Raw genomic sequence first — 56,533 nt, 5'->3', positions numbered from 1 at the left:
TGGGGCGCCCACGCGAAGGAGCGTCCGGAGCTGGTACGCAGCCTGCAAGATGCCGTCGTACGCCGGAACCGGGTGCGACTGGTCTACTCGGGCCGCGGGCATCAGCCCTCGGAGCGGATGGTCGATCCGCTCGGACTCGTGGACAAGGACGACATCTGGTATCTGATCGCCTGGACCGACCGGGGCCAACGTACGTTCCGGATCGATCGTGTGGTGGCGGCCCAGGCGACGGAGGAGACGTTCGAGCGGCCGGAAGGGTTCGACCTGTCCACAGCCTGGGGCGAGATCGTCGAGCGGATGGAGGAACGGCGATCGGGGCTGACGGCAACGGTCCTGATGGACCAACGGCACGTCTGGGTGATGCAGGACCGACTCGGCCGCAACTGCGAGGTCGACGGGGCGGACGGCGACCGGGTCCGGCTGAAGATCTCGGCGCCCACTCCCCTGATGATCGCCCAGGAACTGGCCGGCTGGGGCGGGTCGATCGAGGTGCTCGACCCGCCTGAGGTCCAGGCCGAACTGGCTCGTCTCGGCCGCGAGCTCACGGACCGCTACAGCGGGATCGTGTAGAGGATGAAGCCGCGGTTCTCGGCGACCTGATCGTAGAGCCGGCGTGCGGTCGTGTTGCTCTCATGCGTCGCCCAGTAGACCCGGCCGCAGCCTTGCTCGCGTGCCCAGTCGGTGACCGCCGCGATCAGCGCTCGCGCCGCACCCTGGCCGCGTGCCTCCGGAGCGGTGAACAGGTCCTGCAGGTAGCAGGAGTCCGGCGCGGTTGTGCTCGCATGCGTCAGGAAGTGCGTGATGCCGACCAGCTGACCTTCCAGCCGTGCACCTAGGGCGTGTACTTCGACGTCCTGCTGGAATCTCGTCCACGCCTGGTCGAAGAACTCGTCCGGCATCGTGCGGCCGTAGAACTCGTTGTAGCCGACGAAGAGTCGTTGCCAGGCGTCACGGTCGGTAGATGTCAGAGGGCCGATGGTCAGCATGCGGCGAACTGTCGCATATCCACGGCCGAATGGACCATTGAGGTGAGTAAGGTGCCATGGTTCAGCGTGTCCCGACCAAGCCTCAGGAACCATTCGTGACCACATCCCCTCCCCAGCCGCCACAGAACCCGTACTCCGGTCAGCCGGCCGGCTACGGTCCGCCGCCGCAGCAGTTCCCGCAGTACACCCAGCCTGAGCAGCAGCAGCCGGGCCAGTACCCCGGTCAGCAGCCGGGCCAGCAGCAGTTCCACGGCCAGCCGTATCAGCAGGCCCCCCAGCAGCAGGCTCAGTTCCCGCAGGGTCAGTACCCGGCCCAGCCGCAGTTCGGCCAGTCGTTCCCGCAGCAGGGCGCCCAGCAGTCGTTCGCGCCGCAGGGCCAGATGACCTGCCGGTTCTGTGGTGGCTACCCGGCGGTCGAGGCGACCGTGCGCGGTCACCAGGGGATGATCATCCTGATGCGGTTCCTCAAGTTGCAGGGCCCGTTCTGCCGGACCTGCGGGATCGCGTCGGTCCGCGACATGACGTCGAAGAGCCTGTGGCAGGGCTGGTGGGGCATCGGCTCGTCGATCATCAACCCGATCACGATGCTGCTGAACATCGGCCCGATGCAGAAGTTCAAGCGCCTGCCGGAGCCGCAGCCGGGCCCGGGCCGGCCGATGGACCCGGGCAAGCCGCTGTTCCAGCGTCCGGCGATGCTGATGCTGCTGCTGCCGATCGCGGTGATCGCCCTGATCGTCGTCGGCAACCTGAACTCGACCGAGGCGAAGGCCACCGTCGGAGCCTGCGTGGTGAACAACGGCACCTCGTCGAACCCGGACGTGAAGGTCGTCGACTGCACGTCGTCCGACGCCGAGTACAAGATCGTCGGCAAGATCGACGACTCGACCGACGACAGCCAGTGCGACCAGTTCGAAGGCGCCGAGGCGTCGTACGTCTACCAGCACCGCTCGACCAAGTACACGCTCTGCCTCACCCCGGTGAAGTAACAGCTCAGACGTAGTACCCGTCCACCGGCACGCGCGCCTCGTCGTACAGCGCAGGTCCTTCCTGCGGTACGGCGGGAAAGCTGCCGGTGGACTTCAATCCGTCGAGCTGCTCGCCTGACAACGCGTAGACCACGCGGCCGAGCCCGGAACGGGCGAGCGCACCGGTGCACATTCCGCACGGCTGGCAGCTGGTGTACATGGTCGTGCCGGCCGCGTCCTCGGGTGACAAATGCTGTGCGGCCCAGACGGCGAGCTTGAGCTCCGGGTGGAAGCTGATGTTGCCTTCGCTGATCGTGGTGTTGTGGTCCTCGGCCAGCACGGTCCCGTTCGGCCCGACCAGCAGCGAGCCGAACGGCGGGTCGCCTGCTTCACGCGCGGCCGCGGCCAGTGCGATTGCGCGGCGCAGGAATTCTTCGGCTTCAGGTGTCACGTCGTCTCCAAGAGTCTCTAGTTGTCGCGAGCATCTGCCAGGCCGTCTCGGGCCGTTCCGTCTCGGCGGGGTCGCCCTGATAGGGATCGAGTACGACGCTCTGCGCGCCAAGCTCCCGCAGTACGTCGAGGTCCTCGATCACCTGCTCTACCGTGCCTTCGCCGGCGACGCGCTCGTCGTCAGGCAGTGGCTTGTCCGTCAGCCGCAGCAGGATGCGCGGCGCGAACCCGGGAACCGGCCGATCGAGCGATCCGGCGATGGTCCGCAACTGGTCCAGACCCGAGCGCATCTGGTCGAGGCGCTGACGCAGCGGATGCCACGCCGTACCAAACCGTATGGTACGGCGGAGGGCTGCCGGACTGCTGCCGCCGACCCAGAGCGGGATGTTGCCGACGCCGTAGTCGGCTGTGTCGGCCCATGCGCGCCGGAGTTCGGCCAGCAGTTCGTCGGTGTCGCGTCCGCGCCGGCCATGCTCGGCCCCCAGCGCTTCAAACTCCTGCCGCGCCCAACCGGCGCCGACGCCGAGCACGAGCCGGCCGCCGCTGAGCTGGTCGAGGTTCGCCGCCATCCTTGCCACGAGCAACGGATGCCGGTACGGCGCGATCAGCACCGTCGTCCCCAGCCGGACCCGCTCGGTGATGCCGGCCAGCCAGCTCAGCGTGGTGAACGGTTCGTAGAAGGGCGCCGGGTACTGCTCGGCCACATCCGGCGTGATGACGACGTGGTCGGACACCATCAGCAGGTCGTACCCAAGTCCTTCGACCACGCGCGCCCAGTCGCGCAGCCGTGCCGGATTCGTACCAGGGCCGAAGTTCGGCACGTTCACGCCAAGTTCCACGCCCTCAGGCTATCCAGGCAGCCATCGCGTTCTGAAGAGATTCTTCCTGGCGTACGACGCCTCGCGCCGGGGAATCGCCGGTAGATTGGCCAGGTGACCGAGACTCTCGATTCGACCGACTGGGCGATCCTCAGCGAGCTGCAGGAGGACGCCCGGATCTCGCTGACCGAGCTCGGCCGGCGGGTCAGCCTCAGCGCGTCGGCGACCACCGAGCGCGTACGCCGCCTCGAGTCGATCGGTGTCATCACCGGTTATCGCGCCGAGGTCGATCTGACCAAGGTCGGCTACCCGGTGCTGGCCGTCGTACGGCTGAAGTACCCGGGCAACAAGCACGAGCCGCTGCACCGGCTGCTGGCCGAACGGCGCGAGATCCTCGAGTGCCTGCGGACCACCGGCGACGACTGCTACACGCTGAAGGTCGCGGCGGCGTCGATGCCGCATCTCGAGGAGCTCGTCAACGAGCTGACCGACTTCGGGAGTACGACGACCAACCTGGTCTACTCGCAGACCCAGCGGTATCGCGGACCGGAAAAGCCGGTGACCGACTCCGTCCGGGAGTGAGAGCGTTGCCGGGTGCTGACCGTCCTGGGGATCGACGTCTCGCCCGACCTGCTGGAGCGATGGGTGAACTGGCTCGCGCCGGACGAGCAGCCGTTCTTCGTCACGAAGAAGCAGGCGACCGACTGGAAACTCGAGCCTGACGACCGCGAGCCGACGCCAGAGGATCGTGACACCTACCGGATCTACAACATCGACCGGCGCGCTGCGCGGACCGTCTGGCTGAGCGAGGCGGCGTACTGCGAGCTGCCGATGGCGACCCGGGCCGCGCTGGTGCGTGCGCAGGTGAACTACGGGCGTGGGGCGGTACCGACGGTTCGGAAGTGGGCGGGTGTTCTCGGGGCAGGCATCCGGCAGCAGGCGGACGGACACCGATTCGTCTGGTGGAAGTCACTGTTGACCGAGCCCGGCAGAGTCCTGCCGGAGATCGTCAGTGAGGACCTTGGGCCGAGCAGGCATGCAGAGGTTCGCAGTTGGCCGAAACAATTGCCGCGAGCTCGGGAGTTGGCGGGGACGTTTGCGGACGGGAGTGGGCCGAACTGCTTCGGGACTGTCATGGCGGCCTGCGGAGTCGAGGGCGCGGAGAGCGTGTGGATGCTGCGGGAGCCGTTCGAGGAGTGGCTCGCGGACCACACGGAGCGCGGCGGGCGGGACGACGTACCGGGCACTGTGTTCGTCTGGCGCGACGCCGCATCGCAGGTCCAGCACGCGGCGCTGACCATCGGCGACGGGTGGATGTTGCACAAGCCGTCGCAGTCGTGGATGACGCCGCGGAAGGTCCGAACGGTCGGCGAGGTCAAACGCGCCACGCGGACTGCGGGGTGGCGGCTGGAACGTCATAGAGTTGTGGGGTGAGGTTGCTCGTCACTGGGGCCACAGGTCTCCTGGGGCGTGAACTCCTGCTCTGCGCCGGAAAACAAGCGATTGACGTCGTACCGGCGTACCACTCGCAGGCTCTGCCGGGCGGAGTGCAGCTCGACGTACGCCGGCGCGACCAGGTGCGGGACGTGATCCGCAGCGTGCGCCCGGACGGCATCATCCACACCGCCTACCGGCAGGACGACTGGGCGACGACTGCGCTCGGCGCGGTCAACGTCGCGTTGGCCGCGGGTAGCGCCAGGCTCGTGTTCGTCTCGACCGATGTGGTGTTCGGCCCGCGCAAGACGGCGTACCACGAGCACGAGGCGCCGTGCCCGATCACGCCGTACGGCGCCGCGAAGGCTGCTGCGGAGACGGCGATCCACGCGATCGCCTCGGATGCGGTGATCGCGCGTACGTCGCTCATCGTCGGGTCGGACGGCCGCTCGGTAGAGGAGCAGCGTGTACGTCGGCTGGCCGCCGGCGAACCCGGAGCGTTCTACACCGGCAACATCCGCTGCCCCATCCACGTCACGGACCTGGCGTCGGCGTTGCTGGAACTGCTGAGGTCCGACGTCAACGGCATCACGCATGTCGCCGGCCCCGAGGCTTTGAGCCGTCTCGAGCTCGGCCGGCTCATCGCGATCCGCGACGGGCTCAACCCGGAGGCGCTCCCCTCGATCCCGGGTGAACCGTCGGAGATCCAGCTCGACAGCCGGCGGACGCAGGCGGTGCTGCGGACCCGCCTGCGTGCGGCCAGCGAGTTCCTAGCCGCCTGACCGGTTCGGTAGCAGGTCGCGAGCGAGCTGCTCGAGGACGTGCGAGACCTTAGCGACGCGGGCCGGGTCGTCGGTGCCGAGAGCCTTGGCGAGTGCGGGTTCGATCGTGGTGGCGCGGACCTGGGCCAACCGGTCCGAGGCGTCGGGCGATTGGCTGACCAGGGCGCGCCGTCGGTCGGCGGGGTCGATGGTCGTGATGACCGAGCCGGCCTCCTTCAGCCGCGCGATCGCGGTCGACACCTGGCTCTGCGGCAGACCGGTCCGCGCAGCGATCTCCCCCACCGCGCTCTCGGGGTGCCCGGCGATATCGCTCGCGACGATCAGCACCATCCGTGCGCTGCCGGCGTACTTCCCCGCTCCATCCGGCGGCTCCGGCAACGCGTCCTCGCCGATCTTCATCAGCGCCCGTCCGAGCAGGAAGAGCTCCACACCGTTCACAGCCCCGGAATCTACATCAGCTCAGATACATCGCGACAGATGCATCTGAGCCAGCCAAGGCGCCGCGCGGCCGCCAGGTCCTCAGTCGTTGACGGTGGTCGTGATCGGAGTGCCGAGCTCGACCGTCCGGCTGACCGTGCAGAGCCGGTCGTGCGACATCTTCACCGCACGCGGCAGCGCCTCGCGGGCCTTGTCGCCGTCCTCGCCCTCGGGGAAGTGCACGACGAACTCGACCGCGAGGTTGTCCATCCGGTTGCCCTCGTCGGCGTCCCGCACCTTGTCCCCGCGCACGACCGCCCGGAACTCGGTCGGCTCCGCGCGCCGGCTCACGACGATGTCGACGTCGATCGCCGAGCAGGTCCCGATCGCGGCCAGCAGCAGCTCGACCGGGGTGAAGTCGGTGTCCGCGCCGCCGGAGCCGACCCGGATCGTGCCGCCGCGGACGTTGCGCACCTCGTAGCTGCTGTTCGCCACGCGCTCGAAGGTCACCTGGCGCAGTGTTTCTGCCATCTTCCCTGATCCGTCACATTCTGTTGCTTGTGGCAACGTTAGAGGGACTCGAGGGCCTCGTTGACCGGCGTGTCACCGGCGATGAGCTCGAGTGTCCGGCCGATCGAGGCCGGGGTGTCACAGAGTCCGGCCAGCACCAGCGCAACGTCGTCGCGGCTGACGCGGCCGTTGCCGGTCTTGTCGGCGAGATAGACCTTCCCGGTGCCGGGATCATTGGTCAGACTGCCCGGCCGCAGGATGGTCCAGTCGAGGTCGCGGGACCGCAGGTCCTGCTCGGCGGCCCACTTGGCCTTCAGATAGATCGTGAAGGTCTCGTTGTCGGTCAGCGAGTCGGCACGGTCCGCGCCCATCGAGCTGACCTGGAGGTGACGCCGTACGCCGGCTTGCTCGGCCGCGTCCGCGAACAGGACGGCCGCACCGCGGTCGACCGTGTCCTTGCGCGCGTTCCCACTGCCCGGACCGGCGCCGGCCGAGAAGACCGCGACGTCCGCGCCGGCCAGGACCTTGGCGACCGCGCTCGCGTCCGCCTGCTCCAGGTCGAGTACGGCGGCCTGACCGCCGGCGGCCGCGATGTCGGCCTCGTGATCCGGGTTGCGTACCAGCCCGACCACCTCGTGACCGTCACCGCTCAGCAGCTTCGTCAGCCGCAGCGCGATCTGTCCGTGTCCACCTGCAATGACGACTCGCATACCTGCACACTATCTCTGTGCCGCACGCAGCAACCATCGACGGGACGCGGATCGCTTATCAGGTTCGGGGTGAGGGGCAACCACTTGTGTTGCTGGCCGGCCAGTCGAACAACCACACCTGCTGGGATCCGATCCGCTCCGACTTCGAGGGGCACCGGACAGTCACCCTGGACTGGCGCGGGACAGGAGCCAGCGACAAGCCGGACGAGGTGTACAGCACCCGCGGCTTCGCGCAGGACGTGGTGGCTGTGCTGGACGACCTCGGACTGAACAGCGCGAACATTTACGGCACCTCGATGGGCGGACGGGTCGCTCAGTGGCTCGCGATCGACCATCCGGAGCGGATCGACGCGCTCGTCCTCGGGTGCACGTCACCCGGAGCGGCCCACGGGTACGAGCGGAGCCAGGAGATCCGGAAGGCGCTGGCCGATCCGGCGCGGACCGATCGGGTGCTGCTCGAGCTGATGTACACGCCCGGTTGGCTCGCGCAGAACCCCGGCCCGTATTACGTGCTCGGTGACACGTCCATGCCGTCGTACGCCAAGGGCCGGCACCTGGTTGCCAGCAACAGGCACGAGGCGTGGGACGGCCTCCCGAGCATCACAGCGCCGACCCTCATCCTGCACGGCTCCGACGACATCTTCAGTCCGGCTGCCAACGCGCAACTCCTCGCCGACCGCATCCCGGGAGCGCGCGTCGAGCTGATCGAAGGCGCTCGGCACGCCTACTTCCACGAGTTCCGGTCGGTCGCGAGTCCGGCCGTCCTAGCCTTCCTGGCTGCCCAAGACCGGACGCAGCACGGGGCGTAGGGCGTCGAGTACTCCGGGATCCTCGATCGTCGACGGCACCGGCTCGTCCCGCCCGTCGGCGATCCCGCGCATGGTCCGGCGCAGGATCTTGCCCGAGCGGGTCTTCGGCAACGCGTCCACGATCGACACGTCCCGGAACGCCGCCACCGGCCCGATCTCCCGGCGTACGGCGGCCACCAGCTCGTCGCGCAGCGTCTCCTCGCTCACCGAGGCGCCGGCCTTCAGTACGACGAGCGCTCGCGGCAACTGCCCCTTCAACGGATCGTGTACGCCGATCACCGCGCACTCCGCCACGGCAGCGTTCGCCGCGACGACCGCCTCGATCGAACCGGTCGACAACCGGTGACCGGCAACGTTGATCACGTCGTCGGTGCGGCCCATCACGAAGATGTACCCATCCTCGTCGATGAACCCGCCGTCGCCGGTCAGGTAGTAGCCGTCGTACTCCTTGAGGTAGCTGTCGATGTAGCGCTGGTCGTCGCCCCACAGCGTCGGCAACGCGCCCGGCGGCAGCGGCAGCTTGATCGCGATCGCGCCCTCCTGCTGCGGCAGCAGTTCCTTGCCGTACGCATCGAGGATCTGCACGTTCCAGCCCGGCATCGGCACGGTCGCCGAGCCCGGCTTGGTCGGCAGTGGCTCCAGCCCGCGCGGGTTGGCCGCGATCGGCCAGCCGGTCTCGGTCTGCCACCAGTGGTCCACGACCGGTACGCCGAGGTGCTCGTGCGCCCAGTGGTACGTCTCCGGGTCGAGCCGCTCCCCCGCCAGGAACAACGTCCGGAAGCTCTCCATCGGGTACTTCGCCAGCTCGGCCGCCTCCGGGTCGACCTTCTTGATCGCGCGGATCGCGGTCGGGGCGGTGAACAGGGCCTTCACGCCGTGCTCGGAGATCACCCGCCAGAACGCGCCGGCATCCGGCGTACCGACCGGCTTGCCCTCGTAGAGGACGGTGGTCGCGCCGACGAGGAGCGGAGCGTAGACGATGTACGAGTGGCCGACGACCCAACCGACGTCGGAGGCGGTCCACCAGACATCGCCCGGGCCGATGTCGTACACGTTGCGCATCGTCCAGGCGAGTGCGACGGCGTGGCCTCCGTTGTCGCGGACGACGCCTTTCGGCTTCCCCGTCGTACCGGAGGTGTAGAGGATGTAGAGCGGGTCGGTCGCGTCGACCGGGACCGGATCGGCGGGCTCGGCCTTCGCGGTGAGGTCGGTCCAGTCGAGGTCGTGCTCGCCCAGCGTGGCCTCGGCCTGTGGGCGCTGGAGGACGACGGTGTGCTCGGGCTGGTGCTGGGAGATCCGGAGGGCCTCGTCGATGATCGGTTTGTACTCGACGACCCGTGTCGGCTCGATGCCGCAGGAGGCCGCGACGATGACCTTCGGCGTTGCGTCGTCGATGCGGGCGGCCAGCTCGCGCGGGGCGAAGCCGCCGAACACCACCGAATGGATTGCGCCGAGCCGGGCGCACGCGAGCATGGCCACGACTGCTTCCGGGACCATCGGCATGTAAACGATGACCCGGTCACCTTTGCCGACTCCGAGGGATGCCAGCGCGCCCGCGAATCGAGCGACCTCGTCGCGCAGCTCGGCGTACGTGAAGGTCGCGCCGGTGCCGGTGACCGGCGAGTCGTAGATGAGGGCCGTCCGGTCGCCGTGACCTGCTTCTACGTGGCGGTCCAGGGCGTTGTACGACGTGTTGAGCACGCCGTCGGGATACCAGCGGTAGATCGGGCCATCGGTGGCGTCGATCGCGCGGGTCGGTGGACGCGTCCAGGAGATCGCCTCCGCCGCATCCAGCCAGAACCCGTGCGGGTCGTCCAGGCTCCGCCGGTAGCTCTCGTCGTACGCGCCCATTCGATAGCCTCCGTCAGTCGACTTCCTCCCATCGTGGCAGGGTTGGGGCATGACGGTAAGTGTCGATGACGTGCGGCAGGCCGCGGAGCGGATCGCAGGGCGGGTCCGCCGTACGCCGGTGATCGAGGTCGCGCCGGGCCTCACGTTCAAGCTCGAACTGCTCCAGCACACCGGCTCGTTCAAGCCGCGCGGCGCGTTCAACCGGCTCCTGAGCGCCAAGGACAGCGGCGAGCTGACCGGTCAGGGCATCGTCGCCGCGTCGGGCGGCAACCACGGGCTTGCGGCGGCGTACGCGGCCCGGGAGCTCGGCGTACCGGCGCGGATCTTCGTCCCCGAGACCACCCCGGCCGCGAAGCTCGGCAAGCTGCGGACGCTCGACGCGGACGTCGTACAGGTCGGCAGCGAGTACGCCGAGGCGTACCAGGCAGCCCTTGCGGCACAGGAAGAGTCGGGCGCACTGCTTGTTCATGCCTACGACCAGCCGGAGGTCGTCGCCGGCCAGGGCACCGTCGGCCTCGAGCTCCTCGAACAGGCCGGCATGTTCGACACCGTGCTGGTCGCCGTAGGTGGTGGCGGCCTGATCGCCGGCATCGCGACCGCGATCGGCGACAACGCGCAGGTCGTGGGCGTAGAGCCGGTCCTGGCCCCCACCATGCATCGTGCTCTCGAGGCAGGCCGGCCGGCCGACGGCCCGGTCGCCGGCGTCGCAGCCGACTCGCTCGGCGCCCGCCGCCTGGGCGACCTCGCCCACGCCGCGGTCCAGGCCCATCACGTGCAGTCCGTCCTCGTGGAGGACGACGCGATCGTTGCCGCCCGCAAACAGCTCTGGCACGAATACCATCTCGCCACCGAGCACGGCGGAGCAGTTGCCTGGTCCGCCTTGGCGTCCGGCGCCTACAAACCGGCAGCCGGCGAGCGGGTCGTGGTAGTCGTCTGCGGTTCGAACACGGATCCCGGCACGCTTATTTGACGCGGCGCTTGTCGTCGGCCAGCACCCACGCCGCGAGCAGACCGGCGATGGCGCCGCACAGGTGACCCTGCCAGGAGATCCCGTCCTGTGGCAGCAGGCTGGTCAGCAGAGCGCTGCCCCACACCATGATCACGAGGATCCCGATCACGACCTGGCCGAGCCGCCGGTTGAACAGCCCCCGCACGATCAGGTACGACGCGTACCCGAAGACCAGCCCGCTCGCGCCGATCGTGATCGTGTTCGGCGGTGAGATCAGCCAGGTGCCGAACCCGCCGAGCACCGTCACGATCGCGGTCACCTGGAAGAGCCGGGTCGCGCCGCTGATCGCGATGATCGCACCGAGCGTGACCAGCGGCAGCGTGTTCGAGATCAGATGGCCGAACCCGAGGTGCAGGAACGGCGCGGTCAGGATGCCGACCAGACCGCGCGGCTCGCGGGAAATGATCCCGTACTGATCGAGTGAGCCGTTGGTCGCGCTGTCGATGACCTCGCTCAGCCACATCAGGCCGAGCAGCGCCGCGAGCAGCTTGAACCCGCCGCCGATCTTGGCGGTGTCCACACTCCGCCCGGAGCGTTTCGCCGGAGTATGCGAGCTCATATCTCAACCATGCCGTACTCCCTCAAGTCTCAGCTTATGACAGGCGCGGCGACAGCGGACAGTGATCTCTGAGATACTCCCAGTGGCACTCGTCGGGTGAGGGGGAACGATGCCAATTGCTGTGTATGTCCTTGGTCTGAGCATCTTCGCGCAGGGGACGTCCGAACTGATGCTCGCCGGCCTGTTGCCGGAGCTGTCGGCCGATCTGCAGGTGACGATCCCCCAGGCCGGACTGCTGATCTCCGCGTTCGCGCTCGGCATGCTGGTCGGCGCACCGGTTCTCGCCGTCGTCACGCTGACCTGGTCCCGTCGTACGGCGTTGCTCGTGTTCCTGGCCGTGTTCGTCTTGTCCCACGTGGCCGGTGCCCTGACGCCGAGCTACACCGTCCTGCTCGTCACTCGTATCGTCGGCGCCTTCGTGTACGCGGGATTCTGGTCGGTTGCCGCTGTCACCGTGATGGCGCTGGTCGACACCGCACGCCGAGCCCGCGCGATGAGCATCGTCACCGGCGGCCTCACCGTCGCGATCATTCTCGGCCTCCCGCTCGGCACCGTCCTCGGCCAGCACCTCGGCTGGCGCTCCGCCTTCTGGACCGTCGCCATCCTCTGCACCTTGGCCATGTCGGGCGTCCTGGCAACGGTCCCCGGCGATCGGCCCGATCCGGCAACCGCGCCACGACTCGGCGACGAGCTGCGAGTCCTCGTCAACGCCCGCTTGTGGCTCGCCTTCGCCACGACGGCCCTCGTCACAGCGACGATCCTCGTCGTCTTCAGCTACCTGGCCCCGCTGCTGATAGCGACGACCGGCCTGGCCTCGGGCGCCGTCCCGGGCGTACTCGCTCTCTACGGGCTCGGATCATTCGTCGGGATCAGCTCGGGCGGACGATTCGCCGACGCCCTCCCGTTCCGCACCTTGTTCATCAGCATCACCGGACTCGTGGTCCTGTCAGGCGTCCTCGCGATGACCGCCTCCGACCCGGCCCCAGCGATCACCGCCGTCGCACTGCTGGGCGGCTTCGGCTTCGCCGCCAACCCAGCGCTGAACGCCCGCGTGTTCAGCCTCGCCGGCGACGCGCCGACGTTGGCGACCGCAACCAACTTCTCCGCGTTCAACGTCGGCATCACAGTCGGGCCGTGGCTCGGCGGTCTGGCGATCGATGCCGGCGCGGGCTACCCGGCACTCGGCTGGATCGCCGTCGCCACCGGGCTCACGGCCCTTGCGACGGTGCTGCTCGCGGCGTTCGGGCCGGTCAGTTCACCGGGCCTTGCGGGTCAAGATGCGACGGATCGAAATCGGCGTGCCGCTTGAACACGTACTTGTTCAGCAGCCAGGTGATGGCCCACAGCCCGACCCCGACGAGCATCAGCCAGCCGGCGATCTTGTAGTCCGCCGAGTCCCGCCCGGACAGCGGGCTGGCCAGATAGACACACAGCACGACACCGAGCACGGGCAACGCGGTCGGTGCGTTGAAGTGCTTGTGCTCGACCTTGTCCCGCCGCAGCACCAGCACCGCGACGTTCACGATCGCGAACACGCACAGCAGCAGGAACGCCGTCGTGCCACCGAGCGCCGCGAGGTCGGCGTACCCGATCAATGCGAACGCGAGCAGCGTGGTGAACAGGATCGCGATGTACGGCGTACGCCGTTTGCGCAGGACCCGGCCGAGCGGGCCGGGCAGCACCCGCTCATGCGACATCCCGTACAGCAGGCGGCTCGCCATCAGCATGTTGATCAGGGCGGAGTTCGCGACCGCGAACATCGTGATCCACGCGAACACCTCGAGTGGGAACCCGGGCGCACCGGCCTGGACGACCTTCAGCAGCGGCGTCGCGCCCTTGTTGAGTTCGTCGGGCGAGACCAGAGCGACCGCGGAGATCGCGACCAGCACGTAGATGACGCCGGTGATGCTCAGGCCGATCAGCATCATCTTCGGGAAGATCTTGACCGGGTCCTTGGTCTCCTCGGCCATGTTCACCGAGTCCTCGAAGCCGACCATCGCGAAGAACGCCAGAGCCGTCGCCGCCGTCACGGCACCGAACGATGACTCGCCGTCCGGCACATGGAAGTCGGTCAGCCGCGACGTGTCGCCGTCGCCGCCGATCAGCGCCCACGCCCCGATCCCGATCACGATCAGCAGACCGCTCAGCTCGACGCAGGTGAGTACGACGTTCGCCTTCACGCTCTCGCCGACGCCGCGCAGGTTCACGAGCGCGATCAGCGTCATGAAGGCGAGCGCGGTGATCATCAGCACCGCACCGCGGTCGGGGTCGATGTGCGCGGCCGAGAAGAAGTTCGCCGCGAACGCCTTCGACGCGCTCGACGCCGAGGTCAGGCCCGAGCACATCACCGCGAACGTCAGCAGGAACGTGAGGAAGTGGATCCCGAATGCCTTGTGCGTGTAGACCGCGGCGCCGCCGGCTTTGGGGTACTTCGTGACGAGCTCGAGGTAACTGGTCGCGGTCAGCATCGCGACGACGAACGCGCACAGGAACGGCAGCCAGACCGCTCCGCCGACCTCGCCCGCCACCTTGCCGGTCAGCGCATAGACGCCGGTGCCGAGAATGTCGCCGACGACGAACAACAGCAGAAGTCCGGGTCCCATCACCCGCTTCAGCTCCGGGCGCTCCCCTGTGTCCGGCGCGGCGGCGGCAGCACTTTCACTCATCGTGCCTCCCTCACATCAGTGCGTCACGAGGTTCCATGGTCGCATCTGAGAGCCAGCTGAGAGGTCAGGCGCGTGGCCGCAACCCATGCCGGCCGTCGGGACTGGCACCATGTCGCTGGTGATGCACCTTCGTCTCATCGTCCCGACGCGCTGTACCGAGCGGGTTCTGGACACGCTCGTCGGCGACCCGCGCGTGACGAGCATCGTCCAGCTGCCCGGCGCCGCCCGCCGACCTGAGGGCGACGTGATCGAGTGCGACGTGACCCGTGAGGCCACCTCGGACATCCTCGCGTTCCTGAAGGCCGAGGGCCTGTACGACGACGGCGCGGTCGCGCTGACCTCGGTCGACTCGGCCCCGTCCCGCAACGCCCGCGCCGCGGAGAAAGCAGCCCCGGGGGCACCGGACGACGCGGTCATCTGGGACGCCGTGCTCGACCAGGCATACAACGAAGCCGGCGGCTCGTGGGTGTACTACGCCTTCCTCACGCTGGCGACGATGATCGCCTCGGTCGCAGTGATCACCGATTCGGCGATCCTGGTGGTCGGCGCCATGGTCGTCGGCCCGGAGTTCGGCGTGGTGGCCGCGCTCGCGGTCGGCCTGTTCCTTCGCAAACCCGGCCTGATCTGGCGATCGGCGTCCTTGCTGGTGAAGGGATTCGCGCTCGCGATCGCACTCACCGTGGTGGCCGTGCTGCTGGCCCGGGCCGTCGGCTGGGTGGACGTCGGCAACGTGACGGCGGCCCGGCCGCTGACCGGATTCATCTGGCGGCCGGACAAGTGGTCGGCGGTGGTGGCCGTCCTGGCCGGATGCGCCGGCGTGCTGTCGCAGACCGCCGGACGTGGGAACGCTCTGGTCGGCGTCTTCATCTCGGTGACGACAGTCCCCGCGGCCGGCGACCTCGCGCTGTCGATCGCGCTGTGGGCACCGCACCAGATCGGTGGATCGGCGGCCCAGTTGGGCATCAACCTGGCCGGGATGACGATCGCCGGGGTCGTGACACTGCAGTTGCAGCGGACGATCTGGCGCGGCTACCTGAGGATGAAGAGAAGGGCGGGCGCGCGCGTTGAGGCTTGACCGGACGTCCCCTGTCCGATCCGCGCGCGCCCAGCACGTCAGACTTACCCCACTACGGGGGTGTCCGCACCTCGCCGGGGGCTGACTTATCCCGGACATGTCGCGAAGTCGCCAAACCGGTCGAGCCGGTCCAGCAGACGAGATAGCCTGATCGGATGCTGGAGACGGTAGGGGTCGAGCCGCCCGATGAGGAGGCCTACCGCGCGCTGCTGTCGGCGCCCGGGTGCGATGTCCGCGACCTGGCCGAGCAACTCGGCCGCGACGAGCGGGACCTCGCCGACACGGTCGGCCGGCTCGAGAAGCTCGGTCTGCTGACCACGACCTCCGACGACCCGGTCCGCCTGCTCCCGACCCGTCCCGATGTCGCGGTCGACGCGTTGGTCGCCGTACGACGGGCTGAGCTCGACCGGGTTCGCGCGGAGGCTCGAGTGATGATGACCGAGCTGCGTGCGCAGGAGCAGCATCGCCCGGAGAACCTTGTCGAGGTGATCGTCGGTCAGGAAGCGATCGCGGCCCGGTTCGCGCAACTGCTCAACGGGACAGGTCAGCAACTCCTCGTGCTCGACCGGCCGCCGTACGCGTCGCAGCCCGGCGACTCGGATCCCAAGGTGCGGGGACTGCTCGGCGACGGAGTGGTCGTGCACGGCATCTACTCTCCCGACTCGCTCGACATCCCGGGCGGCGTCGACGAGGCGTACAGCGCGGCCGATGCCGGCGAGACGTCGCGGGTGCATCCGCAGGTGCCGATGAAGCTGGCCGTGTTCGACGGGAAGATCGCGCTGCTGCCGCTGGCTGTCGATCAGCTGGTCGACAGCGCGCTCGTCGTCCATCCGTGTGCGTTGCTCGACGCGCTGATCGAGATGTTCTGGCTGTTGTGGGACCAGGCCGTGCCGGTTGTCCCGTCGGCGAAGGCCGACCCGACGGACGCGCGCCTGATGACCTTGCTGGCGGCCGGGTTCAAGGACGACGCGATCGCGCGGCAGCTCGCGCTGAGCAGCCGGACCGTCGGACGGCGCGTGGCCGAGCTGATGGAGACGCTGGGCGCGCGGACCCGGTTCCAGGCCGGCATTCACGCCCAGCGCCGCCATCTACTGGAGGACTAGCAGGTCGCGAGCATCTGCTGCAGAGCGGTCTTCTCAGCCGACTGCAGCGACAGGCCGTAGGTGTACTTCACCCAGATCCACTCACGCGCGTAGATGCAGTGCACGGACGCGTTCGGCGGCTGCCACTCGGACGGGTCCTGGTCACCCTTCGACCGGTTACTCGATGCCGACACGGCAATCAGCTGGGCGATGGTGAGGTTGTTGGCGAACTCCTGGCGGCGTGCGGTCGTCCAGGCGTTCGCGCCGGACTTCCACGCCTCGGCGAGCGGCACGATGTGGTCGATGTCGACACCGGACGACGTTTCGACGTAGGTGGCGTCGTACACGCTGTACCAGCGGCCGGCGGTCGGCTGGCAGCTGCTGTTGACGGTGACGCCGATCCCGTCGCGCTTCAGCACCTGTTCACGGGTGTCGCAGGTACCGGACTGGGTGATCCAGTGCGGGAAGAGATCCCGGCTGTACCCGCTCGTCGAGCCCTCCGTCTTCACGGTGAGGCTCGCCAGCTGGGTGGCTGCCGTACTGGCCGACGGCGGCGTCGGTGGATAGGCCAGCGCCGGTCCGGCGCTGAGAGTGAAGGCTGCCGTCGCAGCGAGCGCGGTGACAGCAGCAGTGATCGAACGTCGCATCGGTCAGGCCTCCGAGGGTTAGGGCGGATCCCCCCTGACGTTGCTGCCCCTCAGCCTTCCCCGATCACGCGCTGCAGGAAACCACTCACCAGTTACAGTCCAGTGAACGTCAGTCGTGTTCGACGACGGTCAGTGTCCAGCCCGACGACGCGCGGTCCAGCTCTGCGTTCCAGCGTTTGCTGATCAGCTTGTGCAGCGACTTCGGCGTACCCGGGTCCTTGCCGGACTCGAGCAGGTGCCGCGCGACCAGGCCGCGGGTGTGCTTCGCCATGTGTGAGACGACCGTGCGCACGCCGTCGCGTTCGCGGACCACGTTCACGGAGACCCACTTGTCGGCCTGCTCGCCGGTCGGGCGCCACGCTGCGACGTACGTCGACGAGCGGCAGTCCACGATCACGCCGTCGACCTCTTTGAGGGCGGCGCTCAACGGATCACGCCAGACCGATGCCAGCGGCCCATGGCCCGGCAGCGTCGTACCCATCGAGAGCCGGTACGGCGGAACGCGGTCCGCCGGTCGTAATGCGCCCCACGCGGCCGAGACGACGAGCAGCCGGTTGGCGGCGCGGCGCTTGGTACCCGAGGACAGCGTCGAGTAGCCGAGGGCGTCGTACAGGACACCGGAGTACAGCTCGGAGACAGGTACGGACGGCTCCGTGCGCCAGCGGGTGTTGCGGTCGACCTCGTGCCGCAGCGAGGCACCGACCTCCAGTACGTCGAATGCGTCCGCGGAGGCGGAGACCTTCGCGAGCGTCTCGAGCACCTGCTCGCGGACCGGGTTCAGCTCCGGGAACGACAACGTGCCGAAGTCGACGGCACGGCCGCGCGACCGTCCGGTCTTGCCTTCGGACGGCGGCAGAAGAATAAGGGTCACGTGAGTTCGTCCAGGGCGGCGAGGTCGGCGGCGGTCGGGTCCCAGCTGCCGGCCGCGACGTTCTGCGCGACCTGCTCGGGCGAGGTGGCGCCCGCGATCACCGACGCGACCGCCGGCTGCGCGGCCAGGCCGCCGATGGCGACGTCGATCATCGTCAGGTCGCGCTCGGCCGCGAACGTCTCGAGCGCCTCGATCTTGTCGAAGTCCGCGTGCGCCAACCGCTCGGGCTGGGTCGCGAGGCGGCTCCCGTCGGGTGCCGTCGTACCGCGCTTGTACTTACCGGTGAGCAGACCGGAGGCAAGCGGGAAGAACGGCAGGATGCCGACGCCGACGTGCTCGCAGGCCGGCACCAGCTCGTCCTCGACGTCGCGCTCGAGTAGCGAGTACTGGTTCTGGGCGCTGATGAAGTGCTCGAGACCGTTCGACCGCGCGGTCCAGTCCGCGTCGACGACCTGCCAGCCGGCGAACTGCGAGCTGCCGATGTAGCGGACCTTGCCCTCAGCAACTAGTTCGGACAGCGCCGTCAGGGTCTCCTCGATCGGCGTGACCGGGTCCGGGAAGTGCAGCTGGTAGAGATCGATCCAGTCGGTGCCGAGCCGCTGCAGGCTCGACTCGACCGCCTTGCGGATGTACCGGCGGGAGCCGCGGACACCCCAGTCCGGACCGTTCACGCCGCCCAGGTCGCCGCCGAACTTGGTCGCGATCACGACGTCGTCGCGGCGCGAACCGAGCGCCTTCCCGAGCAGCTCCTCGCTGAATCCGTGCTCGCCGCGGTAGATGTCCGCGGTGTCGAACAACGTGATCCCCGCGTCGACCGCGGCGTTCACCACGGCGTCCGTCCGGCCCGCATCGAGCCGCCGCCCGAAGTTGTTACAGCCCAGTCCCACGACGCTGACGGTGAGACCCGAGTCGCCCAGCTGCCGGTACTCCATATCGCCCATGTGCCCAGCCTAATCTCGGCATACAGTGGCCCTCATGCCGAGTCTCACCGTCGACGGCGCCCGCACTCGGGCCGCCGCGCTTTCCGTCCAGTCGTACGACGTCGATCTCGACCTCACCCAGGGCGATCGGACGTTCGGGTCCACCACCACGATCAGGTTCGCGGCGACGAGTCCGTCGACCTGGCTGGACGTGAAACCGGACGAGCTGATCTCGGTCACACTCAACGGCACGGCCGTCGACGTGGCCGGCCTGAACGACGGACGACTCGAGCTGACCGGCCTGCAGCCCGAGAACGAGCTCGTCGTCGTCGCCTCGATGCTGTACTCGCACGACGGTGAGGGCCTGCACCGCGCGGTCGACGCTGCCGACGGTCTCGCCTACACGTACGCGATGTCGTTCCTCGACGCGGCGCCGCGGATCTTCGCGTGCTTCGACCAGCCCGATCTCAAGGCGCCGTACCGGCTCAAGGTCACGGCTCCGGAAGAGTGGCTCGTGCTCGGCAACGGCGCCGCGACCCAGGTGTCCCCCGGCCGCTGGGAGCTGGCCGAGACCAAGCCGCTGTCGACGTACTTCGTGACCGTGGTCGCCGGGCCGTACCACCAGATCACCGACTCCCACGACGGCATCGCGCTCAGCGTGGTCTCGCGGCAGTCGCTGAAGGAGGCGCTCGACCGCGAGGCCGCGGACATCTTCGAGGTCACCAAGCAGTCCTTCGACGAATACCACCGGATGTTCGGCTACCGATACCCGTTCGGCGAGTACCACCAGGCGTTCGTCCCTGAGTTCAACGCGGGTGCGATGGAGAACCCGGGCTGCGTAACGTTCCGCGACTCGATGGTGTTCCGCTCCGCGGTGACCGACGGCGAGCGCAGCCAGCGGGCGCGGACCATCGTGCACGAGATGGCGCACCAGTGGTTCGGCGACACCGTGACGATGAAGTGGTGGAACGACCTCTGGCTGAACGAGTCGTTCGCCGAGTACATGGCGCACCGGGTCTCGACCGCCGCCACCCGTTACACCGACAACTGGATCGACTTCGCCTACATCCGCAAGTGGTGGGGTCTGCAGGCCGACCAGCGGTCGTCGACGCACCCGGTCGCGGCCGACGCGGTCAAGGACGCGGCTTCCTCGCTCGACGACTTCGACGGCATCTCGTACGCGAAGGGCGCCGCGGCCCTCAAGCAGCTCGCGGCGTACCTCGGCGACGACGTGTTCCTGGCCGGCGTCAACGCGCACATCGCGGCGCACGAGTTCGGCAACGCCACCTTCGCCGACCTGCTCGCGAAGTGGACGGAGGCCGGCACGGTCGGCCTGGACGACTGGGCGCAGGCCTGGCTGCGGACTCCGGGCGTGGACACGATCACAGCGTCGCGGACAGCGACCGGCATCAAGCTGCAGCGCAAGGCGCCCGAGGCCTATCCGGCTTCACGGCCGCACAAGCTGACCGTCGGCGGGTACGACGCGGAGGGTCGCGCGACGACGGTCGACGTACTGATCGACGGCGACGAGGTGGAGGTCGACCTCGACTCGTCGTTGCCGGTGATCATTCCGGATGCGGGTGACGACAGCTGGGCGAAGATCCGCCTCGACTCCGACAGCCTGGCCAACCTCGCGACCGTGCTGCCGAAGATCGAGAGCGGCGTGACGCGCGCCGTCGTCCTGAACAGCATCCGGGACGCGGTCGCCGACGCGGAGCTCGACCCGAAGACCGGCTTCGACGTGGTTCTCGGTCTGCTGCCGACCGAGAACAGTGACATCGCCGTCGGCACGATGCTCAACTGGGCGAACTCGCAGGTGCTCGGCGTCTACCTGCCGTACGAGCCGTACCGCGGGCAGCTCGCCGAGGTACTGCGGGCGCGGCTGGAGACCGTCGAGGCCCGGAGCAGCGTCCAGTTGTCGGTGGCCCGCGGGTTCGCGCGCTTCACCGATGACGTCGACCGGCTCAAGGGCTGGCTCGCCGGTGACGGCGTACCGGACGGCGTGACGATGGACGCGGACCTGCGCTGGATCGTGATGCTCCAGCTCGCCCGGCTCGGTGCGATCGGCGAGGCGGAGATCGACGCCGAGCTCGAGCGCGACACATCGTCCGAAGGCGTCGTCCACGCGACGCGCTGCCGGGCCGCACTGCCGACAGCAGCCGCGAAGGAGCGGGCGTGGGCGCAGATCATGACCGATGCCGACCTGCCGAACTACGAGCTGTACGCCGCGTGCGAAGGGTTCTGGCACCCGACGCAGGCCGAGCTCACCGCGCCGTACGTCGACCGGTACTTCGCGGAGATCGCAGGCACCGAGAAGCTGCGCTCCGGCTGGGTCGTCGCGACCAGCGCGAAGCTCGCGTTCCCGCGGTACACCATCGAGCAGCGCGTGGTCGACCGCGCCGCGGACCTGATCGCCGACGAGTCGGTCGCGGCCGGCATCCGGCGGTCCGTGGCCGACAGCGCCGACGACCTGAAGCGTGCGCTTGCGGTGCGTTCGGCCTTTGCCGGCTGACCTTTGGTTAGCAGTCACACCGTGTTGTGACTAATGTGACTGGTGTGACCAGGAGGACCCTGGTGACCAGGCAAGATGTGATTTCGTGACGTAACCTCCACAATGACCGCGCGGCACGGCGCGCCGGTCTTGGTCAGGTCCGGCGTCCGGGAGAGACTGTCTAGAACCGCACAGGAGAACAAGGTCAATGCGCGAGGCGAGACTCGTCGGTCTGAGCCAGGATGGGAAGCAGCTCATCCTGGCGATGGCAGAGACGGGTGAGGAGTTCGCCGTACCGGTCGACGACCGGTTGCGTGCGGCCCTCCGCGGAGACCGTGCCCGACTCGGCCAGCTGGAGATTCAAATGGAGAGCGCGCTGCGCCCACGAGACATCCAGGCTCGTATCCGCGCCGGCGAAAGTCCCGAAGCTGTCGCCGCGATCGCCCAGATGCCGATGGAACGTGTGATGGCGTTCGCCGGCCCGGTTCTGGCCGAGCGCGACCACATCGCCAGCCTCGCCCAGCGTGCGTCGGTGCGTCGTCGTGGCGGCGGGGATGCGCCGACCCGCAATCTCGGCGCGTGGGTGACCGACCGGCTGCGGACCCGTCACGTCGACCCGGCCTCGGCCGAGTGGGACGCCTGGCGGCGCGAGGACGGTCGCTGGGCCGTTCGCGTCTCCTACTTCGTCGAGTCCGAGGACGAGGCGGAGAAGAAGGACGAGAAGATCGCCATGTTCGCGTACGACGCCCCCGGGCGTTACGCCGTACCGGACGACGACGAAGCGCGCTGGTTGGTCGGCGAGCAGGCGCAGGTGATGGCGACGCCGGTGCAACCGCAGCCTGGCGAGCGCCGGCTCGCCGCTGTCGCGGATATCGACCCGCTGATCGCACCGGACCACGGTGCCGACAGCTACGAGGCAGGCTTCGAAGACACCGTCGGCCTGCGTCGCCGGAACCACCCGGTTTCCCGCGAGCACGCGGAGCCGCCGCGCGAGACCCGCGACTTCGTGCGTGAGTCGCGTGAGCTCCATCGGGACTTGTCGCGGGAGCCGGAGCGTGGACCGCGCCGGGTGCACTCGGTGCCGAATCCGGACGAGGAGCCGACGCTGATCGACGTTCCTGTCGACCAGCCGCCAGCACCCCGCCCTGCGGTCCGCGCAGTCGAGCGTCCCGCCGACCCGCCGGCCTTCGCCTCCCCCGCGGCTCCGGAGGAGACGGAGTCTCGCCAGGCACGTCCGCAGCAGCCTCGCCCGGCGGAGCCCCGTCGCGCTGAGCCGGCTACCGATACACCTCGTCAGGCCGAGGCCCGTCGGCCGGAGCCTGCCCGCGAGCCGGTCGCCGAGCCCACAGCCAAGCCCACAGCCGAGCCGGCGCCGCACGTCGAGCCCGACCCAGTTGTCGAGTCGCCGCAGCCTGCCGCGGCCGATGCAGCCGGGCCCGCCGCCGCGGAAGAGTCTGCGGCCGAGCCGAAGAAGAAGGTAGCCCGCCGCGGCAAGCGCGCGAGCGTCCCGAGCTGGGACGAGATCATGTTCGGCAAGAAAGCCGACTGACACATCACGGACCGTCGTCCCAGATTGCGGACGGTGTTTGCCGGTGGACCGGCGGTACTGCCATGATCGTCCGCATGCAGATGCTGTGTTGTTGCTGTTGTCAGTGTTGTCACTGACGCGCGCCGAGTTCGGCGCACGAGGCCCTGCCCCTTTCCGTGGCCCGCCCGCCGACACAGCACTCACAGGAACTTCGCATGAATCTCCCGGCTCTTGCCGACCTGCTCGCGTCTCGTGGTCTCCGGCTCCTCCCCGGTTCGTACGCCGTACCGGTCGAGCTGCTCGTACAGTTGCCTGACGCAACGATCGCCCGGTTCACCGCCCGCGGCACGGCGCTCCGCCTGCGCAGCTACTCCCCCGACGCGCTGACCACGATCACGATCCCGGCCGAGTGCGGCTGCGGCGACCACCACCCGCAGACGGGCCCCGCCCGCGTGACGCTCAGCCGGTACGCCGTACCGCTCGCGGAGCACACGATCGACGGTGAGCTCGAGTTCGGCTGGCAGCACCACGAGGCCGGCCACCTGCGGCTGGCGGACGCGCTCCCGCACTTCTTCACCCTCCTCACCACCCACCAGGCCCCCGCCCGCGAACTAGTCGGCGTCGCCTAACCGCAATGCGAGCGGATATCCCCTCGCGTTGGGGGTTCTCCCCCTGCACACCACCGCAGAACCCCCATCACGAGCGGATATCCGCTCGTGATGGGGGCTCGGGCGGGCGAAGGGGCGGGGGGTGGGGTGGGGTCAGGGGCGGCGGTTGGGGGGTTGGGTGGTGTCGAAGTGGGTGCGGGCCTTCTCGACTTCCGTCAGGTTGGGGGACCAGGCGGCTAGGGCGTGGAAGAGCGGCGCGAGGCTGCGGCCGAGCGGGCTGATCTCGTACTCGACGCGCGGCGGGACCTCGGCGTGGTACTCGCGGATCACCAGGCCGTCGCGTTCCAGCTGCCGCAGCCGCTGGGTCAGAACCTTCGGGGTGATCACGCCGATCCGCCGTTCGAGCTCGACGAACCGCTGACGACCGTACTCGTTCAGCGCCCATAGGATCGGGGTCGTCCAGCGGCTGAAGACCAGGTCGACCACCGGCGCGATCGGACAGGCCTGCACCGGCTCAACTGCTGTGGTCTCGCTCACACATCCGCCTTCCGTCCAGTACTTTCCTCTAGGTACCTACTATCCCACGACAAGTAGCGTCCTCACCATGATCGTGATCACCGGAGCAACCGGCAACGTAGGCCGCCCACTCGTCCAGTCCCTGATCGCCGTCGGCGAAGACGTCGTACCCGTCTCGCGGCGTGGCGAAGGGCACCAGGTCGACCTGACCAAACCCGAAACCCTCAAGCCTGTACTCGACGGTGCGAAAGCCGTCTTCCTGCTCACCTCCGCCGACTTCATGGCCGGCGGCAACCTCCAGGACGTCATCGACGTCGTGCGCTCGGCCGGGGTGCCCCGCGTCGTTCTGCTGTCGTCCCAGGGCGTCGGCTCGAAGCGTCATCCGTCACTCCACGAGGATGCCGTGACCGGGTCCGGCCTCGACTGGACGATCCTGCGGCCCGGCAACTTCGCCAGCAATGCGTTCCAGTGGGCCGACTCCGTCCGCACGCAGCGTGCGATGGCCGCTCCGTTCGCGGACGTCGCGCTGCCCACGGTCGATCCAGCGGACATCGCCGAGGTCGCCGCGTCCGCGCTCCGCGGCTCGGACAAGGCGGGGGTCAGCCACACCGGAGCGATCCACACGCTGACCGGACCGGTCGCAATCTCACCGCGCGAGCAGGCCCGGGTGATCGAGACCGCCGTGGGCCAGCCGGTGCAGTTCACTGAACTCAGCCGCGAAGAGGCTCGTGCCGGCATGATCAGGTTCATGCCGGAGCCCGTCGTCGAGGCCACCCTCGACGTGCTCGGCGCCCCGACCGCCGCCGAGCAAGCAGTCAGCCCGGACGTCGAGAAGGTCCTGGGCCGCCAACCTCGAACCTTCGCCGACTGGGTCACCCGCAACGCCGCGGCCTTCCGGTAGGAAGCACAACCCGGTAGGCAGCACAACGCCACCTGACCGGACGAGTCGACCGCACCTCTCGACGCCGTACCCGCGAGCTGGCTGACGGACAAGCCGTTCATTTGGCCGGCGGAGGTTCGTGGGCGCAGCGGGTATGGCCTGGGTGGCTCAGGTGGTAGGCGCGGTGACGGGAGCTTCCTCCGGGTTGGCGGGTGGGGGTTCGGGCCGGGTTTGGAGTTGGTGGCGTAGCGCTTCGGTTACCTGTTCGGCAGCGCGGTGGGCCGCGGTCAGGGCGGTGAACCGGTCTTCGGCTGCCTTCTTCACGTCAGCCAGTCGGGACTGGTGATCGGCTCGTAGTTGGTCGCGGTCCACTCGGTGTTCGGTTCGCAGGGCCTCGAGCTCGGCGCGGTGGCGTTCGCGTTCCTGGTGCAGCTCGGTGCGTAGCTCGTCGATCGTCAGTTGCGCGGACTGGCGGTCGGTCTCGGCCGCAGCCTGAGCGGCTCGCGCAGCTTCGGCTTCGCTGCGCGCCCGGCGGAGTGCTTCGTCAGCGGTTGTCTGGACGTCGCGTATCCGTTGGTCAGCTTCGGCGCGGGTTCGCTCCAGCTCTCCAGCCGCGGCTTCGTGGACGTCGGCGAGCTCTTGCCGGAGCTGTGCAAGTTCGGCGGCGGTTCTCTCCCGGACGGCTTCGGCGTCTCTTCGAGCCTGTTCCGCTGCTTCCTTGGCCACGGCTACCTCGAGGCGAGCCTCGTCGAGCGCCGCGACGGCATCCCGGGCGGCCTCGTCGGCTTCCTCGCGAGCGTCCTCGGCTTCCACCGCTTGCTGTTCCGCCTTACGACGGCGGTGCTCTTCCTGACCTCGGAGCCGTTCCAGGTCCGCCAGCTCTGCTCGCGACGCCGCCTGCAGTTGCTCGACCTCAGCCGCGACCGCCTCCGCGTCGCCGTACGTGCGGACCGCCTCCGCGATCTGCGCGAGGTAGCCCTCCAGTTCCTCGACCAGGCGCGGCAGGTTGCCCTTCATCAACTGCTCGAGCGTCACTCGGGCTGCCGTCACCGGTCCGATCGCCGGCGCGCCGGCCGGGCCAGAGCCGGCTCCGGCGACATCACTGCGAACCGGTTGACGTGCCAGCCGGTTCTTAGCGGCCCAGGCGTTGGCCTTGTTGTGCACCACCGGCTTTCCGTCGACGCCCGCGCCCTCCCGGCCGCAGTACTTCGGCGGGCGTCCGGGCGTCCCGGGATCGACCTGCTTCGGGTTCGCACAGCTCACCCCAGGGAAGTCGCACAGCCCTTGTCGGGACCGCGCTCCGGGCTCCGTCTCCGTCGTCATAGTCATCACCCTACCCGATTTCGTTCATAACGTAGAGCTTTACGTTTGGTTTACGTCAATGTCTTTAGACGTAACTAAACCGAATTTAACTAGCGCATAATCCCCGTTATGCGCTAGTGTGTTTTCCGTGGAAGATGCCCCGATCCCCCTCGAATTTCGCGCTGCAGAGGCGATCGCGGAGCTGCCACAGCCAGATCCCGCGACCGAAGGCGCCGTACGCCGGTCCCTGGGACGACGCCGCCCGCTGCACGACTCAGGCGCGGATCCGGTTGACCGCCTCGACCTGCTGATGGAAGCGCTCACGCCGCAGGTGACTGCCCTGGTCGTGCTCTGGCTCGGCGGGACCAGGCGGCCGAGCCGGGACACCCGGGTCGCCTATGCCGACGACCTCCTGCTGTGGGCGGACTGGGCTCGCGCGGAGCTTGGTCGAGAGCGGTTCGGCCTCGACCTGAATCGTGGCGAGGTGACGATGTGGCTCACCTACCAGCAGGAGGCGGGCGCCGCATCGTCGTCCATCTCGCGTCGGCTGTCGACGTTGTCGAGCCTGTACCGGTACGCGGCCGGGTGGGGCCTGCCGGTCACGTCGCCGATCTCCGACGACGACCACCGGCCGAAATTCCACCGCGGCCGCCGTGCGACGTCGGCGCGCGTCCTGGACGCTGATCAGGTCGCAGCATTACTCAGTGCCGCGTCGGACGTGCGCGACGCCCTGATCGTGGGCCTGCTGTACACAGCCGCTCTCCGAGTCTCGGAACTCTGCGGCGCCGACGATGCCGACTGCCACGACGAGGGACGACGTACCTGGCTCGTCGTCACCCGCAAGGGCGGAAAGGCCGTCCGCGTACCACTCGAGCCCACGGTGGCCGAGCTTCTCGATGCGTACCGCGCGGCGCGACCCGCTTGGACCGGTGCGGGGCCGGCCCCACTCCTCACCGATGCCACGGGCGATCGGCTCGACAGACATGATGTCACCCGCCTGCTCCGCAGGCTTGCCAGAGCCGCCGGGATCCCTCGCCCGGAGAGCGTCAGCCCGCACTCGCTGCGCGCCACCGCGATCACCGACCAGAAGCGTCGCGGCCATAGTGCCGAGGATCTGCAGGAGCTGTCCGGCCACGCGGACGTCCGCACGGTCATGGTCTACATCGACGACGACGGCCGCGCGGAGCGGGTCGCCGCTCTCACCGACGACCTCGGTCGGGTCATGACGGCCGTGCCCCACCACGTCAAGTCCCCTGGCCGAACCTGACGAGTTCCATCGTGGACTCCGTCGGCTGTCAGAGGCCAGAGTCTTGAATTAGTAACACGCTTGGTTTAACTTATCCGCGCAGCTGCTCTCGCCTGTCCTTCCGGTCCGCCACCTGGAGGTTCCAGCATGCTCAGACATGTCCTCGCGCGGGTTCTCCCCACCGTGCTTCTCACCGGTGTGATCGCCGTCCCCACGGCGCACGCCGCCACCATGTATCCCAGCGGGGTCGGCGCCGATCTCGGCCCCACCCCGACCACCCTCGGCGTGCAGCCCGCCGCCGGCGACGACCCGGCCGGGCTGCGGACCGGCACCGAGCAGGGCCGCACGTACTGGCAGACGAACCAGGCGGCCGGCACCGGCTACCTCGAGTTCGACGTCGACCACGATTACGTGGACGAGATCGGCACCGACGACGTCCTGGTGACGGTGACCTATCTCGACAGTGGCACCGGCCTCCTCGACCTGCAGTACGACGCCAAGGCCAACCCGCAGCAGGACGCGACCGATATCCAGCTGACCAACACCGGCACCTGGAAGACCGGCGTCTTCTCGCTCACCGGCATCGGATTCACCAACCGCCTCGGCGACGCCGACGTCCGCGTCTTCGGAGCCGGCGCCGACATCACGATCGCGAGCCTGCGGATCAGTACGGCGGGCGCATCGGTCCAGCTCGGCGCGACGCCCGTGCAGAACGGCATCAGCCCGCGGGCCGGCGACGACGCGTCGCACCTGATCACCGGCGTACAGGACGGTCGCGCGTACTGGCAGACCGACCACACCGCGCCGTCGCCGGGGACGAACTTCTTCTACATGAACGTCGCTGACACCTACCTGTACGACAACCACAGCCTGGTGCTGGTCAGCATCGACTATTTCGACGAGGGCAACGGCCAGTTCGGCCTGCACTACGACTCCCCCGGCGACACGATTCCGCAGAAGTTCAAGAACTCCGAGGTGATCCGGTACGGCGACACCAAGACCTGGAAGACGTACACGTTCGCGCTGCCCGACGCAGTGATGACGAACCGCTCGAACGGCGGCGACTTCCGGATCCACAACGGCGACGGATCGGTCGACCTGAAGGTTGCCGCGGTCCGCGTCGCGAAGGTCGCGACCACGCTCGACGTCACCGAAGGACTCGTGGACCTGATCGGTCAGGCAACGCGGACCGAGAAGGCTGCCCGCGAAGGTACGCGCGACGGCCAGTATCCGGTCGGCAGCCGAGCAACGCTGCAGGATGCGATCGACGACGCTCAGGCGGTCGCCTCCACTCCGGGCGTCACCGACGTACAGGTCAAGGCTGCGCTCACAACTCTGCAGGCGAAGCTCGATGCCTTCACCGCGTCGATCGTGGACACCAACTTCGCTCCGAGCGGTAAGGCGACGGCCAGCAACGGACCGGCCGCGACCGTCAACGACCGAGACGACAGCACGTCGTGGACCGGCGGCGCTGACTCGTGGCTGCAAATCGATTTGGGCAAGCCGCGGCCGGTCAACGACGTACGCGTCGAATGGGCCGAGGCCTACTCCCCCGACTACACCGTCCAGGTGTCGAACGACGGCAAGAAGTTCACCAGCGTCGGCCGGATCGGATCGCCGGGCGGGAACCAGATCAGCCGGACCCGGTTCGCGACCACGAGCGCCCGGTACGTGCGGGTCGCGATGACCGGCGCCAACTCGTTCATCGTCAAGGAGCTCCAGCTCCGGCTCACACCGGTCGTCACCCCGATGCCGAAGCTGGTGCAGACCGGCAACCCGACAGAGGACGGCGTCATCGCCGACTTCGACGCGACGCAGTACGGCGCCGACCGCACCGGCCGACGCGATTCCACCAAGGCCATCCAGCAAGCGATCTACGCCTGTCAGGACGCGGGCGGCGGCACGGTCTGGCTGCCGGCCGGACAGTACAAGGTGACCGACACGATCGAGGTCCACGCGTTCTGCAGCCTCCGTGGTGACCACGGTCAGAAGCTCGGGACCGGTACGGTGATCATCGCGGATCTGCCCTCCGGCGACGACGGGCCGAGCCTGTTCCGGATCGGCGGCAGCGCCGGCGTCCTCGGCGTCACGACGTACTACCCGAACCAGAGCGCGACCAAGCCGGTCCCGTACGGCTACACGTTCGAGATCCCCGGCGGCGCCTGGATCGGCAACGAGAACTACATGATGTCGACGGTCTCCGACGTCACCATGCTCAACTCCTACCGCGGGATCGGCGTCAGCACGATGCCGAACGATCACGGCAACGCGCCGAGCTCGGGCCAGGTGCACGAGTCGACCACGATCCGCAACGTGAACGGCACGGTGCTGTTCGAGGGCGCCCGCGCCTACAACGGCGCCGATGTCGGCACCTGGGAGAACGTTGCCTTCAGCAACTCGTCCTGGTCGTCGGCGCCCAAGGCCTTCAACCCGCCGGCACGGCAGGCATTGGACGCCTGGACCCGGGCGCACGGCACCGGTCTGGTCCTCGGCGACCTCGAGTGGGACCAGTTCTACCGGATCAGTGTCTCCGACTACCTGGTCGGCATCCACGTCGTCGCGGGTCAGCGGGCGCAGTTCACCGGCAGCTTCCTCCAGCCCGACGTACGCCGGACCGGGACCGGGCTGCTCGTCGACGTGATGGACGACCGGTGGGGCCTGACCCTGGCCGGTGGACATGTCGACGGAGGGATCACCAACAACTCGGCCGGCTACGTGAAGATCACCGGCACCGAGGTCAGCGGCGTGGTCTCCGGGATCGTCCACCGGATGTCCGGCGCGGCACCGACGTATGACCAGAAGCCGCTGCCCAAGCCGGTGCAGAAGCTGTACGTCGTGGATGCGCCGCATGGGGTCGGCTATCTACCCGCTGCCGATGCGACCCGTGACGTCCAGAAGGTGCTCGATCGCGCCGGACGTGAGGGCGGCGGCATCGTCTACCTGCCGGCCGGCTGGTACCGGATCAGCACGCACCTGTCGGTTCCGGCGAAGGTCGAGCTGCGCGGCGCGTCCGCCGTACCGAACCGGGACCAGGGCGGCGCGAGCGGCGGGACCGTTCTGCAGGCCTTCGAGCGGAGCACCGAGACCGCGCTGATCACACTCAAGAGCCAGGCCGGAGTACGTGGGCTGCGGGTGTTCTACCCCGAGAACAATCCGGCCAACGGCGTCGTGCCGTATCCGTACGCGATCCGTGGTATCGCCGGTGGGAACTACGTGATCAACGCCGGCTTCCCGAACGCCTGGGACGGGATCGACCTCAGCGGCGACGACGTCGTCGTACGCAAGGTCGCCGGCGCGTTCTTCGACCACGCGATCTCGATCGGGGCCGGGCGCAACGGCCGGGTCGAGGGCGTGCTCTCGAACGGGAACGCGGTCACCCGGGTCGGGTACCAGCAGCCGTACTGGATGAACGAGGGCAACATCTTCGAGCTGGTCATCGACAAGTACATGCGCAAGACGGCCAAGATCGTCACCGTCGACGGGGCTCAAGGGCTGACGCTGCTCGACGTGTTCGCGTACGGGTTCCACGACGGGCTGGTGGTGAACTCCGGCCAGGTCGACGCGTTCAACCTCGGGACCGACAACCTGGGGACCGACGGCCACACGATCCAGGTGGTCAGCGGCGACGTCGAGGCGACCAACCTCGCCCGCTACAACGGGGCTACGCTCAGCGGTACGGCGACATTGCACAACGTGATGGTGATCAACGTCGTCCAGCGCAGCGTCTCGGTGCAGGCCGGCGGGAACGGCACGGTGAAGATCGCCGGGAACGAGTCCGAGCCCGGGAAGTACGAGGTCGGCGCGCAGGTGACCGTGACGGCGACGCCATCATCGGATAGCGTTTTCCAGAGTTGGACCGTGAACGGGACCGTGGTGTCGACAGCGCCGTCGTACACCTTCACCGTCAGCACGGACCAGGTTCTGTCCGCGAACTTCCAGTAGGAGCGAGATGGCTGACACACAACAGCAGGTCGCGATCGTGGGCTGCGGCATCATCGGCAAGCGTCACGCGGCGACCATCGCGGAACGGCCGGACGCGATCGTCACCGCACTCGTCGACCCGGACGCCGCCGCCCGGGAGGCGGTGCTGGCGCAGCTGACCGAGGCCGGTCAGCCGGAGCCGAAGCAGTACGACGACCTGACCGCGGCGCTGAGTGGGTCGGACATCTCGCTCGTCGCGATCTGTACGCCGAGCGGCATGCACGCCGAAATGGCCGAGCAGGCACTGAAGGAGCGCAAGCACGTCGTCGTCGAGAAGCCGATCGACGTCGACCTGGGCCGGGCGCGCCGCCTCGGTGCGGCGGCCGCCCGGGCCGCGGGGCAGGGCGTGCAGTTGTCGGTGATCAGTCAGCACCGGTTCGACGCCGGCAGCGCTGCGATCAAGGAGGCGATCGAGGCCGGCCGGTTCGGGCAGCTGACGTCGTGCGTCGCGACGGTCGCCTGGTGGCGGAGCGACGAGTACTACGCGTCCGCCGGCTGGCGTGGGACGTGGGCGCAGGACGGCGGTGGCGCGCTGATGAACCAGGGCGTGCACACCGCCGACCTGGTGCTGTGGTTCATGGGCCGCCCGGTCAGCATCCAGGCGCAGGCGCTGCGGGCCGCGCACCACGCGATCGAGGTCGAGGACACGGTCGTCGCGACGATCACCTTCGAGAACGGCGCCGTCGGCACGCTGCACGCGACGACCGCGGCGTTCCCGGGTGGACGGACGCGGGTCTCGGTCCACGGCACCGAGGGCGGCGCCGAGGTGGAAGACGATCGCTTGAGCCGGCTGAACGTCGACGGTTCGACGGACGAGGCGTCGGTCGACGTTGGCGATCCCGGTGAGCACAAGGCGCAGTACGACAACATCCTGACGGCGATCGCCGCAGGCAACCAGCCCGCCATCACCGTCCAGGACGGCATCAACGCCCTGGCCCTCGTACGCGCCGTCTACATCGCCTCCACCCTCCAACGCCCGGTGAAGTTCGAGGACGTCCTCGAAGGCAAATACGACGACGTCGAGGTCTCCCGAGGAGTAGGCCTACCCCCCAGCTGACACGTTTGGTGGGTATACCCAGCACATGCCGGGTTGGCCAACCGGAACCATGTTGGCCAACCCGCAGTGTGGTGGGCATACCCACCAAGGCCGGGATTAGGCGCCGGGGGCTCGGTTGTTGAGGATTCGTTGGTAGAGGTTGCAGTCCTGCCAGAGGCCGCCGATGTGTAGGTAGGTGGGGGCGAAGCCGATCTGGTTGAAGCCGGTGCGTTGGAGGACGCGTTGGGAGGCAATGTTGTTCTTCAGGGTGCTGGCTTCGATGCGGTGGAGTTTGAACTCGGTGTCCGCGAGCTCGGCGACCGCCTCGACGGCCAGTGTGGCCAGGCCCCGACCAGTCACGTCAGCGGCCAGCCAGTAGCCGAGGCTCGCGCTGCGGAATGGTCCGGCGACGACGTCCTGCAGTGTGAAGGCGCCGATGACGCGGTCGGACTCGACCAGCAGCCACGGGACGACCTGACCGTTCTTGTAGCGCTCCAGCGTGCTCGCCAGCCGCTCTCGCTGGCCGGCAACAGTGAACCAGCTGTCGGGCCGAGCCGGTTCCCACGGCGACAAGTGGTCCCACGACCGGGTGTACTCGTCCGCCAGCGCGGCAGCGTCCTCGAGGGTAGCGATCCGGAGTTGTACGTCGGAAGTCAGCGAGCGGGCTTCAATCACTTCGGCAGCCTACGTGCCTGGCTGGAGCCCGACACGCGAGGGGTGAAGGCGTCGTGGAAGATCGTCGACGCCGCTCCGACCGCGGCCGCATCGGTCTGCAACATCGACTCCTCAACGGCAACCGGACGTGTCTCCCGAGCCACCGGATGCGCGTTCACCGCACGCCCGATCTCGGTCAGGAAGATCTCCGAGATCTCCTTCATGTACGCCGGTCCGCCGAGCACCACGAGATCGATATCGAGCAGATCCACCAACCCGACCGCGCCCTGCCCGACCACCCGCGCCACCTGCGTGACCGCCTTCACCGCAGCCGCGTCGCCCTCCGCGGCCGCCTTGCACACCGCCTTGTACCGCTTGGCCTCATCGGTCGCGCCCGGATCGGTCTCGACGTACCCGAACTCGGCCGCGATCACCGGCAACGAGGCCGTCGGATTGCACTCGGGGACCATCCGCGGACCGTCCTCCGGGTCCCACTCCCCCATCCGCAGCGCCGCAATCTGCCCGAACTCACCCGCGTTCGCCGAACCGCCGCGATAGATCGACCCGTTCAGGATCAGCCCGCTGCCGACGCCCGTACCGAGATACAGATACGCGAAGTCCCGCGCCCGCGCGGACCGTCCGATCCAGCGCTCGCCGATCGCGGCCGCCGTACCGTCCTTCTCCACCAGCACCGGGTGGTTCAGCCGCTCCTGCAGCAACTTCCGGATCTTCAGCCCGCGCCAGGCAGGCTGCAGCGGAAGCGCGAGCAGCGAGCCGTCCCTGTCGATCGGCCCTGGTACGGCGACGCCGACGCCGAGCATCGAGGCGGGATCGACTTGGCTGATGCTCAACGCCGCGGTCACCGTCGCCGCGGTCAGATCGATCAGCTTGCCGGCCTCGAGACCGTCCGCGAGATCGACGGTCTCGCGCCGCACGATCTTCCCGTCCAGGTCCACGACCGCGACCGTCAGCAGCTCCGGGTCGATGTGGATCCCCACCGCGTGCGCGGCGTTCGACCGCATCCGCACCGGCGTCCGCGGCTTCCCGAGTCGTTCGGCGCGTTCCTGCGCCTCCTCGACCAGCAGCCCTTGCTGGAGGAGGATGCGCAGGATCCGCGACACCGACTGCTGGGTGAGACCGGTCCGGCGGGAGATCTCGGTCCGGCTGATGGTGCCGGCCAGCCGGATCGTCTCGATGATCACAGCCTCGTTGAACGAACCCAGGTCGTACTGGTTCGCGCCGGCCCGCCGCAGGCCTTCGAGCTCGGCCAGGTCGTCCACCGAATCGTTCATCTCCACCTCCCCGGTCTCACCTCGAGTAGCCGCGATCGTACTGCGCACTGTGCCTGTTTACGGCGCTTCCAGCGCTCCGTCGATGCGTCGTACCCCCGCTGCCCACTCGTCGTGTCCGGACAGTTGCGCGGGATAACGGGCCGCCGCATCCAGATCGATGTCGATACCCCAGCCCGGCGCCTCGTTGGGCCGCAGCCAGCCGTCCTCGATCCGCAGCGTCCCGGGGAAGACCTCGTGGACGGCGTCGTCGTAGATGTGACCCTCTTGGATGCCGAAGGCAACAGAACTCACGTCGAGCGCGACGTTCGCCGCGGCTCCGATCGGCGAGGTGTCGCCCGGCCCGTGCCACGCCGTCCGTACGCCGGAGATCTCGGCCAGATCCGCCAGCTTACGAGCCGGGGTCAGACCACCGATGTCGGAGACATGCGACCGGATGAAGTCGACACCGCCGTCCCGGATCAGCCGAACAGCGTCGCCGAACGACGTCGTCAGCTCGCCGACAGCCAGTGGAACCGGCGACGCGGCCCGCACCTCGGGCAGCCGGTCCCACAGCTCCGGCGCCAGCACGTCCTCGAGGAAGAACAACCGGTGCGGCTCCAGCGACCGAGCCAGCAGCACCGCTTCCTTCGGCGTCAGCCGTGAATGGACGTCGTGCAGCAGCTCGATGTTGTCCGGCAGCGCATGCCGGGCCTCGGCGAACAGCTCCGGCGTCGTCCGCAGGTAGTCCCGCGCCGACCAGCCGTTGTGGTACGGCGCATCCGGGTAGAGCGTCGGCACCCGCGGAGCGCCGTACCCGCCACCACCCGGCGTCGACATCTGCAGCCGGATGTGGCGCCAGCCCTGGGCGATCAGCTTCTGGGCGTGCTCGATGGTGTCCTCGATCGTCTTGCCGCTGGCATGGATGTACGTGTCCGCGGCGGCGCGGACCTTGCCGCCGAGCAGCTCGTACACCGGCATCCCGGCGCGCTTGCCGGCGATGTCCCACAGTGCCTGGTCGATGCCGGAGATCGCGTTGTTGGTGACCGGTCCGCCGCGCCAGTAGCCGGAGTACCCGGCCAGTCGGGTCAGGTCGCCGATGTCACCCGGGTAGCGCCCGACGAGCAGCCGGGACAGGTGCTCGTCGACGAACGTCTGCACCGCCTTCCACCGCTGGGTGAACGTGGCACAGCCGAGCCCGTACAGGCCGGGTTCGGTGGTGTCGATCTTCACGACGACCAGCGGGATGCCTTGCGGTGCCGTGACGATCGCCTTCACCTCGCGGATCCGGACGTCGTCGCGGACGGGCCACGGCTGGTCGAAGTTCGTCGGACTGTGCTGAGCCATTCAGGACTCCAGGGGAAGGGTGGGTAGGTCGAGTTCGTGCTTGGCCCCGAAGCCGAGCACGGTCCGGATGGCGGTCAGGTCGATCGGCACCTCGCGGCCGATGAACCGCCGCGTGCGCGGCACGTCCGGCGCGAACGCGTCGAGCAGGTCCTCGGTCGCGTACGGCGCGTTGGTGGTGTCAGCGGCGACGAAGAACGTGTGGGCGCCGGACAACGGCGCGGTCAGCCCGAGCTCCACGGCGTACGCCGCGTCCCGGGTGTCGAGGTAGCTCCAGGCCTCGCGCAGTCCGCTCTCGGGCTTCACCCGGGCATGCTCGGCCATCCGCTCCAGCACGTCCGGCGAGTTCACATGCGGGAACCGCAACGAGACCACGTCGATACCCCACCGGCGCCACGCCATCCGCGCGGTGTTCTCGTCGTTCTGCTTCGACAGCGAGTACCAGTCGCCGACGTCGGTCGGCGCCTTCTCGTCCCAGGGGAAGTACGGCTGGCGGATCTCGTGCGGGTTGAACGGGACGCCGGTCGCGTTGATGCTGCTCGCGATCACCGCCCGGTCGATGCCGAGCGCGCCGGCCTGCGCGAGCACGTTGAACGTCGACACGACATTGATCGAGTAGACGTCGTACGGCGTACCGGCCGACGGATGCGCGAGCGCCGCCAGGTGGACGACGTACTCCGCACCCTCGAGCGCCCGGGCGACATCGGTTTCGGAGCGGGTGTCGCCGATCAGCACCCGGTCCGCCTTCAGGTCCGGGTGCTCGACGTTCGACAGGGCGGTCACCTTCGCACCCAGGTCGTTCAGGTGCTCGACCGTGACCAGCCCGATCCGGCCGGCGGCCCCCGTGACCAGCACGCGCCGGCCGTTCAGTTCACTCACTCTTTGATGCCTCCCGCCATTCCCACACCACGCAGGAATTGTTTCTGGAACAACAAGAACAGCACGACAGGTATCAGAACCGCGAGGAACAGCGCGCTCATCTGCAGCGAGATCTCTGTGGTCTTGGCCACCCGCGGCAGGGCGACCGAGATCGGTTGCAGCGTCGGGTCGGGCAGCACCAGCAGCGGCCAGAGGTAGTCCTTCCACGAACCGATCACGGTCAGCAGCGCGACGACGCCGACGATCGGTTTCGACAGCGGCAGGATCAGCGCCGTGAACAGCCGCAGGTTGCTCGCGCCGTCGATCCGGGCCGCCTCGATCAGCTCGCGCGGGATCGAGTCGAAGTACCGCTTCATGATCAGGACGTTGAACGCGCTCGCCGCCGACGGGAGCCAGACCGCCCAGAAGGTGTTCTGCAGGCTGACGTGGAGCAGCGGCATGTCCAGGACGGTCATGTAGAGCGGGACCAGCGAGATGACACCGGGCAGGAACAGCGTCGCGAGCACGGCGCCGGTGACGACCGGGCCCCACTTCGGCCGCAGGATGCTCAGCACGAAGGCTCCCGTCGTACAGACGAACAGCGTCGAGATCATCGAGCCGATCGCGATGAACGCCGTGTTGCCCAGGTACGCGCCGATCTGCACGCGGTTCCAGGCATCCGGGATGTTCTTCAGCTGGATGCCTGATGGCCAGAGCTGCATCGGGCCGCTGAGGATGTCCTGGCTGGTCGAGACGCCGGACTTGAGCAGCCAGAGCAGGGGGCCGACGCCGGCGACCAGCACGCCGACGAAGATGAGCACCTGGATCGCCGGCAGGCCGTAGCGGATCAGGCCGCGCTGCCGGTCGGCTGTCGAGATGATTCCGCGCTCGGAAATGCTCATGTCGTACTCCAGCGGCGAGTGACGAAGTGGTAGACGACCGAGAGCACGCACAGGACCCCGGCGAGCAGCACGCTCAGCGCGGTCGCGGCGCCGAAGTCGCCGTTGATGAACGCGTACCGGTAGATCAGCAGCAGGACCGTCAGCGTGGCGTTGTTCGGACCGCCGCCGGTGAACAGGAACGGTTCGGTGAACACCTGGAACGTCCCGATCAGTTGCAGCAGCATCATGATCAGGATGATTCCGCGGATCTGCGGCAGCGTGACGTGCCAGACCCGGCTCCAGATCCCCGCCCCGTCCAGCTCGGCCGCCTCGTACAACTCCGTGCGTACGCCGGTCAGCGCCGCCAGGTAGATGATCGACGTGGCGCCCGCGCCGGCCCAGGTCGCCTCGAGCACGATGGCAGGCATCGCGAGCGTCTGCGAGTTCAGCCAGGCGAACGGCCCGATCCCGAACCAGCCGAGGATCGAGTTGAAGACGCCCGCCCCGCTCGGGTCGTAGAAGAACGTCCACAGCAGGATCGCGGCCACCGGCGGTACGACGGCCGGCAGGTACGACAACACGTTGTACAGCCAGCCGGTCTTGCGCAGCTCGCTGATGAACACGGCCAGGAACAACGGCACCGGGAATCCGAAGATCAGCGCCAGGAAAGCGAAGTACAGCGTGTTGAGCGCCGCCTGCGGGAGCTGCGGATCGGTCAGCACGTAGCTGAAGTTCGACCACCCGACCCATTCGGCCGGGGCCACCAGGTTGTTCTTCTGGAAGCTGAGCACCAGGCCGCGGACGATCGGGCCCCAGGAGAAGTACAGGAAGATCAGCACCAGGGGCAGAGCGAAGAAGATGCTGCTGAGCCCGCCGGAGCGGTACCAAGTGGTAACGCTCCGGCTCGACTTCTGCGTTCGTTGCTGGAACATGTGGCTACCGCGCCAGACGCGCGTCGATCTTCGCGGCGGCATCGCTGACCAGCTTGTCGATGTCCGCGTCCTTCTTGGTGAGCACTTGCTGGACTACCGGGTCGAGCAGCGAGTAGACCTCCTGGCCCTTGTTCGACGGCTCGGGCAGCAGCTTCAGCGACGTGGTCGAGTCGATGTAGCCCTGGAACTGCTTGACCGGGACGTTGACGTACGGCTCACGCCACTTGTTGAACTGGTCGTACGTCGACTGGCTCAGCGGGGTGATGCCGGGACGGCCGACGAAGCCCTTGTCCGCGATCGTGGTCTTGGCGTCCTGCACCGCGACCGACTCGGTCGTGTACTTGTCGAACTGGTCGAACTTGATCCACTTCAGCGCCGCGACGATCTCGTTCTTGGTCGCCTTCGGGCTGATCATCTTCAGCGAGCCGCCGGTCAGCGTGCCGTGCGGGCCGCCGTCCTGCGGCAGGGCGCCCTCACCAAAGTCTGCGGGCTTCATGCCGAACTGCTTCACGCTCATGTCGTACGCGTCCGGCGCCTGCAGGACCATGCCGATCTTGCCGGCCGCGAAGTCCTGCCGGACCTCCTCCTGGTTGTACAGGAACCGGCTGCCCATCGAGTTGTCGGTCCAGCGCATGTCCTTCAGCAGCTGCAGCGCCTTCTTGGTCGGCGCGTCGTTGAAGGTCGACTTCTTGCCGTCCTGGCTCTCGACCGTGCCGCCCATGCTGTAGGTCATCGTGGTCAGCATCCAGCCACCGGTGTTGTTGGTGGTCAGCTGCGCGTAGCCCGCCTTGCCGGTCTTGTCGTGGATCTGCTTGGCGTACTGCCTGACCTCGTCCCACGTCGTCGGCGGCTTGTCCGGGTCCAGACCGGCCTGCTTGAACAGGTTGCGGTTGTAGGCCAGGCCGACCGAGAACACGTCGGTCGGTACGCCGTAGATCCGGCCGTTGGCGTCCTGGACGATCTTCAGGACGTTCGGGTTCAGGTCCTTGGTCAGGTCGACCAGCTTCAGCTCGTCGGTGATGTCGGGGAGCTGCTTGTTCGGGATCATGTTGGCGGGCTCGGTGAAGCTGATGTTCATCACCGTCGGCAGCGTGCCGCCGGCCACCTGGGCCTGGAAGGTCTGCGCCTGCCAGGCGGTCTCGGTCGACTTCACCGTGATGTTCGGGTTCTTCGCCATGAAGTCTTTGATCTTCTGGTCGAACGCCTTGATGTCGTTCGGCTTGTCCGGGGTCGGACGGTCCCCGATCGTGATCGTGACCGGCGCGTTCTGGTCGACGTCGCCGCCGGCCCCGCCGGACGACGACGGCGTCGTGCCCTTCGCACAGCCGGCCGCGAGCATCAGCCCCGCCACACCGAGGGCAGTCCCCAACCGGCCCCACCTGCTCACACTCGTCATCGGAACTCCTCAGGTTTCCGGATGCCGCCGATGCGCTCTGAGCCACACACCGGCCAGGTCCCGAGTAAGTTAAACCAAGCGTGTTACTAACTCAAGACCTTGATGGCCATTGGTGCGATAACGCTTGCGCAACATGTCGAGACCTCCCCGGCGGCGCCGACGTACCCAGCGAGAAGGAGGAACAGATGGCTAACCAGGTTGTGCACTTCGAGATCATCGGCAGCTCGCCGGAGCGGCTGCGGGACTACTACGCGGAACTCTTCGGCTGGACGTTCGCGGTTGGTGACACCGTGTCTGCGGCGGTGTCGGAGGCTGGGCAGTACGGGTTTGTCGAGGCTTCGGTTGCCGGCCTCAACGGAGGTGTCGGCGGTGGCGCCTCGCTGCCGGCGAAGGTCTTGTTCTACGTCGGAGTCGACGATGTCGGCGCTGCCCTGGAGCAGGCTGAAGGGCTTGGCGGCCGGCGCGTGTTCGGGCCGGACGGCGTGCCGGGGAAGTTGGTGGTCGGGCAGTTCACCGACCCGGAGGGCAATCTGATCGGGGTCGCCGGGCCGCGGTGAACCCGTGGAGGTGAGGATGGGCGCATGCAGCTGCGAGCGGCGGGCGCCGCCGATCTTCCGTTCCTGACCGAGATGTTGCTTGAAGCATGTAACTGGGACGGGACTCCGTGGTACGACGAGGCGAAGGTGCGGGCGGATGAGCACGCCTGGCAGTATCTCGCCGACTGGCCGCGGGAGACGGACTTCGGGGTGGTTGCGGAGGTGGACGGCGTACAGGCCGGGGCCACCTGGGCCCGGTTGCTGCGTGGGTATGGGTACGTCGCGGACGACGTTCCTGAGATCACGCTCGGGGTCTCCCCCGCGCATCGTCGCCAGGGTGTGGCGCGGGCCGTGTTGTCCGAGCTGATCGCGCAGGCCCGCGCGGCGTCGTACCAGCGGCTGTCGTTGAGTGTTGATCCGGACAACCCGGCGCGGAAGCTCTACGAGTCGCTCGGGTTCGTGAAGGTCGGCGTCGTCGGTACGTCGGACACGATGGTGCTCGACCTCTAGCCGAACCCGCGGACGCGGAACTGCATCACGCGGTAGGGCCAGCCGTTGGCTGTGTTCCACTGGCTCACGGACAAATGCATGTCGGACAAGGTGGATCCGGGGATGACGTAACCGCCGTACAGCTGCGCCACGTGATTGTCGTCCTCGGAGCCCCAGTTGCCGCCGTAGATGAGCGTCTGGCGGTACGCCGTGTAGAGGTTCGACGTCGGCGTGTCCGTGATGATGCCGTCGATGCGGTAGTCGCCGGCGTTGAACCAGGTCAGGACCCACTTGCCGCCGAGCGGGCGCAGACTCATCTCGCCGAAGCTCCCGGTCAGGATCGGCGTCGCCGGGTTCCCCCACGCCCACACCCCGTCGCGGTAGCCCCACGGCTCGTACGCCGCCGGGTTCGCGATCTGGTCGGCGCGGACACGCTTCAGGATGATCGGCTTGTCGCGCTGGAAACCGGTCGAGTAGACGTACACGTACCCGTCGTTCCCGAGCCCCCACGTCAGCAGCTGGAACAGCCCACCGTCGAGGTTCGGGTCGAACTTCGCGCCGGTGTGATACCAGCTCGCGCCCGAGTTGTCCGACCGCCAGATCTCGGTCCACACCACGTTGCCGAGGCCCTTGTTCACCATCGCGTGCAGGTACATCGACCCGCCGATCGTGATCACATCCGACGGCAGCACGGTCGAGAACGTCGGATTGTCGTGCGGGTAGTCCCACAGCTGCTGCGCCGCGTCTCCCCCGACGGCGCCGGACCATCTCACGCCGCTGTTCAGATCCGTCGTCGTGGACCACAGCGCGACCGGCGATCGCCACCACCCTCCACCGACAGCCGGTTGCTCGAACGTGTCGCCGAACATGAACAGCAGGCGCCCGTCCGGCGTACGCGCCGGAATGCCGAGGTCGGTCGCCGCCATCCGGAACCGGTCGGTGAGGCCCGGCCCGGTCAGGTCGGCGACCTTGTTCGTCAGCACGGCCTGGGTGCCCGCGAAGGCGCTGGACGGTACGGCGGCGAGAACGCCGGCGCCGAACGCGGCGCGGAGGAACGTGGACCGCTTCATCATCGCTAGCTCCCAGGGGCGGTTGGAAGGAGTGCGGGAAATCGATTTCTGACTCTCGCGCAGCAACGCGACTGTGTCAAGGGTTGAGCAGCACGGATGCCAGCTGGGTGAACTCCTTGCGCTGGGTCGCGTTCAGCACCTTGGTCAGCTCGGTGATCCGGCGGGTGATCTGCATTTCACCCTGTTCGGCGAGGCGACGACCGGCCGGCGTCAGTGCAACGAGTACGCCGCGACCGTCGTGGGGCGACGGCGTGCGTTGGACGAGGCCGCGCTTCTCGGCGCGCGAGACCAGGCCGGTGATCGAGGACTTGTCGAGCCCGAGGTGCTGACCGACCTCGAGCATGCCGGGCTGCCGGTCACGGAGGATCCCGAGCAGCCGGATCTGGATGATCGACAGGTCGTGCTCGGCGCCGACCGCGGCCAGGATCCGCTGAACCTGGAACGACAGCTGCACGAGGGCGTCCACGGTGTTCACGCTCCCGAGTCTAGTTGACGTGATACGTGGCACAAACTATCTTCGCACGGTAGTACGCGAGACAAACTACTTTGTGAGGTGCTTGATGTACGCAGCCGTGGTGCGGTCGTTCGACGAACCGCCGACGTACGACGTGTTCCCCGAACCGGCCGGACCCGATGTCGTCGAGGTGGTTGCCGCTGGCCTCCATCCGCGGGTGCGGTCGGCGGCGAACGGGACGCACTACACGTCGGAGGGCTCCCTGCCGATGGTCCCCGGTATCGACGGGGTCGCACGGACGGCCGACGGCGATCTGCTGTACTTCGTTGCCGATGACAACGCGGTCGGCACGATGGCGGAGCGGGCGGCCGTGGATCGCCGGCGTGCCGTCGTACTGCCTGCGGGCACCGATCCGGTGGCGGTCGCGGCCGGGATGAATCCGGCGATGTCCTCGTGGGTCGCGCTCCGGCGACGCGCGAACTTCCAGGGCGGGTCCGTTCTCGTCCTGGGCGCGACGGGGAACGCGGGACAACTCGCCGTACAGATCGCCAAGCACCTGGGCGCGTCCAAGGTCATCGGCGCAGGCCGCGACTCCGCCCGCTTGAAACTGCTCACGACCCTGGGCGCGGATGAGGCGGTCACGCTCGATGCTGTCGCCGAGGCCGCCGCCAACGTCGACGTGGTCCTCGACTATCTCTGGGGCGAGCCGACCGAGCAGGCGATGTCCGCCATCCTCCACGCGCGTTCCGACCGCGCCCAACCGCTGACCTGGATCCAGATCGGCTCGATGGCCGCCCGTGAGCTGACGCTCCCGTCGAACCTGCTGAGGGCCGCTGCGCTGACGATCATCGGCAGCGGCCAAGGCTCCGTCTCCGGCCGCGACATCCTCGCCGAACTCCCTGAGCTCGCCACCCTGATCACCTCCGGAGCCCTCGATATCACCCCACGCACAGTCCCACTCGCAGACGTCCAGCACGCCTGGACCGAGCCGCCGCGTCCCGGCGTCCGAGTGGTGCTGATCCCGTGACTCACGGCGCTCGTCACCGGTGCGAACAGGGGGCTCGGTCCGGTGGGCTGGTAGCCAATCAGTTCTTGCCCGTGGCTACCGGGCGGGTCGGGTCGGTGATCCATTCGGACCAGGAGCCGATGTAGACCTTGGAGGGTAGACCGGCGGATTCGAGGGCCAGGGCTTCGTGGGCGGCGGTCACGCCGGAGCCGCAGTAGACGGCGGTCTCGGCGTCCGGTGTGACGCCGAGCTTCTCGAAGCGGGCGCGGAGGTCGGCGGCGGGGAGAAAGTGTCCCGTTTCGTCCACGTTCGCGGTTGTCGGAGCGTTGGTGGCGCCGGGGATGTGGCCGGCTACCGGGTCCATGGGCTCGACCTCACCGGCGAAGCGCTCGGGAGCGCGGGCATCCAGCAGGACGCCCTTCGCAGCGGCCTCGGCCGCGCCGTCGGCGTCGAGTACGGGCAAGTGGCCGGGAGTTGCGACGAACGTGCCGGCTCCGTCGGCGGGTGCTCCGGCGGTGACCTCTCCCCCGGCGGCCTTCCACGCGGCGAGTCCGCCGTCGAGGACGCGTACGTCGGTCAAACCGAAGTACCGGAAGATCCACCATGCGCGGGCGGCGGACATGGCGTTCGCGGCGTCGTACACGACGACCGGGGTGTCCGCGGACGTGATGCCGAGGCGCTGGAACGTCGCGGTGACGGTGGTTGCGTCGGGCAACGGGTGGCGGCCGGGGCCGGGCGGGCCGGCGAGTTCGGTGTCGAGGTCGACGAAGTACGCGCCCGGCAGGTGACCGGCGTCGTATGCCTCCTTGCCGGGCGGACCCGCGAGATTCCACGTCACGTCCACGAGCACGGGCGACAGCGCGCGCAGTTCGTCAACGGTGATCAACGGGCTCATCCACGTCCTCGCTTCGCTCCGGGCGCGGATGAGGCACGGTCCGCGCTGTACTTTTTGATGAACTCGCTGCGCTCGTTCATGAAGCAGCTCCTCCGAACGGCAGGACCTCTGGGGACAGGGTGGCGCGGGCGCGGGCCTGGGTGAGCCGGCGGCGGTGGTGCCGGCGGCACAACACTTCGTACGCCGGCTCGAGGTCGCGGGTCACCATGTCACCCACCACCAGCTGCTCGCCCTCGGTCACCATCTCCCCACCGATCGTACGGGCGTTGTGCGTGGCCCGTTCACCGCACCAGCACAACGCCTCGACCTGGAGCAGCTCCATCCGGTCGGCGAGCTCGACCAATCGGGCCGAACCCGGGAACAGCGTCGCCCGGAAGTCGGTCAGGATCCCGAAGCAGAACACGTCGATCTGCAGCTCGTCGACCAGCCGGGCCAGCTGCTCGATCTGCAGCGGACTGTAGAACTGCGCCTCGTCGCACACCGCGTAGTCGATCCGTCCGCCCTGGGTGAGCTCGTTGACCACGTAGTCCCAGAAGTCGAACTCCGCCCGCACCTCGACCGCGTCCGCGGACAGCCCGAGCCGCGACGAGAGCACCGACTCACCCGCCCGGTCATGGCTGGTGAAGATCCGGCCGAGCCGTCCCCGCGCCTTGTGGTTGTGATCCATCTGAAGGGCCAACGTCGACTTGCCACAGTCCATGGTCCCGGTGAAATAGAGCAGCTCAGCCACGGGCGATCATCCTGCCAAGTCAGCGGTGCGGGCCGCACCTCGGGGGGTGTCGTTCGGTGCCGCTTTGGTTCTGGGGCTCGGTGCGGTTTGAATGGATCGTGCGCAAAGCTCTGCTTCTCATCGTCGCGGCCTGTCTGACTGTCGTCAGCGCCACTCTGCCGGCCTGTGCGACGCCGGTCCGGGCCGAGGCGGGGCTGCGTGCGTACTTCGTGATCACCGAACCGAATCAGACCGGAAAGGTCACCGGGGCCGTCACCCAGAACGGCGGCACGGTCTACGCGACGTACGACGCCATCGGGGTGATCGTGGCCCACTCGACGGCTCCCGACTTCGTCACGAACATGCGCGACGTCGCCGGTGTCGAGAAGGCCGGAGCCACCCGGACCACGGATCTCCCGGCCGATGTCGGCAATCCGGCCATCCCGTCCGCGGTACCGGAAACCGCGACGACGGCTCCGGAGACGGATCGCGCCGACATGACGCAGATCGGCGCCGACCAGGCCTGGCAGAAGAACCAGGGCTCGAAGAACGTGACGGTCGGCGTACTCGACACCGGCGTGGACGACCAGCACCCGGATCTGAAGGCGAACTTCGACGCGTCGAAGTCGGCGTCCTGCGCGTACGGCAAGGTCGACACCCGGCCAGGCGCCTGGCGTCCGGTCGGCGAGCACGGCACCCACGTCGCCGGCACGATCGCCGGCGCGAAGAACGGCGTCGGCATGATCGGCGTCGCGCCCGGCGTGAAGGTGTCGTCGATCCGGATCGCCGAGGCCGGCAACCAGTTGTTCTTCCCGGAGAACACGGTCTGCGCGTTCATGTTCGCCGCCGACAAGGGTGTCTCGGTGACGAACAACAGCTACTACGTGGACCCGTGGTTGTTCCTGTGCCCGAGCGACAAGGACCAGGAGGCGATCGCCGAGGCAGTACGCCGGGCCGTCGCGTACTCCGACAGCAAGGGCGTCGTGAACGTGGCCGCGGCGGGCAACGAGGACTACGACCTGGCGAACAAGTCCGGCGACGACTCCAGCCCGGACGACTCTACCGCCGCGCCGCGGACCGTCACGAACGACTGCATCAGCCTGCCGACCGAGCTCCCGGACGTGGTCGTGGTGGGTTCCGTCGATCCGAGCAGCGTGAAGTCGCAGTTCTCGAACTTCGGCGTGAACAAGATCAACCTGGCCGCCCCGGGCGAGGACGTGTACTCGACGGTGCCGGGCGGCGGCTACAAGATCCTCGAGGGTACGTCGATGGCGTCGCCGCACGTTGCCGGTGTCGCCGCGCTGCTCCGAAGCGTCGACCCCAAGCTCACACCCGCCGAGGTCCGCGCCCGACTCGCCCAGCAGGCCAACGACCTCGCCTGCCCGCCCGGCGCGACCGGCGAATGCGTGGGTCCGACAGCCAACAACTCGTTCTACGGTGAGGGTCTCGTCGACGCCGCCGAGGCGGTCGGAGCCGCGCCGGCCCAGCCGCGGGGCGCGATCGCCATCACCGAACCCAGCGAGCAGATCGGTGTCGGCGGCGTCCCCGCGATCCCGTTGCTGATGAAGGGCACCGGCGGCTCGGGCGACATCAGCTACTCGGCCGCCGGCCTTCCGCCCGGCCTGTCCATCGACCCCGAACGCGGCTGGATCACAGGAGTCCTGACGCCCGGCGCGGGTCGCTACAAGGTCACGGTCATCGCCCGCGACGGCCAGGCCAAGACCGCGCAGACCAGCTTCTACTGGGACGTCTGGAGCTTCTAGCGCCCGGCGTCGACGAGGAGTGGGATCTCCATCTCGTCGGCGGTCAGCGAGCCGTGCAGACCGATCAGGTTCGCCTCTTGGGCGTGCCGGCGTGATGCGACGAGTGCGACCGGACCCAGCGACGCGACGATGACGTCACCGAGGCGCGGCGCGACCCGATCCTCGACCGGCCCGAACCAGCCGCGGGCGATCGCATCCGAGCGCGACAAGACGAGTGCCTTGTCACCGAGCCGTTCGCTATAGGTCGCGATGACATCGAGCTCGGCGCCGGGAACGCAGTACAGGTGGCGGAAACGGGACTCACCGCCGACGACTCGTACGCCGTCGGTCAGCGCCGGCTCGAGGTCGACGTCCACGCGATGCTCGGGCGCGATGTCGATCATGCCGTGATCAGCGACGACCAGCAGCACGGCGTCACGCGGCAACGCCGAGCGGACCTGCAATGCGAAGTCGTCAGCCGCGGACAGCTCCTTCTGCCACTGCCACGAGTCGCAGCCCTGCTGATGGCCGATGTAGTCGAGCTGCGAGTCGTACACGTAGACAAGCGACGACTTCCCCTCGCGACTCGCGAACCGGGTCGCGTCCAGCCGGTCCTCGACCGTGTCCGCGCCGCGGTGCGCACTCCCCCGGAATGCAGCGGCCGTCAAACCGGACGAGTCGAACCGCGCCTTGCTCACGTTGCGAGTCGCGACGCCGGCGGCGGCTGCCCGATCGAAGACCGTGCCGTGCGGCTGCCAGCGCCGCGGGTCGACCGGGGCATCCCAGGCCAGCGCATTCAGCAGGTCGCCGGTCTCCGGGACGATCGAGGTGTAGCCGACGATGCCGTGCGCGCCCGGCGGCAGTCCCGTGCCGAGGCTCGTCAGACTCACCGCAGTGGTCGACGGCACGCCCGCGGTCAGGCTCCGGCCGGCCGGGATCAGCGAGGACAGGTACGGCGCGGCCTCGGCGTACCGCTGGAGCAGGTTCCACCCCAGGCCGTCGAGGAGGAGTACGGCGTACCGCGGGGCGGCGGGCAGGCCGAGGACGTTCGTCTCCCCCGGGACCGACAGCGCACCGGCCACCGACGGCAGTACGTCGGCGAGCGATCCGCCGCCGTACTGCGGGGAAACCGGGACGATCACGGCACTACCTGCTGGTCGCGAAGGACAGCGCCTTGGCGAACTCGAGCACTTGCTGGATCCCGGCCGGACCGTCGGCCGCCGCGCTGATCCGCAGCGAGATGTCGTCGGCCGCGACCGAGCCGGTGTACCCGTGGTCGGCCTCGCAGTTCGGGTCGGCGCAGACGGCGGGCTCGAGGTCGATCCGGTTGACCATGCCCCAGCCGATCGTCAGCACGACCTCGCCGGCGCCGGCCACGGCCGGGTCGGACTTGCCGGAGGCGTAGCCGGCCGGGTTCGGGACGACGCGGTTCACGACGACGGCGTTGACCCGGTGCAACGGGATCGCCTCGGTCGAGGTCGACGCATACGGCGCGCGGATCAGTTCGTCGGCGGCGTGTTCGTCGGTGTGGCCGACGATCAGCCGGCTCGGGGTCAGCGCCAGGATCGTGATGTGCCGCCGGACCTCGTCCCGGTCGAACGTCGGCTCGTGCTGCAGCACATAGGCGCGGATCGGCTCGCCGGCGATCGCCACCTCGAGCGAATCCGTCACCACGTCGGGGTAGTAGCCGCACCGATCGATCGCCTCGCGCAGGTCCGCGGATGCGTCCGCGAGCTCCGGTGCATTCAGGTCACGCATGCCCTCATCCTTGCACGATCGCGAGCCCGAGCGTTCGACCCTTGTGGACAACCGCGCTCAGTTCGCACTCGCCTTCCGCAGGACCGGCGCACCGGCGGCGCCCGCGACCGCGACGAGGATGAGCCCGGCCACGACCTGCCCGATCAGCAGCAGTACGCCGGAACTGCCCTGCGTGATGACCTTCCCGCCGCTCAGCGCCAGCCCGCACAGCGCCCCGAACCCGACGACCGGCAGCCCGACCCCGATCACCGGTACGACTGCCGCAACCCGCGCCGACCGCTCAATCACCTTCAGCGGTACGCCGGACCGCCGCAGCGCTCGCGCCGGAGCCGCCTGGTCGAGCGCAGTCCCAACCGCACCGGCCGCAGTCGACGCTGCCACCGTCAGGAAGACCAGCGACAGCAGGAGTGCCACACCGATCCGCATGTCGTGGAAGCTCGGATCGTCGTCACCGGGCGGCATGAACACCGAGATGAAGCCAGTGACGAAGCCCGACAGCACCAGCGCCGCCACCGGCCGGAAAGCGCCCTTCGGGTCGTCGACAAGCCTGCGACCCGCCAGCAACGTCACGGGTCCGTTTGCCAGGTTCGCCATCGTCTTGCCGACCACCTGCACCGCGAACGGCCCGATGATGCGTACGGCGAGCGCAGCGAACCCGACACCGATCAGCAAGGGCAGGAAAGCAGCCTGAAGACCGTAGTACGCCAGGATCAGCGGACCGATCACCAACAGGCCGAGACGCAGGACGCTGACGCCCTTACGGGTTTGACCGCGGACAACGCCCAGCGGGGTGATGCTGACGCGGCCCAGGCCGATCAGTGCGCTCACGACAGACAGGACGGGTACTGCGACCAGTACGACCAGGACCGTCCACCAGTTGACGGTGATGTCGCCGACGTACCAGCGTCCGCCGCCGAGCGGGATGCGGGCGATCAATGGGCTCAGGGCCGTGTAGCCGACCAGTCCGATCACTGCGCCGGCCAAAGCGAGGACAGCTTGCTCCACTGCGCTCAGCCAGAGGACCTGTGTTCGCGTGGCGCCGGCGAGGCGAAGTGCAGCCAGTCTGTGTTCGCGGCGCTTGGCTGCGACACCGGCTGCTTGGCCGACGAGGCTGAGGATCGGGAACAGCACGAGAGTGATGCCGAAGGCGACTGCGATCAGCAGACCGAGCATGCGGCTGTCCCACACCTTGTCGTGCCAACTACTCACGTACTGCGGGTGCTCGTCGGCCGGGATCGTTCGGACGCCCCGGATGACGATGAACTCCTCCGGCGAGGACAGACCCTTCGCGGTGATCACACCGGTCGGCTCTGCAACGCCGTACTTCGTGCTGAGGCTGGACCAGCGCTTGGCGACCTCGGGCGAGACGAAGACTTCACCTGGCTTCGGAGTGTGCTCGAGGCCGGGCGGTGGCGGGAGTTCGTTGGGCTTGAGCGTTGCCAGGTCGAGGACGGTCATCCGCTGGCCGTCAACGCGCTGGTCGTCGTCGAGATGCAGCGCACCGATCGCGGTCGCGGGGTCGGCCTTGTCCGCACTCCGCCAACCGATGCGCTCCGAACGGTGTGACAGTCCGAGTGAGCCCGCGATCAAGAAGGTCACCAGCAATGCGACGACTGCGGTCGCTCCGAGCGCCGCCAGGTTGGCGGCGCGTCCACCCGGCCCCGGACGACGTACAAAGCGCAGGCCGAGGTCGGTCATCGGATTCATCGTGCGACTCCCGTCGACTCGCTGACCCGACCGTCGACGATGTGGAGCGCGCGGTGGCAGCGGGCGGCAACTGCGTTGTCGTGCGTGACGACAACAACTGCCGCGCCGCGGTAGGTCGCTGCGCCGACCAGCAGGTCGATGACCTGGGAGCCGGTGGCTGCGTCCAGAGCGCCGGTTGGTTCGTCGGCGAACACCACCTGCGGTTCGCCGACCAGAGCACGGGCGATCGCGACTCGTTGCGCCTGGCCGCCGGAGAGCTCGCCCGGACGACGGCCGACCTCAGCGGCCAGGCCGACCTGGGCGAGCATGTTCCGGGCCCGGCCGATCGCGTCCCGCCGGCTCAGACCGTCCACCATCAACGGGAGCGCCACATTCTCGTCCGCGGGCAGTTCAGCCAGCAGTTGGTTGTCCTGGAACACGAACCCGAGCCGCCGCCGACGTAGTACTGTCCGGGCGGCGTCGTTCAACTGGTCCACGCGTTCACCGGCAAGCCACACCTCCCCCTGGTCCGGCGTGAGGATTCCGGCCAGCACATGCAGCAGGGTGGTTTTACCGTTGCCGCTCGGGCCCATCACCGCGAGGGCCTCGCCGGACCGGACAGCAACGTCCACGCCGGCCAGGCCGACCATGCTGCCGTAGTACTTGACCAGGCCGTGACCGGAGAGCACGACCTGCGACTGGGGACTCTGGAAGTTCATAGCCTAGAGCTTTCCGTCGACAGCGCCCGCGATCGTCGGCCTGCGGACCGGTCTTGCCGTCGTCTTCCGACACCTTTCGGCAGGTCGGCGTACGACCCAAGTCGTACGCCAGTCCGTGTCAGTCGGCGTCAGTAGATGTCAGTCGGTGCTGAACGCCGACGGATACGCGTCGCGGTAGCTAGGGATCATGCCCGCCGGAGTCTCCACCGATTCGGCGTTGAGCATCGCGTGCACGATCGCCCGCGACAACGTGCGCGCACCGGCGGCGTAGAGCGTCTCGAGCTGCCCCAACGCCATCGGATCGGTGAGGCTCAGCCGGGGCCGGTCGTCGTCGGCCGTCCGGGTCGACACAGCGAAGATGCTGTCGCCGTCGACGAGCGTGTGGATCGGATCGATCGCCCGCGCCAGACCGTCGTGCGCGACCATCGCCATCCGCTTGGTCGCCGCCTTGTCGAGCGGTACGTCGGTCGCCACCACGGCGATCACGGTGTTCATCGGCGGCCCCGGGATCAGGTTGCGACCGGGCGCGGCGGGTGGCGGCGGCTCGACCGGCGTCCGCAGATGGCTGAACTCGTCACCGATCCCGAGGCGCGCGCCGTACAAGTTGCCGTCGGCGTCGACCGTCGAGCCGGCCGCGTTGACGATCACCAGTACGCCGACCGTCGTACCGTCGTCCAGCCGCACGCTGGCCGAGCCGACACCACCCTTCAACGAGCGGGCACGCGCTCCGGCGCCGGCGCCATGGTTGCCCAGGGCAACCGGTCCGTCCGTGGCGGCGGCGATCGCGTCCGCACCCCAGGACGACTCGGGCCGGGCCTTGAAGTCGCCGCCGCGGGCGAGGTCGAAGATGACCGCGGTCGGCACGATCGGCACCACGTCGTACTCGCCCTGGCCGACGCGCACACCCTCGCCACGCTCCTCCAGCCAGCGCATCACACTGCCCGCGGTATCGAGACCGAACGCGCTCCCGCCGGTCAGCACGATCGCGTTCACGCCGCCGTTCGAGTTCACCGGCGAGAGCAGATCCGTCTCACGGGTTCCGGGCGCTCCGCCGCGGACGTCGACACCGGCGACAGCAGTCGCCGGCAGGTAAATGACCGTCGTACCGGTCAGGTACGGCGCATCGAGGCGCTCCACCTGACCGACAAGCACTCCGGGGACATCGGTGATCGCATTGTGCGGGCCAGGCTGCATACGGCGGATCATAATCGGGTTGCGGCCGTCGTTAGCGTGAAATGTATGAACGCCGATCAGCTCTGTGGTCTGCTGGCCGAACCGTCGAGGTTGCGGACGTACTCCGCGATCGTCCTCGGCGCCTCCACTCCCGAGCAGGTTGCCGGGAGCACCGGACTCGCCGCGCCGGTCGTGGCGAAGGCACTGCAGCGGCTGACCAAGGGCGGGCTGATCGAAGCCACCCGCGACGGCTTCACGGCGGACGAGGCCGCGTTCAAGGACGCCGTCCGTGAGAGCCGCCCCGAGCGGGTGCCGCTCGACCCGGATCCGGACCGGGACAACGTGCTGAAGTCGTTCATCCGCGACGGGCGGCTGACGCACTTCCCGACGTACCCGGACAAGTATCAGGTCGTTCTCGAGTATCTGGTCGAGACGTTCGAGGTCGGGCGGGCCTACCCCGAGGCCGAGGTCAACGAACTGCTGAACCGCTGGCACCCGGACCACGCCGCCCTTCGGCGAGGCCTCGTCGACGCACAGCTGCTGCACCGTGAGAACGGCATCTACGTCAGGCGGCGGGCCGGGGTGTCCTGACGCGGCTTCTCGTTCGGGGCGATCCGGACCCGGGTGTCGAGGACGCAGGCGCCCTGGGCGGAGACCAGGACCGAGCGCAGATCGAGTCGGACGACCTCCTCGAGGTCGAGGGTCAGCCGGGAGACCCGGTGCAGCAGGTTCTCGATCGCGGAGATGTCAACCGGGTCCGAACCGCGGTAGCCGTACAGCAGCGGCGACGCCTTCACCTCCCGCACCATCTCGGCCGCGTCCCGCGTGGTCAGCGGCGGCATCCGGTACGACCGGTCGCCGAGCAGGTCCGTCGCCACCCCGGAAAGCCCGAACGTGACGACCGGTCCGAACGACACGTCCTCGATCGTCGAGATCACGACCGGCACCCCCGGCGGCGCCATCTTCTGGACGACGAACTGCGCCCGCCCCGGATCCGACGCGACGCCGAACGTCTGGGTCATCTCCGCCCAGGCCGCCCGCATGTCGTCCTCGTCGTGGATGTGCCGCCAGATGTCGGCCAGGTCGGGCCGCATCCGCCACTGCTCCGCCGTCGCCTTCAGGATCACCTCGAACCCGAGGTCCGCGGCCCGGTCGACCGCCTCGTCCGCGCTCAGCACCGGGAAGGCCGGCAGCACCGTGATCCCGTAGAAGCTCAGCAGGCGCTGGCGGTCGGCCTCGTCGAGATCAGCGCCACCGGGATGACGCTGCAGGAACTCCGCGACGAAGTCCTCTCCCCCGGCGGTGTCCACGTCCGGCAGATCCGGGATCCGGCTGTCCGAGCGCCTGCGCCACTCGGCGTACTGCGTTGCCTTCGCGAGCGCGCCCACGGCGTACTGCGGGTTGAGGAACGACGGGATCGATCCGCGCGCGGCACCACCGTCTTCGTCGGGGACGCGGAGCTCGGCGGGCACGCTGCGGGAGGCGAGGAAGGTCGACACCACCGGCTTGTCCGACCCGGCGGCTGCTGCTGCCAGGACCTGCGCGACCTCGGCGCCGTTGGACTGCACGGGCGGCGTGTAGATGACCACCACCGAATGCACACGGTCGTCGGCGAACACCTCGGACAGGGCCACGCCGAAGTCCGAAGCGGTCGCGTCCGGGCTCAGGTTGTGCGGGTCGCCGGCTACGTCGAGACCGCAGCCGGCCATTGTGTCGAGGGCGAGCAGGGTCAGCGCGTCGGAGTTCGAGACGATCGCGACGCGGCGGCCTTTCGGCAGTGGCTGGTGCGCGAGCAGCTGCGCAACGTCGAACAGCTCACCGGTGGTGTCCACCCCGATCAGGCCGCTCTGCCGGAACAGCGACTCGATCGTTGCTGGCGGCAACTGACTGCGCCGGACCATCTGCCCGACCGGCACGCCCTGGGTCGCCCGCCCGGACTTCAGCGCGATCACCGGCTTGCGACCGGCCAGCCGGCGCGCGACCCGGCTGAACTTGCGTGGGTTGCCGAGCGACTCGAGGTACAGCAGCACGACCTCGGTGGCCTCGTCGGAGTACCAGAACTGCATCAGGTCGTTGCCCGAGACGTCCGCGCGGTTCCCGGCCGAGACGAAGGTCGACAGGCCGAGGCCACGACCGACCATATCGGCCAGGATCGGTACGCCGAGCGCGCCGGACTGGCAGAAGAACGCGACCCGGCCCTTGCTCGGCATCAACGGCGAGAGCGTCGCGTTCAGCGAGACCCCGTCCGCCGTGTTGATCACACCGAGCGCGTTCGGGCCGATGACGCGCATGCCGTACGAGCGCGCCAGACCCACAAGGTAGCGCTGCCGCTTCCGCCCTTCGTCCCCGATCTCGGCGAACCCGCTGGACACCACGACCAGCCCGCGCACGCCCTTGGCCGCACAGTCCAGGACGACGTCCGCGACCATCTCCGCCTTGACCGCGACCACCGCCAGGTCGACCGTGTCGCTCACTTCGCGGATTGTGGGGTACGCCGGGACGCCCTCGATCTCGGTACCAGGCATGGCTTGGGTGTCGGTGTTCACGGCGTACAACCGGCCCGGGAACCCGCCGTCGCGGAGGTTGCGCAACAGCGCGTTGCCGATCGTGCCCTGACGCCGGCTCGCGCCGATGACCGCGACTGACGACGGGGTCAGCAGCCGCGCGATCGACAGTGCCTCGGACCGCTGCTCACGGGCCTGCATAACGCCGAACGAGGTGTCGGTCGGCGCGATGTCGAACTCGACCATGATCACGCCGTCCTCGAACTCGCGAGCAACCTTGTACCCGGCCTCGGCGAAGACCGTGATCATCTTCCGGTTGTCCGGCAGCACCTCGGCCACGAACCGGTGGATGCCGTTCTCGCGGGCGGCCTGCGCCAGGTGCTCGAGGAGCAGTTGGCCGAGCCCGCGGCCCTGGTGCGCGTCCTCGATCAGGAACGCGACCTCCGCCGTACTCCGTCCGGTCCGCTCGTACCGGCCGACGCCGATCATCTCGTCACCGACCGTGACGATCAGCGCGAGCCGGTCGTGGTAATCGACGGTGGTGAACCTCGCCACATCCCGGTCCGACAGCTGTGGGTACGGGGCGAAGAAGCGGTAGTACTTCGATTGCTCGGACACCCGGGCGTAGAACGCCACCAGGAGCTCGGCGTCGGAGGGCGTGATCGGACGCAGATGCGCGGTCGCGCCGTCCCGCAGGACGACATCGGCCTCGTACTCCGCCGGATAGCCGTCCGGCAGCTCGTGGTCATACTGGCCCTTGGTCATGGGGCCTCCCGGTCTGGACCGAGGAGCGCAGGGAGCGCAGCGACTGGAGCGACGAGGGAAGACCGGGAGCACCAGCCCCATGACCCGCCGCGACGGAGTCGTGGCATCAAGAGAGTCACCTGGTAAGCGTACTCACACAGTCACCTCGGAGGTCGTGGATATTGGTCGAGCGGATCGCGCCGGTGCTGGTGTTCCTGATTGCCGTGACCGTCATCGCCGAGCTGGCCGACCAGGCCAAGGTGTTCGACGTCGCGGCACGGGAGGCCGCGCACCTCGCCCGGGGCCGGGTCTGGCGGCTCTGGCTGCTGGTTGTCGCGCTCGCCACCGGCCTCACCATCGTGCTGTCGTTGGACACCTGCGCGGTGCTGCTGACCCCGGTCGTGCTGTCGATGGCCCGGCAGCTGGAGATCCCGCCGAAGCTGTTCGCGTTCACGACCGTCTGGCTGGCCGGCACGGCGTCGTTGCTGCTGCCCGTGTCCAATCTCACGAACCTGCTCGCCCTCCATCAGTTCCGCCAGTTGGACACCTCGTTCATCTCGGTGAGCTGGCGTCCGGCGATCGCGTCGATCCTGATCACAGTCGTCGTACTCGCGACGCTCTTCCATCGCGACCTGCGCCGGACGTACGCCGTACCGCAGACTCCACCGGTCGAGGACAAGGTGCTGTTCTGGGGCTCGGCGGGCGTGTGTGTGCTGATGGGGCCCGCGTTCGTGTCCGGCGTGGAGGTCGCCTGGCCGGCCAGCATCGGGGCGATCACGCTGGTGGTCCTGTTCGCTATCCGGCGGCGCAGCGCGCTGCGGTGGTCGCTGATCCCGTACAAGCTCGTCATCACGGTCGTGGTGCTGTTCACCGTGGTCGGGTTCCTCAGCAAGCACGGGCTCGAGGATCTGCTCCGGCGGATCGCCGGGACGACGTCCGAACTCCGGTTGAGCGCGACTGCTGCCGTCGGCGCGAACCTGTTCGACAACCTGCCGGCGTACCTCGCGATGGAGCCGGTCGCTTCCAGCAGCCCGCACCGGATGATGGCGCTGCTGATCGGCGTCAACTGCGGGTGCCTGCTCACTCTCTGGGGCTCACTCGCCACGCTCCTGTGGCGAGCCCGCTGCGACGCCGCGCGCGTCGACATCTCGTGGTGGTCGTTCCTGTGGCGTGGTCTGATTCTGACGCCGTTGGTCGTGGCGGGAGCTGTTCTGGCACTGAACGCGTGACTGAATAGGTAATGTGCGCGACATGGCGACGGAGCAGAGCACCTCGGCGGTGACCCGGGAGTTCCGGGCGGCCCGGGACTTCCTGGTGGCGCATCGGGACGACTACGAGACGGCGTACCGGGACTTCAAGTGGCCCGCGTTCGAGCGGTTCAACTGGGCGCGCGACTGGTTCGACGCGCTCGCCATCGAGCAGCCCGAGGTGGCCGCGCTGACGATCGTCGAGGAGGACGGCCAGGTCACCTCCCGGACGTACGCCGAGATGGCCCAGCGGTCCCGCCAAGTCGCCGGCTGGCTCACCCAGGCGAGCCTGAAGCCGGGCGATCGCGTGCTGATCGTG

At 68.5% G+C, this 56,533-nt stretch carries 55 protein-coding genes (2 of these 55 cut by a window edge); 24 read left to right on the top strand and 31 right to left on the bottom strand.

Features of this window, described 5'->3' with window-relative positions:
- Positions 1-570, top strand: partial view of a helix-turn-helix transcriptional regulator gene (locus EV653_RS09455; RefSeq protein WP_134100286.1) — the 3' portion only. Its footprint begins 378 nt before the window's first position; only the last 570 of its 948 coding nucleotides appear in the window; its start codon lies off the left edge, out of view; the stop codon is at positions 568-570.
- Here the strand turns inward: EV653_RS09455 and EV653_RS09450 are convergent.
- Positions 552-986, bottom strand: coding sequence for a GNAT family N-acetyltransferase (locus EV653_RS09450; protein WP_134100284.1), 435 nt, complete (start codon positions 984-986; stop codon positions 552-554). The two genes, EV653_RS09455 and EV653_RS09450, sit on opposite strands and share 19 nt — an antisense overlap.
- A gap of 95 nt (positions 987-1,081) precedes the next feature.
- Between EV653_RS09450 and EV653_RS09445 the strand changes: the two genes are divergently transcribed.
- Positions 1,082-1,972, top strand: a complete 891-nt coding sequence (locus EV653_RS09445) for an LppU/SCO3897 family protein (RefSeq protein ID WP_134100281.1) — start codon at positions 1,082-1,084, stop codon at positions 1,970-1,972.
- Between the two features lie 4 nt (positions 1,973-1,976).
- Here the strand turns inward: EV653_RS09445 and EV653_RS09440 are convergent, their stop codons facing one another.
- Positions 1,977-2,402, bottom strand: coding sequence for a nucleoside deaminase (locus tag EV653_RS09440; RefSeq protein WP_134100278.1), 426 nt, complete (start codon positions 2,400-2,402; stop codon positions 1,977-1,979).
- Positions 2,392-3,240 (bottom strand): LLM class flavin-dependent oxidoreductase, encoded by an 849-nt coding sequence (locus EV653_RS09435; RefSeq protein ID WP_134100275.1) that lies wholly within the window; start codon positions 3,238-3,240, stop codon positions 2,392-2,394. The genes EV653_RS09440 and EV653_RS09435 overlap by 11 nt, the downstream gene beginning before the upstream one ends.
- Before the next feature lie 93 nt (positions 3,241-3,333).
- On the opposite strand from EV653_RS09435, the gene EV653_RS09430 reads away from it, so the two are divergent.
- From EV653_RS09430 to EV653_RS09420, 3 genes are read left to right on the top strand one after another with little or no spacing between them, the layout of a single operon-like run.
- Complete coding sequence (locus tag EV653_RS09430; RefSeq protein WP_134100272.1) at positions 3,334-3,801, top strand: Lrp/AsnC family transcriptional regulator; 468 nt, start codon at positions 3,334-3,336, stop codon at positions 3,799-3,801.
- 12 nt (positions 3,802-3,813) lie between these two features.
- On the top strand, positions 3,814-4,653 hold the full coding sequence (locus tag EV653_RS09425; RefSeq protein WP_238159649.1) for a hypothetical protein: 840 nt from the start codon (positions 3,814-3,816) through the stop codon (positions 4,651-4,653).
- On the top strand, positions 4,650-5,435 hold the full coding sequence (locus tag EV653_RS09420) for an SDR family oxidoreductase (RefSeq protein ID WP_134100269.1): 786 nt from the start codon (positions 4,650-4,652) through the stop codon (positions 5,433-5,435). Before EV653_RS09425 ends, EV653_RS09420 begins: the two co-directional genes overlap by 4 nt.
- Here the strand turns inward: EV653_RS09420 and EV653_RS09415 are convergent.
- From EV653_RS09415 to EV653_RS09405, 3 genes are all read right to left on the bottom strand, one after another.
- The gene (locus EV653_RS09415; protein WP_134100266.1) at positions 5,424-5,873 is read right to left on the bottom strand and encodes a MarR family transcriptional regulator; all 450 of its coding nucleotides are present in this window, start codon (positions 5,871-5,873) and stop codon (positions 5,424-5,426) included. The genes EV653_RS09420 and EV653_RS09415 overlap by 12 nt on opposite strands.
- A gap of 81 nt (positions 5,874-5,954) precedes the next feature.
- Complete coding sequence (locus EV653_RS09410; protein ID WP_134100263.1) at positions 5,955-6,383, bottom strand: OsmC family protein; 429 nt, start codon at positions 6,381-6,383, stop codon at positions 5,955-5,957.
- Positions 6,384-6,421: 38 nt separating this feature from the next.
- Complete coding sequence (locus tag EV653_RS09405) at positions 6,422-7,072, bottom strand: SDR family oxidoreductase (protein ID WP_134100260.1); 651 nt, start codon at positions 7,070-7,072, stop codon at positions 6,422-6,424.
- 17 nt (positions 7,073-7,089) lie between these two features.
- Here EV653_RS09405 and EV653_RS09400 point away from each other — a divergent pair, with 17 nt between their 5' ends.
- On the top strand, positions 7,090-7,881 hold the full coding sequence (locus tag EV653_RS09400; RefSeq protein WP_134100257.1) for an alpha/beta fold hydrolase: 792 nt from the start codon (positions 7,090-7,092) through the stop codon (positions 7,879-7,881).
- Here EV653_RS09400 and EV653_RS09395 read toward each other — a convergent pair.
- Positions 7,837-9,732, bottom strand: a complete 1,896-nt coding sequence (locus EV653_RS09395; RefSeq protein ID WP_134100254.1) for a propionyl-CoA synthetase — start codon at positions 9,730-9,732, stop codon at positions 7,837-7,839. The two genes, EV653_RS09400 and EV653_RS09395, sit on opposite strands and share 45 nt — an antisense overlap.
- 49 nt (positions 9,733-9,781) lie before the next feature.
- Between EV653_RS09395 and EV653_RS09390 the strand changes: the two genes are divergently transcribed.
- A complete protein-coding gene (locus EV653_RS09390; protein WP_134100251.1) occupies positions 9,782-10,702 on the top strand; it encodes a threonine/serine dehydratase in 921 nt (306 codons plus the stop codon).
- On the opposite strand, the gene EV653_RS09385 is transcribed toward EV653_RS09390, so the two are convergent.
- Positions 10,695-11,300 carry a rhomboid family intramembrane serine protease gene (locus tag EV653_RS09385; RefSeq protein WP_134100247.1) on the bottom strand — a complete coding sequence of 202 codons (606 nt, stop codon included), beginning with the start codon at positions 11,298-11,300 and terminating at the stop codon, positions 10,695-10,697. The two genes, EV653_RS09390 and EV653_RS09385, sit on opposite strands and share 8 nt — an antisense overlap.
- 109 nt (positions 11,301-11,409) lie before the next feature.
- Between EV653_RS09385 and EV653_RS09380 the strand changes: the two genes are divergently transcribed.
- Positions 11,410-12,609 carry a Cmx/CmrA family chloramphenicol efflux MFS transporter gene (locus EV653_RS09380; RefSeq protein WP_134100244.1) on the top strand — a complete coding sequence of 400 codons (1,200 nt, stop codon included), beginning with the start codon at positions 11,410-11,412 and terminating at the stop codon, positions 12,607-12,609.
- Here the strand turns inward: EV653_RS09380 and EV653_RS09375 are convergent.
- Entirely contained in the window at positions 12,551-13,966 is a 1,416-nt protein-coding gene (locus EV653_RS09375) for an APC family permease (RefSeq protein ID WP_134100241.1), read from the bottom strand. The two genes, EV653_RS09380 and EV653_RS09375, sit on opposite strands and share 59 nt — an antisense overlap.
- Before the next feature lie 121 nt (positions 13,967-14,087).
- Between EV653_RS09375 and EV653_RS09370 the strand changes: the two genes are divergently transcribed.
- Both EV653_RS09370 and EV653_RS09365 read left to right on the top strand, forming a co-directional pair.
- On the top strand, positions 14,088-15,041 hold the full coding sequence (locus EV653_RS09370) for a DUF389 domain-containing protein (RefSeq protein WP_134104071.1): 954 nt from the start codon (positions 14,088-14,090) through the stop codon (positions 15,039-15,041).
- A gap of 155 nt (positions 15,042-15,196) precedes the next feature.
- Entirely contained in the window at positions 15,197-16,144 is a 948-nt protein-coding gene (locus tag EV653_RS09365) for a helix-turn-helix domain-containing protein (protein WP_134100237.1), read from the top strand.
- Here EV653_RS09365 and EV653_RS09360 read toward each other — a convergent pair.
- The 3 genes from EV653_RS09360 to EV653_RS09350 form a co-directional block, all read right to left on the bottom strand.
- The gene (locus EV653_RS09360; RefSeq protein ID WP_134100234.1) at positions 16,141-16,770 is read right to left on the bottom strand and encodes an HNH endonuclease family protein; all 630 of its coding nucleotides are present in this window, start codon (positions 16,768-16,770) and stop codon (positions 16,141-16,143) included. The two genes, EV653_RS09365 and EV653_RS09360, sit on opposite strands and share 4 nt — an antisense overlap.
- Before the next feature lie 109 nt (positions 16,771-16,879).
- Positions 16,880-17,641 (bottom strand): YaaA family protein, encoded by a 762-nt coding sequence (locus tag EV653_RS09355; RefSeq protein WP_134100230.1) that lies wholly within the window; start codon positions 17,639-17,641, stop codon positions 16,880-16,882.
- A complete protein-coding gene (locus EV653_RS09350) occupies positions 17,638-18,582 on the bottom strand; it encodes an aldo/keto reductase (protein WP_202871522.1) in 945 nt (314 codons plus the stop codon). Before EV653_RS09350 ends, EV653_RS09355 begins: the two co-directional genes overlap by 4 nt.
- A 34-nt stretch (positions 18,583-18,616) precedes the next feature.
- Here EV653_RS09350 and pepN point away from each other — a divergent pair, with 34 nt between their 5' ends.
- The 3 genes from pepN (at position 18,617) to EV653_RS09335 (ending at position 23,209) form a co-directional block, all read left to right on the top strand.
- Positions 18,617-21,073 carry an aminopeptidase N gene (gene pepN / locus EV653_RS09345; protein WP_134100226.1) on the top strand — a complete coding sequence of 819 codons (2,457 nt, stop codon included), beginning with the start codon at positions 18,617-18,619 and terminating at the stop codon, positions 21,071-21,073.
- Between the two features lie 187 nt (positions 21,074-21,260).
- A complete protein-coding gene (gene sepH, locus EV653_RS09340) occupies positions 21,261-22,601 on the top strand; it encodes a septation protein SepH (protein WP_134100223.1) in 1,341 nt (446 codons plus the stop codon).
- A 194-nt stretch (positions 22,602-22,795) separates the two neighbouring features.
- Positions 22,796-23,209 carry a hypothetical protein gene (locus EV653_RS09335; RefSeq protein ID WP_134100220.1) on the top strand — a complete coding sequence of 138 codons (414 nt, stop codon included), beginning with the start codon at positions 22,796-22,798 and terminating at the stop codon, positions 23,207-23,209.
- 132 nt (positions 23,210-23,341) lie between these two features.
- Here EV653_RS09335 and EV653_RS09330 read toward each other — a convergent pair whose 3' ends face one another.
- Positions 23,342-23,725: a winged helix-turn-helix transcriptional regulator gene (locus EV653_RS09330; protein WP_134100216.1), complete on the bottom strand. Its 384-nt coding sequence runs from the start codon at positions 23,723-23,725 to the stop codon at positions 23,342-23,344.
- Between the two features lie 67 nt (positions 23,726-23,792).
- Between EV653_RS09330 and EV653_RS09325 the strand changes: the two genes are divergently transcribed.
- Positions 23,793-24,605 carry an NAD(P)H-binding protein gene (locus tag EV653_RS09325; protein ID WP_134100213.1) on the top strand — a complete coding sequence of 271 codons (813 nt, stop codon included), beginning with the start codon at positions 23,793-23,795 and terminating at the stop codon, positions 24,603-24,605.
- Positions 24,606-24,752: 147 nt separating this feature from the next.
- Here the strand turns inward: EV653_RS09325 and EV653_RS09320 are convergent, their stop codons facing one another.
- Positions 24,753-25,907 (bottom strand): hypothetical protein, encoded by a 1,155-nt coding sequence (locus tag EV653_RS09320; protein WP_134100210.1) that lies wholly within the window; start codon positions 25,905-25,907, stop codon positions 24,753-24,755.
- A gap of 127 nt (positions 25,908-26,034) precedes the next feature.
- Between EV653_RS09320 and EV653_RS09315 the strand changes: the two genes are divergently transcribed.
- The 3 genes from EV653_RS09315 (at position 26,035) to EV653_RS09305 (ending at position 32,170) form a co-directional block, all read left to right on the top strand.
- On the top strand, positions 26,035-27,153 hold the full coding sequence (locus tag EV653_RS09315; RefSeq protein WP_134100205.1) for a tyrosine-type recombinase/integrase: 1,119 nt from the start codon (positions 26,035-26,037) through the stop codon (positions 27,151-27,153).
- A 126-nt stretch (positions 27,154-27,279) separates the two neighbouring features.
- Positions 27,280-31,074, top strand: a complete 3,795-nt coding sequence (locus tag EV653_RS09310; protein WP_134100201.1) for a discoidin domain-containing protein — start codon at positions 27,280-27,282, stop codon at positions 31,072-31,074.
- A 7-nt stretch (positions 31,075-31,081) separates the two neighbouring features.
- Positions 31,082-32,170: a Gfo/Idh/MocA family protein gene (locus EV653_RS09305; RefSeq protein ID WP_134100198.1), complete on the top strand. Its 1,089-nt coding sequence runs from the start codon at positions 31,082-31,084 to the stop codon at positions 32,168-32,170.
- A gap of 96 nt (positions 32,171-32,266) precedes the next feature.
- Here the strand turns inward: EV653_RS09305 and EV653_RS09300 are convergent, their stop codons facing one another.
- The 7 genes from EV653_RS09300 to EV653_RS09270 are packed head-to-tail and all read right to left on the bottom strand — an operon-like array spanning position 32,267 to position 39,482.
- Positions 32,267-32,824: a GNAT family N-acetyltransferase gene (locus tag EV653_RS09300; protein ID WP_134100195.1), complete on the bottom strand. Its 558-nt coding sequence runs from the start codon at positions 32,822-32,824 to the stop codon at positions 32,267-32,269.
- Positions 32,821-34,095 carry an ROK family transcriptional regulator gene (locus tag EV653_RS09295; protein ID WP_134100192.1) on the bottom strand — a complete coding sequence of 425 codons (1,275 nt, stop codon included), beginning with the start codon at positions 34,093-34,095 and terminating at the stop codon, positions 32,821-32,823. Before EV653_RS09295 ends, EV653_RS09300 begins: the two co-directional genes overlap by 4 nt.
- A 57-nt stretch (positions 34,096-34,152) precedes the next feature.
- Complete coding sequence (locus EV653_RS09290; RefSeq protein WP_134100189.1) at positions 34,153-35,418, bottom strand: enolase C-terminal domain-like protein; 1,266 nt, start codon at positions 35,416-35,418, stop codon at positions 34,153-34,155.
- Positions 35,419-36,294 (bottom strand): NAD-dependent epimerase/dehydratase family protein, encoded by an 876-nt coding sequence (locus EV653_RS09285; RefSeq protein WP_238159648.1) that lies wholly within the window; start codon positions 36,292-36,294, stop codon positions 35,419-35,421.
- Positions 36,291-37,175, bottom strand: a complete 885-nt coding sequence (locus tag EV653_RS09280) for a carbohydrate ABC transporter permease (RefSeq protein WP_134100186.1) — start codon at positions 37,173-37,175, stop codon at positions 36,291-36,293. Before EV653_RS09280 ends, EV653_RS09285 begins: the two co-directional genes overlap by 4 nt.
- On the bottom strand, positions 37,172-38,086 hold the full coding sequence (locus EV653_RS09275; protein WP_134100183.1) for a carbohydrate ABC transporter permease: 915 nt from the start codon (positions 38,084-38,086) through the stop codon (positions 37,172-37,174). The genes EV653_RS09280 and EV653_RS09275 overlap by 4 nt, the downstream gene beginning before the upstream one ends.
- A gap of 4 nt (positions 38,087-38,090) precedes the next feature.
- Entirely contained in the window at positions 38,091-39,482 is a 1,392-nt protein-coding gene (locus EV653_RS09270) for an ABC transporter substrate-binding protein (protein ID WP_134100180.1), read from the bottom strand.
- A gap of 185 nt (positions 39,483-39,667) precedes the next feature.
- On the opposite strand from EV653_RS09270, the gene EV653_RS09265 reads away from it, so the two are divergent.
- Together EV653_RS09265 and EV653_RS09260 are read left to right on the top strand one after the other, a co-directional pair.
- Complete coding sequence (locus EV653_RS09265; protein WP_134100177.1) at positions 39,668-40,039, top strand: VOC family protein; 372 nt, start codon at positions 39,668-39,670, stop codon at positions 40,037-40,039.
- Positions 40,040-40,063: 24 nt separating this feature from the next.
- On the top strand, positions 40,064-40,528 hold the full coding sequence (locus tag EV653_RS09260) for a GNAT family N-acetyltransferase (protein WP_134100174.1): 465 nt from the start codon (positions 40,064-40,066) through the stop codon (positions 40,526-40,528).
- Here EV653_RS09260 and EV653_RS09255 read toward each other — a convergent pair.
- Together EV653_RS09255 and EV653_RS09250 are read right to left on the bottom strand one after the other, a co-directional pair.
- Positions 40,525-41,580 carry a DUF4185 domain-containing protein gene (locus EV653_RS09255; RefSeq protein ID WP_202871521.1) on the bottom strand — a complete coding sequence of 352 codons (1,056 nt, stop codon included), beginning with the start codon at positions 41,578-41,580 and terminating at the stop codon, positions 40,525-40,527. The two genes, EV653_RS09260 and EV653_RS09255, sit on opposite strands and share 4 nt — an antisense overlap.
- A 73-nt stretch (positions 41,581-41,653) precedes the next feature.
- Positions 41,654-42,052, bottom strand: a complete 399-nt coding sequence (locus EV653_RS09250) for a MarR family winged helix-turn-helix transcriptional regulator (RefSeq protein ID WP_202871520.1) — start codon at positions 42,050-42,052, stop codon at positions 41,654-41,656.
- Between the two features lie 85 nt (positions 42,053-42,137).
- On the opposite strand from EV653_RS09250, the gene EV653_RS09245 reads away from it, so the two are divergent.
- Positions 42,138-43,058, top strand: a complete 921-nt coding sequence (locus EV653_RS09245) for a quinone oxidoreductase family protein (protein WP_134100169.1) — start codon at positions 42,138-42,140, stop codon at positions 43,056-43,058.
- A gap of 58 nt (positions 43,059-43,116) precedes the next feature.
- On the opposite strand, the gene EV653_RS09240 is transcribed toward EV653_RS09245, so the two are convergent.
- Both EV653_RS09240 and EV653_RS09235 read right to left on the bottom strand, forming a co-directional pair.
- Complete coding sequence (locus tag EV653_RS09240) at positions 43,117-43,932, bottom strand: sulfurtransferase (RefSeq protein ID WP_134100167.1); 816 nt, start codon at positions 43,930-43,932, stop codon at positions 43,117-43,119.
- Between the two features lie 76 nt (positions 43,933-44,008).
- Entirely contained in the window at positions 44,009-44,662 is a 654-nt protein-coding gene (locus EV653_RS09235; RefSeq protein ID WP_134100164.1) for a thymidine kinase, read from the bottom strand.
- 56 nt (positions 44,663-44,718) lie between these two features.
- Between EV653_RS09235 and EV653_RS09230 the strand changes: the two genes are divergently transcribed.
- Positions 44,719-46,404, top strand: a complete 1,686-nt coding sequence (locus tag EV653_RS09230) for a S8 family peptidase (RefSeq protein WP_134100161.1) — start codon at positions 44,719-44,721, stop codon at positions 46,402-46,404.
- On the opposite strand, the gene EV653_RS09225 is transcribed toward EV653_RS09230, so the two are convergent.
- The 5 genes from EV653_RS09225 to EV653_RS09205 form a co-directional block, all read right to left on the bottom strand.
- Complete coding sequence (locus EV653_RS09225; protein WP_134100159.1) at positions 46,401-47,525, bottom strand: alkaline phosphatase family protein; 1,125 nt, start codon at positions 47,523-47,525, stop codon at positions 46,401-46,403. The genes EV653_RS09230 and EV653_RS09225 overlap by 4 nt on opposite strands.
- 4 nt (positions 47,526-47,529) lie before the next feature.
- Positions 47,530-48,141 carry a DUF5998 family protein gene (locus EV653_RS09220; RefSeq protein ID WP_134100156.1) on the bottom strand — a complete coding sequence of 204 codons (612 nt, stop codon included), beginning with the start codon at positions 48,139-48,141 and terminating at the stop codon, positions 47,530-47,532.
- A 57-nt stretch (positions 48,142-48,198) separates the two neighbouring features.
- Positions 48,199-49,839, bottom strand: a complete 1,641-nt coding sequence (locus EV653_RS09215) for an FtsX-like permease family protein (RefSeq protein WP_238159647.1) — start codon at positions 49,837-49,839, stop codon at positions 48,199-48,201.
- A 5-nt stretch (positions 49,840-49,844) separates the two neighbouring features.
- On the bottom strand, positions 49,845-50,546 hold the full coding sequence (locus EV653_RS09210; protein WP_202871519.1) for an ABC transporter ATP-binding protein: 702 nt from the start codon (positions 50,544-50,546) through the stop codon (positions 49,845-49,847).
- A gap of 138 nt (positions 50,547-50,684) precedes the next feature.
- Positions 50,685-51,740 (bottom strand): P1 family peptidase, encoded by a 1,056-nt coding sequence (locus EV653_RS09205; protein WP_134100150.1) that lies wholly within the window; start codon positions 51,738-51,740, stop codon positions 50,685-50,687.
- Positions 51,741-51,785: 45 nt separating this feature from the next.
- Between EV653_RS09205 and EV653_RS09200 the strand changes: the two genes are divergently transcribed.
- Complete coding sequence (locus EV653_RS09200) at positions 51,786-52,310, top strand: DUF2087 domain-containing protein (RefSeq protein ID WP_134100147.1); 525 nt, start codon at positions 51,786-51,788, stop codon at positions 52,308-52,310.
- Here EV653_RS09200 and EV653_RS09195 read toward each other — a convergent pair.
- A complete protein-coding gene (locus EV653_RS09195; RefSeq protein WP_134100144.1) occupies positions 52,280-54,988 on the bottom strand; it encodes a bifunctional acetate--CoA ligase family protein/GNAT family N-acetyltransferase in 2,709 nt (902 codons plus the stop codon). The genes EV653_RS09200 and EV653_RS09195 overlap by 31 nt on opposite strands.
- A gap of 161 nt (positions 54,989-55,149) precedes the next feature.
- On the opposite strand from EV653_RS09195, the gene EV653_RS09190 reads away from it, so the two are divergent.
- Together EV653_RS09190 and EV653_RS09185 are read left to right on the top strand one after the other, a co-directional pair.
- Positions 55,150-56,196, top strand: a complete 1,047-nt coding sequence (locus EV653_RS09190; protein WP_238159646.1) for an SLC13 family permease — start codon at positions 55,150-55,152, stop codon at positions 56,194-56,196.
- Between the two features lie 22 nt (positions 56,197-56,218).
- Positions 56,219-56,533, top strand: the 5' end (the start) of a protein-coding gene (locus tag EV653_RS09185) for an AMP-binding protein (RefSeq protein ID WP_134100138.1). The gene runs 1,401 nt beyond the window's last position; the window shows 315 of its 1,716 coding nt (coding positions 1-315); it begins with the start codon at positions 56,219-56,221; the stop codon falls past the right edge of the window.

The organism is Kribbella pratensis, from assembly GCF_004365355.1.
Taxonomy (GTDB): Bacteria; Actinomycetota; Actinomycetes; order Propionibacteriales; family Kribbellaceae; genus Kribbella.
Note: the sequence above shows the minus strand (reverse complement) of the source record. Positions and strands in the feature narration are given on the sequence as shown.

Bases quoted from the DNA above. Each gene is read 5' to 3' on its own strand.
- EV653_RS09335 (WP_134100220.1), top strand. From the start codon at position 22,796: ATGAATCTCCCGGCTCTTGCCGACCTGCTCGCGTCTCGTGGTCTCCGG.
- EV653_RS09360 (WP_134100234.1), bottom strand. From the start codon at position 16,770: ATGCGACGTTCGATCACTGCTGCTGTCACCGCGCTCGCTGCGACGGCA.
- EV653_RS09375 (WP_134100241.1), bottom strand. From the start codon at position 13,966: ATGAGTGAAAGTGCTGCCGCCGCCGCGCCGGACACAGGGGAGCGCCCG.
- EV653_RS09255 (WP_202871521.1), bottom strand. From the start codon at position 41,580: ATGATGAAGCGGTCCACGTTCCTCCGCGCCGCGTTCGGCGCCGGCGTT.
- pepN (WP_134100226.1), top strand. From the start codon at position 18,617: ATGCCGAGTCTCACCGTCGACGGCGCCCGCACTCGGGCCGCCGCGCTT.
- EV653_RS09210 (WP_202871519.1), bottom strand. From the start codon at position 50,546: ATGAACTTCCAGAGTCCCCAGTCGCAGGTCGTGCTCTCCGGTCACGGC.
- EV653_RS09215 (WP_238159647.1), bottom strand. From the start codon at position 49,839: ATGACCGACCTCGGCCTGCGCTTTGTACGTCGTCCGGGGCCGGGTGGA.
- EV653_RS09380 (WP_134100244.1), top strand. From the start codon at position 11,410: ATGCCAATTGCTGTGTATGTCCTTGGTCTGAGCATCTTCGCGCAGGGG.
- EV653_RS09395 (WP_134100254.1), bottom strand. From the start codon at position 9,732: ATGGGCGCGTACGACGAGAGCTACCGGCGGAGCCTGGACGACCCGCAC.
- EV653_RS09245 (WP_134100169.1), top strand. From the start codon at position 42,138: ATGTACGCAGCCGTGGTGCGGTCGTTCGACGAACCGCCGACGTACGAC.
- EV653_RS09195 (WP_134100144.1), bottom strand. From the start codon at position 54,988: ATGACCAAGGGCCAGTATGACCACGAGCTGCCGGACGGCTATCCGGCG.
- EV653_RS09365 (WP_134100237.1), top strand. From the start codon at position 15,197: ATGCTGGAGACGGTAGGGGTCGAGCCGCCCGATGAGGAGGCCTACCGC.
- EV653_RS09290 (WP_134100189.1), bottom strand. From the start codon at position 35,418: ATGGCTCAGCACAGTCCGACGAACTTCGACCAGCCGTGGCCCGTCCGC.
- EV653_RS09200 (WP_134100147.1), top strand. From the start codon at position 51,786: ATGAACGCCGATCAGCTCTGTGGTCTGCTGGCCGAACCGTCGAGGTTG.
- EV653_RS09385 (WP_134100247.1), bottom strand. From the start codon at position 11,300: ATGAGCTCGCATACTCCGGCGAAACGCTCCGGGCGGAGTGTGGACACC.
- EV653_RS09260 (WP_134100174.1), top strand. From the start codon at position 40,064: ATGCAGCTGCGAGCGGCGGGCGCCGCCGATCTTCCGTTCCTGACCGAG.
- EV653_RS09305 (WP_134100198.1), top strand. From the start codon at position 31,082: ATGGCTGACACACAACAGCAGGTCGCGATCGTGGGCTGCGGCATCATC.
- EV653_RS09370 (WP_134104071.1), top strand. From the start codon at position 14,088: ATGCACCTTCGTCTCATCGTCCCGACGCGCTGTACCGAGCGGGTTCTG.
- EV653_RS09275 (WP_134100183.1), bottom strand. From the start codon at position 38,086: ATGTTCCAGCAACGAACGCAGAAGTCGAGCCGGAGCGTTACCACTTGG.
- EV653_RS09310 (WP_134100201.1), top strand. From the start codon at position 27,280: ATGCTCAGACATGTCCTCGCGCGGGTTCTCCCCACCGTGCTTCTCACC.
- EV653_RS09270 (WP_134100180.1), bottom strand. From the start codon at position 39,482: ATGACGAGTGTGAGCAGGTGGGGCCGGTTGGGGACTGCCCTCGGTGTG.
- EV653_RS09265 (WP_134100177.1), top strand. From the start codon at position 39,668: ATGGCTAACCAGGTTGTGCACTTCGAGATCATCGGCAGCTCGCCGGAG.
- EV653_RS09295 (WP_134100192.1), bottom strand. From the start codon at position 34,095: ATGAACGATTCGGTGGACGACCTGGCCGAGCTCGAAGGCCTGCGGCGG.
- EV653_RS09390 (WP_134100251.1), top strand. From the start codon at position 9,782: ATGACGGTAAGTGTCGATGACGTGCGGCAGGCCGCGGAGCGGATCGCA.
- sepH (WP_134100223.1), top strand. From the start codon at position 21,261: ATGCGCGAGGCGAGACTCGTCGGTCTGAGCCAGGATGGGAAGCAGCTC.
- EV653_RS09450 (WP_134100284.1), bottom strand. From the start codon at position 986: ATGCTGACCATCGGCCCTCTGACATCTACCGACCGTGACGCCTGGCAA.
- EV653_RS09205 (WP_134100150.1), bottom strand. From the start codon at position 51,740: ATGCAGCCTGGCCCGCACAATGCGATCACCGATGTCCCCGGAGTGCTT.
- EV653_RS09410 (WP_134100263.1), bottom strand. From the start codon at position 6,383: ATGGCAGAAACACTGCGCCAGGTGACCTTCGAGCGCGTGGCGAACAGC.
- EV653_RS09325 (WP_134100213.1), top strand. From the start codon at position 23,793: ATGATCGTGATCACCGGAGCAACCGGCAACGTAGGCCGCCCACTCGTC.
- EV653_RS09320 (WP_134100210.1), bottom strand. From the start codon at position 25,907: ATGACGACGGAGACGGAGCCCGGAGCGCGGTCCCGACAAGGGCTGTGC.
- EV653_RS09350 (WP_202871522.1), bottom strand. From the start codon at position 18,582: ATGGGCGATATGGAGTACCGGCAGCTGGGCGACTCGGGTCTCACCGTC.
- EV653_RS09280 (WP_134100186.1), bottom strand. From the start codon at position 37,175: ATGAGCATTTCCGAGCGCGGAATCATCTCGACAGCCGACCGGCAGCGC.
- EV653_RS09405 (WP_134100260.1), bottom strand. From the start codon at position 7,072: ATGCGAGTCGTCATTGCAGGTGGACACGGACAGATCGCGCTGCGGCTG.
- EV653_RS09220 (WP_134100156.1), bottom strand. From the start codon at position 48,141: ATGCGTGACCTGAATGCACCGGAGCTCGCGGACGCATCCGCGGACCTG.
- EV653_RS09240 (WP_134100167.1), bottom strand. From the start codon at position 43,932: ATGAGCCCGTTGATCACCGTTGACGAACTGCGCGCGCTGTCGCCCGTG.